The sequence below is a fragment of the Halomarina ordinaria genome (assembly GCF_030553305.1).
Taxonomy (GTDB): domain Archaea; phylum Halobacteriota; class Halobacteria; order Halobacteriales; family Haloarculaceae; genus Halomarina; species Halomarina ordinaria.
The window spans coordinates 2,464,258-2,517,547 of record NZ_JARRAH010000001.1 but is presented as its reverse complement, the minus strand read 5'-3'; the positions used below and the strand labels follow the sequence as shown (position 1 = coordinate 2,517,547).

Sequence of the window (53,290 nt, the reverse complement as noted above, 5' to 3'; positions counted from 1 at the left end):
GCCTGGGCGGTGATACCGATCGCGTCGGCTATCTCCCGCTGGTTGACGGCCGGCTGGCGGTCCGCTATCTGGACCAGAATCTGGTATCTGGTCGCGTTCCGTTTGCTCCGGAGAACGCCGAACTCGTCGGACTCGTCCGCGTCCATCGCCATTGACCCCCAATCCGAGCCGGCAATTAAAGTAATTTTGCCTTAGCTCGTGTGTGGTTTCGATACGGCGTCGTTCTCGCCCACTTCCCCAAGTGAGCTTTTTCTAAAACAACCAAAATTGTTTTACGTCCCACGGTAGTTGTGTTGCCTCATGGCGCAGGTATCGCTTCCACACGACGCGAAGGCCGGGCCGACGAAACCGGAGGTCAGGGCCGTCCTTCTCGGTAAACTCGACATCGGTCCGGCCGACCACCTCGTGGAGGTCGGTTCGTGCACCGGCGCCGTCACCGTCGAGGCGGCGCGGCGGGCCGGTCGGGTGACCGCGCTGGAACGAAAGCCGGGACGAATCGAGACCACCAGAAAGAACCTCGCCGCCAACGACGCCGGCGGCAACGTGACCCTCTGGGCGACCGAAGCCCCGGAGGGACTGCCGGACGACGCGGACGTCCTGTTCCTCGGCGGGAGTCGGAACTACGAGGCGGTCCTCGACCACGCGGTCGAGACCGGGGTCGCCCGCGTCGTGATGAACGTGTCACGCCTCGAAGTCGCGGGACGCGCCACCGAGGCGTTCCGCGAACGGGGACTCCTCGACGAGGTCGTCCAGTTCCAGGTGAGCCACGGGTACGACCTCGCCGGCGCGACGAGTTTCGACTCGGACAACCCCGTCTACATGCTGGTCGGCGGGGCCGACGAGGGGGCGACCGACGGCGGGAGGGGCCGATGAGCCTCTACGGCGTCGGCCTCGGCCCGGGGGACGCGGACCTCGTGACGGTCCGCGGGCGGCGCGTCCTCGAGACCGCGGACGTGGTGTACTCGCCGGGACGCCTCTCGCGGTCGGTGGCGACCGAGTACGTGTCGCCGGACCGCATCGGCGACGTCGACTTCCCCATGACCCGCGACGAGGACGAACTCCGGCGGGCCTGGCGGGCGGCCGCCGCCGAAATCGCACCGGAGGCCCGCGACGGGACCGTCGCGTTCGTCACGCTCGGCGACCCGAACGTCTACTCGACGTTCGGCCACCTGCGGCGGACGCTCGCGGCCTTCCACCCGGACGTCGACGTCGACGTCGTCCCGGGGGTGAGCGCCGTCACCGCCTTCACGACGGCGCTCGGCGTCGAGGTGGCGTCCGGCGCGAGCCTCACGCTCCGCGAGGCCCCGCGTGGAGCGGCCCCGACGGGGCCGGACCGGCTGGTGCTGTTCAAGGTCACCGACGTGCCGGCGACCCACGAGCGACTCGTCGACGCCGGCTACGACGTCGTGTACGGTCGTCGCCTCTACATGGACGCGGGCGAGACGGTCGTGACTGACGACCCCGACGACCTGACCGACCGCGACTACTACACGCTGGCCTACGCCGAGAAGCGCGGGCTCGACTCGGACGTCGCGACCGCGGCCTTCGCCAGCGACGCCGAGTCGGTGACGAAGACCGACGGCGGACCCCGACCGACGGTTCGACGCCGGTCGGGCGCGACGGCCGACGTCGCCAGGGAGGAGTGCGCCGAGGGCGAGGCCTGCGGCGACGAACGCCCCGGCGGGTGGTCGCGATGACCGACCCGCAGGAAGCCATCGACGCGACGGCGGCCGCCCGGGCGACGGAGCGCGACCCCCGAATCGAGGAGCGGACGGCCGGCGAGGTCCAGGAGGGCATCCCCTTCATCGGCGCCGGTCCCGGCGACCCCGGCCTGCTCACGGTCACCGGCAGGCGGCTGGTGGAGGCGGCCGACCTCGTCGTCCACGCCGGCTCGCTGGTCAACAGCGACCTCCTCGAGGCGTACTGCGCCGACGCCGAGCAGGTGTCGAGCGTCGGCAGGGACCTCGAGGAACTGGTCCCGCTGATGCGGGACACCTACGAGGCCGGGCGGACCGTCGCACGCCTCCACAGCGGCGACCCCGCGATATACGGCGCGGCGGTCGAGCAGATGGACGCGCTCGAACACGAGGGCGTGCCGACCTACCTCGTCCCGGGCGTCACCTCGGCGTTCGCGGCGAGCGCGACGCTCCGGACGCAACTCACGCTGAACGGCGTGGCCAACCACGTCGCGTTCACTCGCCCGCAGGGGAAGACCCTCGACCCCGACGACGACCACGTCGGCGCGTTCGTCGGGATGGGCGACGTTACGACCTGTCTCTACCTCGGGACGCACGCGGTCGGCGAGACGATGGACCGCCTCCTCGCGGACGGGCACGACCCGGAGACGCCGGTCGCGGTCGTCTACCACGCGTCGTGGCCGGACGAGGACGTCGTCGAGGGCACCATCGAGACCATCGGCGAGCGACTGGAGACGGCGGGCTATCGCGCCTCCGCGATGGTCGTCATCGGGGACGCGGCGCGGAAGGCGGGCTACGAGCGCTCCTACCTCTACGGCGACTGGGCGAACCGCGGCCCGGACGAGGGCGAGGCGGACGACTGAACCATGAGTACGAACACGAACGAGACGGACGAGACGGACGCGGACGAATCGGCCGGCCACTGCGCGACCCCCGACTCCGACGGGGAGGTGGCCGAGGAGATAGCGATAATCAGCTTCGAGCGAAAGCTCGACACCGCCCGCGAGATCCGCGACGGCATCGGCGACGGCTACGCGCGCGTCGACATCGTCGAGTACCACGGCGACGTCTTCGCGGAGCACTGGGGCGAGTACGACTGCTTCGTCGGGCTGATGGCCTCGGGTATCGCGATGCGCAAGACCGCGCCGCTGCTCGACGACAAGTGGGACGACCCCGCCATCGTGGTCGTCGACGAGGAACTCACGTGGGCCATCCCCATCACGGGCGGTCACCACGGCGCGAACCAGGTCGCGGGCGACCTCGCACGGCTGGGCGCGGTCCCCGCGATGACGACCGCCAGCGAGGCCGCGGGCAAGCAGGGCGTCGAGAGCAAGGCGAAGGCGCTCGACGCCCACGTCGTCAACGGTGACTCCACGGTCGCGACGAACCTCGCCGTCCTGAACGACGACCTCGGCCCCGTCGCGCGCCTCGACGGCCCCCGGGCCGTCCTCGTCGGCGACGACGTGACCGTCCTCCGGCGCAACGCGGACGACGGCGTCGTCCTCGGGACGGGGACCGTCTCGGGGGTGGAGAAACGACAGGTGCTCGACGCCTGGACGGCCGCCCTCGACGACCTCGACCTCGACCTCACGGCCGTGGACTTCGTCGCCACCGGCACCCGAAAGGAGGGCGAGAAGGGCCTGTACGACGCCGCCCGCGAAATCGGGGCCGGCGTCGTCCTCTTCGAGAAGACCACGCTGGAGGCGTTCGAGGGGCCCTCCCCCTCGCGCTCGAAGGAACTCATCGGCTGGCCGGGCGTCGCCGAGGCGTCGGCCATCGCCGGGGGGCGCGAGCACGACCTCCTCCGGGAGAAAGAGCGGTTCGACGACGCCGTCACCGTCGCGGTGGGGCGATAGGATGGTCGACACGGACACCCCGGACGACGCGACGGGCACCCTCTACGTCGTCGGCATCGGCCCCGGCCTCCCGCACGCGATGACCCAGCGAGCCACGGACGTCGTCGCCACCGCCGACTGCGTCGTGGCGTCGACCCTCTACCAGGAGTTCCTCCGGCGCGACGGGACGCTCCCGCCCGAGAGCGCCGAGGTCGACGCCGCGCCCGACGGCGGGACGACGGCGGGGGAGGCGTCCGGCACCGTCCTCGAACGGCCCGACGGGACGCGACAGACGGTCGTCCGCTCGACGATGGGTCGACAGGTCGAACTGGCCCGCGAGGCGTTCGCGCGCGTCCGGGCCGGCGAGGACGTCGCGCACGTCTCGGGCGGCGACCCGAACGTCTACGGCAAGAGCGACCTCCTGTTCACGATGGCGGAGGCCGAGGGAGCCTACGACGTCCCCATCGAGGTGGTCCCCGGCGTGACGGCGGCCCTCGGCGGGGCGGCGAACCTCGGGGCGCCGCTGTCGAACGACTTCTGCACCGTCTCGCTGTCCGACAAGTGGCGCGGGTGGGACGAGATAGCGGAGAAACTGCGCGCCGCGGCCATCAGCGGCTTCGTCATCGTCCTCTACAACTGCTGGCGCGACTACGAGCGTGCCATCGCCGTCGTCCGCGAGGAGCGCGCCGACGACGTCCCGGTCGGTATCTTCAACGACGCCGGCCGGGGCGACGCGGGCCGGAACCTGGACGACGAGACGCACACCATCACCACCCTCGGCGAGGCGACCGACCACGACGACGACGTCGGCGGGATGGGCACCTCCATCCTCGTCGGCACCCACGAGACGGCGGTCTGGGAGAACGACCACGGCGAATACCTCGTCACCCCGCGCGGCGGGCGTGACGTCGACGACTTCTGAGAATGAGCACCGACGACACCACCACCGAGACGAGCACAGACACCGAGACCAGTTGCGGCGCGAGCGACGCCGCGAACGCGGACGCGACCGACACCGCGACGGACGCCGACGAGGGCACGTCCGCCTGCGGCGGGTCCACCTCGTCGTCCGGGTCGCGCTGCGGGTCGAAGAAGGCGGCGACCGACGAGCGAGTCGGCTCGACAGTCGCCGACTTCGACGCCGACCCCGGACGACTCGTCGCGGTCGGCCTCGGACCGGGACAGCCGGAGGGGATGACCCAGCGCGCCCGCGGGGCGCTCCTGGAGGCGGAGCACGTCGTCGGCTACACGACGTACGTCGACCTCCTGCCGGAGGAGGTCACGGAGTCCGCCGAGGAACTGTACGACACGCCGATGTGCGGCGAGGTGTCGCGCACGGAGGAGGCGGTCGACCGCGCGCTCGCCGGCCACGACGTCGCCATCGTCGGGAGCGGCGACCCGAACGTCTACGCGCTGGCCGGGCTGACCCTCGAGATACTCGAGTCGAAGGGTGCGAGCGCGGAGGCCGTCGACTTCGAGGTGGTCCCGGGCGTGCCGGCCGCCCAGTCCTGCGGCGCGCGCCTGGGCGCGCCGCTCGTGAACGACACCGTCAGCATCTCGCTGTCGGACCACCTGACGTCGATGGCGACCATCGAGTCGCGCCTGCACGCGGTCGCGTCTGAGGGGTTCACCGTCGCCATCTACAACCCCTGGAGCCGCAAGCGCCGGGAGAACTTCCGGACGTGCTGCGAGATACTCCTCGAACACCGCGCGCCCGAGACCCCCGTGGGAGTCGTCCACGGCGCGGGGCGCGACGACGAACGGGTCGAGGTCGTCGAACTCCGGGAGCTGGAAGCGCTCGGCGAGACGGAGCTCGTGGACATGACCACGACTATCATCGTCGGCAACGAGGAGACGTACGTCTGGGACGGCCGGATGGTGACGCCGCGGGGCTACGAGTCCAAGTATGACTACTGAGTACCGCGTTCGCCTCGACAGGCGCGCCTGTGACGGCGTCTTCGCCTGCCTCGTGCGGGACGACCGCTTCGTCGAGGCGGCGGGCGGCCTGGCGACGGTCGACGGCGGTCGGCGGGTGCGCGACGAGGACGGCGAACTCGTCGTCGCCTTCGCGGACGACCGACTGGCCGACGCCAGACAGGCCGCCCGCGCCTGTCCGCTCGACGCCATCGACGTGCAGCGAGAGGAGGACGATGAGTGACGCCGAGCGCGGGGCCGCGACGCCGGCCCCGGCCGACGACCTGCTCGCGGCGACGCCCGGGACGGCGTACTTCTGGGGGCGCGTCGCCGGCGACGGCGAACTGACGCGCGAGTGCGTGACCGTGCGGACGGGCGACGAGACGGCGGCGGACGCGCTGGCGGCCGTCGCCGGGACCGACCGGGCCGACCACGACCACCGGGTCGCCCCGCGGGAGTCGTCACACGACGCCTCGGTCGTCCGGTTCGAGGACGAGTTCGAACTCCGGGTGGTCGGCGCGCCGGCCGACCGCGCCGGCGCCGCCCTCGGCCTCCCGGTCGACGGGCACCCGGGGGGCTATCGGTTCGACGCGTTCGCCGACGACCGCCCACAACTGGTTCGCGGGGTGCTCGAAGCGTGCGGTACCGTCTGCTTCCGGGAGTCGTCGGGGTCGGTCGGGGTGTCGTTCGTCCACGACGACGAGGCCCTGCTCCGGACGGTCCGGTCGCTCCTCGCCGCGGCCGACCCCCACGCACCGACCGACGACCTCTCCGCGACTTCCTCGGGGGGGTACTGGTTCGGGCTGGCCGAGGACGCGGACGTCGCGGCGTTCGCGCGGTGGGTGTACGCGGGGAGCGACGACTCCGGGCTGTACTCGGCCGAGCGACGGCGGAAACTCCGCCGGAGCGTCGAGCGCGCGACCGGCCGTGGGGTGGGCGACCTCTCGCGATGACCGCGAACGCGCCCCCGGACGCGACGGTCACGCAAGCCGAACTCGACGACGAGGCGGTACTCCTCGTCGGCCACGGCTCGCGCCGCGAGCAGTCGAACGAACAGGTCCGCACCCTCGCCGCCGACCTGGAGGGGCGACTGGGCGTCCCGGTCGACGCGGGCTTCCTCGAACTCGCGACCCCGTCGATAGCCGACGCCATCGACGGTCTGGCGTCGAGCGCCTCGCGCGTCAGCGTCGTCCACCTCTCGCTGTTCGCCGCGAGCCACGTCAAGAACGACGTCCCCCTCGCGGTCGGACGGGCGAGACGCGACCACCCCGGGCTCACGATACACAACGGCGCCCACCTCGGCGTCCACCCCGCGCTCGTCGACCTGCTCGACGACCGAGCGTCGGCCGTCGAGGCGGCACTGGGCGTCGACCGCGAGGCGGACGACGTCGCGGTCGTCCTCTGCGCGCGCGGCTCCAGCGACCCGGACGCGAACGGCGACGTCCACAAACTCGCCCGACTGCTGTACGAGGGGCGGGCCTTCGACCGCGTCGAGGCGTCGTTCGTCGGCGTCACCGACCCACGTCTCCGCGAGACCCTCCACGCGGTGGCCAGACACCGCCCGGACGCCGTCGTCGTCCTCCCGTACATGCTCGGCGACGGCGTCCTCACGGGTCGTATCCGCGACGGCGCCGCCGAGTTCGACGACGACTACCCGTACGTCGACGCGGCCGCCGCCGACCCGCTCGGGACCGACGACCGACTGCTGGCGGTCCTCGGCGACCGCTGGCAGGAGGCTCGAACCGGGAGCGTCGAGATGTCCTGTGACACCTGCAAGTACAAGGTCGGCCTCGACGGCTACGAGGGGGACGTCGGCGGTGCGCGGGCGATGCTCCGGGCGCTGACGCACCGCGACGCCCACGCCGACCGCGACGACGTGGCCGACGACCCCCACGCGCACGACGCGCCGGCGAGCCACGTCGCGGTCTGCACGAACCGGACCTGCGCGGCCGACGGCGCGCCGGCCGTCCTCGAACGGGTGCGCCAGGCGGCGCGCGACTCCGACGCCTGCGACGCCCGCATCACGCGCTCGTCGTGTCTCGGCCGCTGCGGCGACGGTCCCATGGTCGCTGTCTACCCCGACGGCGTCTGGTACGGCGGCGTCGACCCGACCGACGCGGAGCGAATCGTCTCGTCCCACCTCGAACGGGACCGAATCGTCTCGGACATCGTCGACCAGATACTCTAATGAGCTGTTACGAACTCGAAGCACTACGACTCGGACTGATGAACGTCCTCGGAACCGACGACCGGAGCGCGCGCGAACACGCCGAACGGGAACTGGAGGGACACCTCGACGGTCCCGTCGAGGCCCTGGCGAACGCGACGACGCTCTCGGACCTCCGGCGGCACCTCGACGCGGCGCTCGTCGACCTCGAGTCGACGGTGGCCGCGACCGACGACGACGACCCGGCGTACGACTACCTGCGCGGGCGGCTGGTGGCCGTCCGCGACGCCGAGCGCGCCGTCGGCCGACTGGCCGACCAGGGCGAGAGCGTCCTCGGGGGGCTGGGGGAGGCACACGACGTCCTCCACGAGACGTTCCCCGTCGATGAGTAGCGCGCCTGTCCCCCGGACGGTCGACCTCGGCACGGTGACGCCGGCGCGGACCCGCCACGCGGGTCGCCGGTCGTGCGTCGCGCTGGTCGACGACGCGGTCGTCGTCGGGACCGCCGACGGCGACGTGGTCGCGCTCGACCGACCCACGCTCGACGAGCGCTGGCGGGCCGGGGCGGACACCGAGCGGACGGCCGCCGTCTCGGTCGAACCGTTCGGCGACGGCGTCGCGGTCGGCGAGCGCGGTCCCCAGGGGACCGTCCGATTCCACGACGCCGACACCGGCGCGCTCCGGTGGCGGTACGCCACCGCGACGGACGTCGGACCGCCACAGAAACCCTCCCGGTTCTTCCTCCCCTTCGTCGTCGACGTCCGGAGCGACGAGGACCGCCTCTACGTCGCGGCGCGGCGGTACGAGCGCGACGGCGAGCACCGCTCGTTCACGGGCGTCGTCTACGCCGTCGACGGCGGGGGCGACGTCGTCTGGACGTACGAGGCTGACGCCTCCCCCATCGGGCTGGACGCCGACGGCCGCCTCGTCGCGGTAGCGTACAACCGCTGTCCCGGGGCGCACCAGAAGGGGCTCGTCGTCCTCGACGGCGAGACGGGCGCGGTGCGCTACGACTGGGACCCCGGAACCGACGGACAGCGACGCGTCGGCGACGTCTCGCTGGTCGATGGTGGGGTCGTCGTCGCCTCCCACGGCGACTACCGGGGGTACCGCCTCGACGACGGCGGCGCCGAGCGGTGGCGCGTCGACCTGGCCCGCCCGCAGCGTGTCGACGGCGAGACGCTGTACGCCTACCCGAACCACGTCCGCGCGACGCCCGACGGCGTGGTGTTGGTCACCGGGAACACCTACTCGACGGACGGCCGCGAGACCCGGTCGCTGCACCCCCGCGAGCACACCGCCTTCGGCTACGCCCCCGACGGCGAGCGCGTCTGGACGGCCGCGGTCGGCGGCTTCGCGGGAGAACTCGGCGGCTGTGGCACCCGCGTCGCGGTGCCGGGCGCACAGCACTTCCGGACGCGCGACGCGGACGGCCACGGTCTGCGGCTCTTCGAGACGGCCAGCGGTGCCGTGACGAGCCTCGAAACCGACGGTGTCGTCACGGCGGTCGGACTCGACGGCGACGCGTTCGCCGCGGTCGAGGAACCCGTCGTCTACCACGACGACGGGACGGAGCGGGGGAGCTACCGGCTGCTGGTCGGAACGACGGGTCGGGAGTAGGGTTCGGCGGCGTCACCGGCGACCGGTGGACGGCCGTCCGGCCGGGGCGCGGACGTCGCGCTCCGGGAATCGCCCTCGTTCGCAGTCGCTTACGGGGGAGTCCCCTCGACGCCCAGCCGCGTCGCCTCGGGCCCGAACTCGGCCGCGAGGAGGTCCGGCACGTCCGCCGGGACCACGTCCGAGTACCACCGGTTGCGGGGGTGGATGGCTATCGCGGTCCCCTCGGCGCTACACAGCCCGAGACAGCTCGTCTCGGCGACGTGGACGCGCGACCAGAAGACGCCGCGGTCGCGGAGCCACGTCCGCACCGCCTCGGACACGTCACGGCCGTGCGCGTCGGCACAGCAGGCGTACTCCGAGTCCCGCTCGTGCGTGCAGACCAGCACGTGGTCGGAGAAGCCGTTCTCGAGGACGGCCCCGGTTCGCTCCCGCATCAGTCGGCGCCGACTGGGTCGGCGCGTGCGGTCGCATCGCCCGTGGCCCGGCCGTCCATCGAGCGACGGTGGAGTCGAGCGTGGGTCCCCGCGAGGAGCACCCAGAGCAGCGCCTGTCCGAACACGACCATCCCCGTCAGCCCGGTCGCGAGGTCGCTGGGGAGCGAACTCCCCCCCGAAGGGACCGGCGAGAGGAGGACCGGAACCGCGAGCACGGAGAGCGAGAGGAGCGCGGCGACGGCGCCTGCGCCCCGACCGCGCGCCGCGCGGAGCCGTTCGTAGGCGACGCCCGCGAGCAGGCAGACGAGGCCGCCCGCGACCATCATCCCGCCGTAGACGACGAGGCGGGTGTCCGGCGGGAGCGCCTGCTCGGCGCCCGGGGGCACCGGCGGGAGCACGAGCCAGGGCGCCCCCGAGACGGTGACGAACCCCGCCGCGGCGAGGACGTAGCTCTTCGTCGCGCCGACGCCCGGAATCGCGGGTTCGAGGAGGGAGAAGGCGATGCCGAACACCACCCCGCCCAGCAGGACGCCCCAGAGGACGCCCGAGACGACGCTCACGCCGTTCGTGACCGCCGACGAGACGGCGCTCCCGTGGTGGTCGTGGCCGTGGTCGGCGGCCGCGTCGTCGTGGCCGTGACCGTGGTCGACAGCGTGTCCCTCCCCGTGTCCGAGTTCGTCGGCGAACGCGACGAACGGGTTGGCGACGAGCGCGAGGAGCAGGCCGAACGCGAGGCCGGCGACCACGCCCGCGGTCACCCCCCGTCGCAGGTACGCGAAGAACACGGTCAGTGGCAGGTGATCCCCGCCGCGTGCCGGAAGTTGTGCATCGAGTCGTGCAGCGTCGGCTCCTGGACGAACAGGAGCGCGAACCCGAGCGCGGCGACGAACGCGAGGCCGACGGCCACCTGCGCCGTCGTCAGTTCCGTCCGAGCCCGTCCGATTCGACCGTGTACGGTGTCGTTGGCGGTTACCATTTCTAAATCACAGTTGTATAATATCAAGTTAGCTTGTAAAACTTCCGGGCGGGCTACCGTCCGTTCTCGCGGGCGGCCCCGACGGCCGCGTCGACCCGTCCGGCGGACAGCGCGGCGAGCGGGACGCGTTCGCCGTCCGTCTCCTCGGCGACGAGGCGCGTCAGCCCGGCCCTGTCGTCGTCGCCCGCGTCGACGACGACCACGTGCGCGCCGTCGTCGGCCAGTCGGCGTGCCGCCGCGCGGGTCTCGCGCACCGGGCTCCCGTCGGCGACGTTCGCCCGGCCGTCGGTGACCAGGACGACGACGCCCGTGTCCGGGTCGGCCCGGTCGAGCACCTCGTGGGCGGTCCGGAGGCCGGCGGGGAGCGGGGTCCGGTCGCCGGTCGGGAGGCCCTTCAGGTGGCGGGCGGCGAGGGTGACGCTGTTCGTCGGGGGCAGGAGGACGTCCGCCCCGTCGCCGGCGAACGCGACGAACGCGACCTCGTCGCGCTGCTGGTAGGCGTCCTTCAGGAGTTCGATGACCGTCCCCTTCGCCGCGCGCATCGCGGGGCGCATCGACGCGCTCGCGTCCACGACGAAGAGCACCAGCGCGGTGGCCCGGCCCCGACGGACCGAACGACGCAGGTCGCGCGACTCCACCGACGAGCCGCCACGGGCGCTCGCCGCCCGGACCGAGGCCGCGGCGTCGATACGCTCGTGCGTCCCCGCGCGCCGACTCCGCACCCGTACTCCCTCGCTCTCGGCGTCGGGGCGCGCCCGCGAACGGGTCCCGCCGCCCGCTCGCCCCCGGTCCAGGGCGTCCGGGACGCCGAGGTCGGGGGTGGCCCCCGCGCCGACGCCGACGCGGGACTGACCCGGGACGACGGGCGGCCCCTCCGTCGCGTCCTCGCGGGGGGACGCCTCACGCGCTCCCCCGTCGGTCGGTGCGTCGGCACCGTCGTCCCCGTCGGCTCCTCCGCCGCCGCTCGGGGGAGCGGGAGCCGTGGCGCCGTCGCGGTCGCCGTCCGCCTCGGACGGTTCGGGGGCAGTCGAGTCGGCGCCCGCCGGTTCCTCCGGCGCGTCGGGCGTCGTCGAGCCGTCGGGCTCACTCGTCCCGCCGGCGTCCCCGTCCTCGGCGTCGGGTCGGGCCCCCTCGTCTCGTTCCGCCTCCCCGTCGCCGTCGCCATCCTCCCGAGCGCCGTCGCGCTCGTCACCCTCGTCCCCCCCGCCCTCGAAGTGCTCGTCGATGAGGTCGTCGGGGTCGGGCGCGTCCTCGAACGGGCGCGCCCGGAGTCGGTGGGGGAGGGCGAGTTCAGCCGCCCGTCGGACGTCGGCCTCGGCGACGGTCGTCCGCCCGTCGAGGGCCGCGAGCGTCGTGGCGGCGCGCGCCGTGGCGATGTCGCCGCGGTGCCCGTCGGCCCCGGCGTCGCGACACAGCTCCGCGACGTCCCTGGCGAGGCGCGTCGGGAGGTCGACGTCGGCGAGTCGGCCGCGCGCGCGCCGCAACCGCCGCCGGAGGTCGTCGACCGTCGGGCGCTCCTCGGCGGGCGCCGCGGTGCGGTCGGTCCGTCCGAGCGCGCGGTCGATGATGCTGACGCGCCGGTCGAGGTCGTCGCAGGCCGCGACCGTCGTCTGGAGCGCGAAGCGGTCGCGCAACTGCGGCCTGAGGTCGCCCTCCTCGGGGTTCATCGTCCCGACGAGCGTGAACGCGGCCGGGTGGGAGACGCTCACGCCGTCGCGTTCGACCCGGTTGACCCCGCTCGCCGCCGCGTCGAGCAGCACGTCGACGAGGTGGTCGTCGAGGAGGTTCACCTCGTCGACGTAGAGGATGCCCCGGTTGGCGCGAGCGAGCAATCCGGGGTCGAACTCGAACGCGCCGGCCAGGGCGTCGGCCACCGAGAGCGTCCCGACGACGCGCTCGCGGGTCGCCCCCAGCGGCAGGGTCACGAGGGGGACCGACCGCTCGGTCGTCGGCGGGTCGGTCCGCTCGCGACAGTCCTCGCACTGGCGTCCGGAGGCCGCCGGCGGACAGCCGTAGGGACAGTCCGCGACCACCCTCTGCTCGGGCAGGAGGTCGGTCAGCGCCCGCACCGCCGTGGATTTCGCCGTCCCCTTCTCGCCCTGTACGAGGAGCCCGCTCAGGTCGTCGTTCGCCGCGACGACCTGCAACGCCTCCTTGAGCCCCTCCTGACCGACGATGTCCGGGAACGACGGCGTCGTCCCCCGGGCGTGCGAAGCTTTTTTGCCTCCACCGTAGTCAATCATACTTGTATTAGCACAATAGAGGTTTAACAACGTTATGCCAACCATCGGTCTATACACCGCGACGGAGAACGAACTGGGGGCCGTCCAGCGGGCGGCGGCCCGGACGGACGTCGACTGGGTCGTCCGCTCGGAGAGCGACCTCGACGGCCCGGGCGACGTCGACGCGTTCCTCGACGACCTCGACGGCGCGACGGCGGCGCTCTTCTGGCTCCACGGCGCCGAGGAGAGCATGCCGGGGTACGACCGCGCCGTCGACCGCCTCGACGAGGCCGGCGTCCCGCTGGTCGTCAAGTCCACCGGCGACGCCTACGCGCTCGAGGACACGTCCGTCCCCGCGGCGGCCCGCGAGCGGGTGTACGAGTACCTGGACAGGGGAGGGACGAGCAACGTCGCGAACTGCGCCCGGTTCCTCGTCGACGAGTACGGCGACGCCGACCGCGCGTACGACGACCCCGTCCACCTCCCGACGGAGGGCGTCTACCACCCGGACCACCCGGGGGCGTCGTACGACGAACTGCTGGCGACGTTCGACCCCGGGACGCCGACCGTCGCCGTCTGGTTCTACGAGTCGCACTGGACGCACGAGAACACGCGCTACGTCGACGCACAGGTGCGCGCCGTCGAGGCGCAGGGGGCGGACGCGCTTCCCGTCTTCTGCAACCCCGCGACGGACACCGACGGGCAGTGGGACGCGGAGCGAGTGACCGAGGAGTGGCTCCTCGAGGACGGGGACCCCGTCGTCGACGCCGTCCTCTCGTCGTTCATGTTCTCGCTGTCGATGGACGAGCGCGGGCGGGCGGCCGACGACGAGGGTGAGGGCGCGGAGGCCGTCTTCCTCGACCGACTCGGCGTCCCCGTCGTCCAGACCGTGACGACGATGCGCTCGCGCGCCCGGTACGAGGCGAGCGACACGGGGGTGATGGGGTTCGAACTCGCCCTCTCGGTCGCGCTCCCGGAGTTCGACGGCACCGTCATCACTCACCCCATCAGCGGCAAGGAGCGCACCGACGACGACGCCGGCATCGGGAGCGCGCCGAAGCAGCACTTCCCCATCGACGACCGGGTGGACCACGCCGCACGACTCACGGTCAACTGGGCGCGACTGCGCCACACGCCGAACGAGGAGAAGCGCGTGGCCGTCGTCCTGCACAACTACCCGCCGAGCGACGACGGCATCGGCACCGCCTTCGGCCTCGACAGCCCCGAGAGTACCGTCAACCTGCTCGACGAACTGGGCGAGCGGGGGTACGACCTGGGCGGCGAACGGGTCGAGGACGGGCAGGCCCTGGTCGAGCGCCTGACGGCCCAGCTCACGCTCGACGACCGCTGGGTCGCCCCCGAGGACGTGCGCGACCTGAGCGTCGACGTCGTCTCACCCGACCGGTACCGCGAGTGGTTCGCCGCCGCCGACGAGCGCTTCCGCGAGAACGTCGAGGCGGAGTGGGGCGACCCGCCGGACCGGCCGTTCGCCATCCCCGGCGTCGAGTTCGGGAACGTCCTCGTCACCGTCCAGCCGCCCCGCGGCTTCGGGATGGACCCCTCGAAGGTCTACCACGACTCGGACCTCCAGCCGCCCCACGACTACGTGGCGTTCTACGGCTGGCTCCGGAACGCCTTCGAGGCCGACGCGGTGGTCCACCTCGGCACGCACGGGAGCCTGGAGTGGCTCCCCGGCAAGACGGTCGGCCTGAACGGCGAGAGCGCCCCCGACCGGCTGATAGACGACCTGCCGAACGTCTACCCCTACATCGTGAACAACCCGGGGGAGGGGACGCAGGCCAAGCGGCGCTCGTACGCGGCCGTCGTCGACTACCTGACGCCGGTGATGCGCAACGCCGGCACCTACGACGAACTGGCGGCACTCGAGGACCTGGCCGACCAGTACCGCGAGGCCGGCATGGAGGACGCCCGGAGCGACGACGGCGAACACCTCGAACGGCTCATCCGCGAGACGGTCGACGACCTCGACCTCGCGGTCGAACTCGGTATCGCGGGCGACGTCGAGGAGCGGGTCGACGTCAGAGGACCCGAGGAGGCCGGGACGACGCTCGCCGAGGGGACCGTCGACGGCGACGAGGTGGACGTCGACGAACTCGTCGAGCGCGTCCACGCCTACCTCACGGACGTGAAGACGACCCAGATACGGCTGGGGCTCCACACGATGGGCGAACCGCCGACCGGCGACCGCCTCGTGGAGTACCTCGTCGCGCTCACCCGACTGGAGAACCCCGGCGGGCCGAGCCTCCGGGAGAGCGTCGCCGGCGTGCTCGGCGTCGACTACCGACGGATGCTCGACGAACCGGGGGCGTACGACGAGTCGCTGGGAACGACGCTCTCGCAGGCGGCCGACGCCGTCTACGAGACGAGCCTCGACCTCGTGGCGACGCTCGCGGCGAACGACTTCGACGTCCCGCGCTCCGAGTCGGAGGCGGCCCCCGACGACGAGGTGAACATGAACCTGCTCGTGGTCGACGTCGACCCCCTCGGGGACGCACGCGCGAGGTCGGGCGCGCACGACGACCTCCGCGAGGCGCTCGCGTTCGTCTGCGAGGAGGCGGCCCCCCGCGTCCGGGGGGCCGAAGACGAGGTCCCCCGGACCGCGGACGCGCTGGCCGGCGCCTACGTCCCGCCGGGCGGAAGCGGCGCGCCGACGAGAGGCGGCGTCGACCTGCTCCCGACGGCCCGGAACTTCTACACCCTGGACCCGCGGAAGGTCCCCGCCAGGAGCGCCTGGCGCGTCGGGCGGGAGGTCGCCGAGGGGGTCGCGGAGCGGCACGCCGACGACCGGGGGGAGTACCCCGAGGAGGTCGGCGTCGTCGCGTGGGGGACGCCGACCGTCCGGACGCGCGGCGAGACCATCGCGCAGGTGCTCGCGCTGATGGGCGTCGAACCCGTCTGGACCGACGCCGGTCGGGTCGACGGCGTCGCCCCCGTCCCCCTGGATGACCTCGGGCGTCCCCGCATCGACGTCACCACGCGCGTCTCGGGGCTGTTCCGCGACGCCTTCCCGCAGGCGGCGGGCGTCGTCCACGACGCCGTCGACGCCGTCGTCGCCCTCGACGAGCCACACGAGTGGAACTACGTGAAGAAGCACGTCGAGGAGGAGACCGACCGACTCGAAGCGGAGGGCGTCGACGACCCCGAGGCGGCGGCCAGACACCGGGTGTTCACGACGCGCCCCGGCGGGTACGGCGCGGGGACGAACAAGGCCGTCGACGAAGGGAACTGGGAGGACCGCGCCGACCTCGCCGACGTGTACGTCCAGTGGGGCGGCTACGCGCTCGGGAAGCGCGGGCGCGTCTCGACGGCCCACGAGGCCTTCGAGCGCCGCCTCGAGGGCGTGGAAGCGACGGTCAAGTTGGAGGACACCGCCGAGCAGGACGAGTTCGACAGCTCCGACTGGTACGCGTTCCACGGCGGGTTCATCACCGCCGTCGCCGAGATAGCCGGCGAGGAGCCGGCCTCCTACGTCGGCGACTCCAGCGACCCAGACGACGTCTCCGTCTACACGAACGAGGAGAAGGTCCGCAAGGCGATGCGCGCGCGGGTGCTCAACCCCGACTGGCTCGACAGCATGGAGGACCACGGCTACAAGGGTGCCGGCGACCTGTCGACCACCGTCGACGTCGTCCTCGGCTGGGACGCGACCACCGGCGTCGTCAGCGACACGCTCTGGAACGACGTCGCCGAGAAGTACGCCCTCGACGACGAGCGCCGCGAGTGGATGCGCGAGGTGAACCCGTGGGCCGTCGAGAGCATCGGCGACACGCTGCTCGAGGCCATCGACCGCGGTCTGTGGGACGCCGACGACGGGACGGCCGACCGACTCCGCGACATCACCCTCCGGGTCGACGGCGACATCGAAGCACGTGCCGGGAGCGCGGACGCCCCGGAGGTGTCGAGCGATGACGACTGAGGCGGTCGAGGAGGTCGAGCCGACCGGCGAGTACGAGCGCGGGGGCGTCGGCCGCGCCCGATACAAGCGCGCCGAGACCGTCGTCACCGCCATCGTCGCGGACGCGCAGCGACGCAAGCGACGCGAGGTCGCGACGGCGCTCGACGAACTCGAAGCGCACGGCGGCCTCGGCGACGGACAGCGCGACGCCGTCGAGCGGATGGCCGACGCCATCGTCGGACGGGTCCTCGCGGCACCCCTCGCGACCGTCCGCGGGACGGCCGACCGGACGACCGCCCGCACCGCGCGTCGGCTGTTCGTCCCCGGCGGGACGACCGAGAGGCGCGCGCGTGGGCGGGTCGAACCGCCCGGGGGTGGACGGTGACGACCGACGACGGGCGGGCGGACGGCGCGGACGCCTTCGAGGCGTACGCCGACCTCGGCGCGACCACCGAGGACGCGATGGCCATCGCCGAGACGAGCATGGACCGGGTGCGCGAACTCGTCCCGGACGAGACGCTGGCCGACCGCGTCCGCCAGAAGAGCGTCCACGCGACGGGCGACCCCGAGTTCCAGCACCTCGTGCGGTTCACCGGCGAGACCGAGGACGAACCGGTCGTCGCCGGGGCGCGGGCGGTCCTCGACGGGCGCCCCATCGTCACCGACATCACGATGGTGAAGGCGGGCGTCACCGGCCGCGGGCACGACTGTCCCGTCCGGAAGGCCATCGGGAACGGCGCCGACCTCGCCGAACGGACGGGGATGACGCGGACGGCCGCCTCCGTGCTCGAACTCGACCGGCGGGACGTCTACGAGGGGGGCGTCGCCGTGGTCGGGAACGCGCCGACGGCGGCGCTCGCCCTCGCGGACTGCATCGCCGCGGGGACGCGGCCGGCCGTCGTGGTCGCCACCCCGGTCGGGTTCGTCAGGGCCGCCGAGAGCCGTCGGCGACTCCGGGACGTCGCGGGGGCGCACGGGGTCCCCGCGATAACGAACGTCGGCCGTCGCGGCGGGAGCGGCCTCGCCGCCGGCCTGACGAACGAACTCGTCCACGTGGCGAGCGACGCCCGGGACGGGGAGGTCGACCTCCCGTGAGCGACGCGTACGACCTGGACGCCGGTCCCGACCCGGCGGCTGTCGCCGCGGCGGAACCGGAACCCGAGTCGGTCACAGCGGACCCGGTGTACGCCGTCGGCATCGGCCCCGGGAACCCCGAGTACCTGACGCCCAGAGGCGAGCGCGCGATACGCGAGGCCGACGTCGTCGTGGGGTTCGAGACGGTCGTCGACTTCGTTCGCGGGACGACGGACGCCGACCTGCTCACCTGCGGCTACCGCGACGAGGGCGAGACGCTCGCGACGTTCGCCGCCCGCGTCGCCGACGGGGAGCGCGGGACGGCCGCCCTCATGGGCGACCCGAACCACTCGGGCTACCAGTTCGTCGGGAAGGTCCAGGCCGCCGTCGACCCGCCGGTCCGGGTGATACCGGGCATCTCCTCGCTCCAGGTGGCCGCGAGCAGGGCGCGGACGCCGATGGAGGGGACCGACTTCGTGACGCTCCACAGGAGCGGCGACATCGGGGACGACCGCCGTCGACTCCGCGCCGCCGTCGGCGAACGCCACCTCCTCGTGCTCCCGCGCCCCTTCGACTGGATGCCGGAGGACGTCGCCGCCGACCTGCTCGCCGCCGGCGCGTCGCCGTCGCTGGACGCGCTCGTCATGGAGCGGTTGACCCACGACGACGAGACGGTGACGCGGACGACCCTCGGCGACCTCGCGGCGCTCGAGACGGAGTCGGACGACGGGACGTCGCCGTTCTCCGACCTCTCCGTGCTCGCCGTTCGGTCCGGCCGAACCACCTCACCGAAACGTATTTGAGAATCCGTCACAACCCGTAGAACAAGCCCACTTGGGTTATCTAAGATTTATTTGTTCGACTGGGCGACACCATGACATCAGAAACGATCCTGCTCGTCGGCCGCGACACGCGAAACGCTCGAGAAGTGCTCGAAGAACACGCCGACCGCCTCGACCGGCGCGCCGTCGCCGACGACGTCGGGGTGGCGACGTACGGGAGCGAACCGGTCCGCGAACTCCGGGGGACGTTCGCGCGCCTGTCGGCCGAGACGGTGTACGCGGTCCCGATGTGCGCCGCCCACACGCACGACACGACGGGCGCGATACCCGCCGCGCTCTCGTACGTCCCCGGGGACGTCCGCTACTGCGAACCGGTCGGAGGGAGCCCCGCCGTCACGGAGGTGATCGCGGAGCGAGCGGGGGAGCGTCTCCCGGCGGCCGAGGACGTGTCGCTCGTCCTCGTCGGCTTCGGGAGCAGTTCGAAACCGTACCACCGACAGACGACGGACTACCACGCGGCCCGGCTCCGCGAGCAGTCGGGGTACGGCGAGGTGCTGACCTGTTATCTCCTCCAGAACCCCGCGGTCGAGTGCGTCCGGTACAACGCGACGGGAGCGCGGTCGGTGGCGGTGCCGCTGTTCCTCTCGCGGACCGAAGCGACCGAACGCCGGATTCCCGAGAGGCTCGAACTCGCGCGCGGCGGCGTGGCGTACGCCGACCCGTTCGGGACCCACCCGCGGATAACGGACGCCGTCCACGCCGAGGTCGAGAAACAGCGCGCGCTCGCGGCCGACGGCAGCGCCCCCGCGGCCTCGTTCGAGGCGCGGCTGACCCGGACGCGACGCCCGGTCGCGACCGACGGGGACGGGGGACGACGGTGACGACGGCGTCGGTGACAGCGACGGGTCCCTCGCGTCCGACCGCCGGGGTCGACAGGTTCGTAGGCGAGGGCTCCTCTCTCGAACCATGAACGGATTCGTCGTCGGCGGGACCCGCTCCGGCGTCGGCAAGACCGTGGCCACGCTCGCCGTCGTCCACGCCCTCGAAGGGGCGGGATACACCGTCCAGCCCGCCAAGGCCGGCCCCGACTTCATCGACCCCAGCCACCACGAGCGCGTGGCCGGGCGGCCGTCCCGGACGCTCGACCGCTGGCTCCAGGGGGAGGAGGGGCTGCGACGGAACTACCACCGCGGCGAGGGCGACGTCTGCGTCGTCGAGGGGGTGATGGGCCTCTACGACGGCGACGGCTCCAGCACCGCGATGGTCGCCGCGTCGCTCGACCTGCCCGTCGTCCTCGTCGTCGACGCGAGCGCCGCCATGGAGAGCGTCGCCGCGACCGCCCTCGGGTTCCGGCGCTACGCCGAACACGCCGGCGTCGACTGCGACGTCGCCGGCGTCGTCGCCCAGCGCGCCCACGGCGGGCGCCACGAACGCGGCATCCGCGAGGCCCTCCCCGACGACCTGGCGTACCTGGGTCGGGTCCCCCCGCGCGAGGACTTCGAGATACCCGACCGTCACCTCGGACTGCACATGGGCGACGAGGCACCGCTCGCTCCCGACGCCCTCGACGCCGCGGCCGAACACCTGCGCGTGGAGCGACTCGTCGACCTCGCGCGGACGCCCCCGCGACCCGAACCGGACGCGTCGCGCCCGCGGACGGACCGGCGAATCGCGCTCGCTCGCGACGACGCCTTCCGCTTCTGCTATCCGGCGACCGTCGAGCGCCTCCGCGAGCGCGCGGAACTGGTCACGTTCGCGCCGACGGCGGGGGACGACCTGCCCGACTGCGACGGCGTCTACCTCCCCGGCGGCTATCCCGAACTGCACGCCGAGGCGCTGGCGGAGAGCCCCGCGATACGACGGCTCGCCGCCGAGGCGGCCGACGGACGCCCCGTCTACGGCGAGTGCGGCGGGCTGATGGCGCTCGCCGAGACGCTGACCACCGAGGACGGCGACACCCACCGCATGGCGGGCGTCCTCCCCGCCGACGTCCGGATGCACGGCCGGTACCAGGCGCTCGACCACGTCGAACTCCGCGCGCGGACGGACGCGCTCACCGCCGGTACGGGCGACCGGCTACGCGGCCACGAGTTCCACTACTCCAGCGCCGACGTCGCGGCCGACGCCCGGTTCGCGTTCGACGTCGAGCGCGGGACCGGCGTCGCGGACGGTCGGGACGGCCTCTCCGAGTACGCGACGCTCGGGACGTACTGCCACGTCCACCCCGAGAGCGGGGCCTTCGACGCGTTCGTCGACGCGACGTGACCCGGCACTCGCGTCGACCGGAGGTATGAAGCCGGCCGTGGGACAATACCGGCCCATGAACGAGCGAGCCGTCATCGTCGGTGGTGGGCGCGTGGGCCGTCACACGGCCGAACAGCTCATCGAACACGGGTACTCGGTCACCATCGTCGAGCGCGACGCCGAGAAGGTCGAAGCGCTGTCGAGCCGCCGGGTCGGGACCGTCGTCGAGGGCGACGGGACGGACCGCGAGACGCTCCGCGAGGCCGGCGCCGCCGAGGCGAACATCGTCGCCGCGCTGACGGACGACACCTCCGCGAACGTCATCGTCTGCGGCCTGGCGCGCGAACTCTCCCCCGAGGTCGAGACCCTCGCGCGCGTCGCCGAGGACGGCGAACAGCAGTACCAGTACCTGAGCGACGTCGACAGCGTCGTCTACCCGGCCGCCGCCGGCGCCGACGTCACCGTCGACCGAATCCTCCGGGACTGACGGCACGGACACCCGCGTCGCGTTCTACCACTCCGGAACCGCTCCGAGCGCCGCGGCCCGACCACTGATAAGGAGGGAGGAAGTACGGGGGGCTATCCCCGGAACGCGCCGCGCGGGTCGCGCCCCGGACGCCGTCCCCCGAGGACGGCCTCCGTCGGCACCGTCGGGAGGGAAGGTCGTCACATGCAAGGGAGATACACCAGTCTGGTCGGCATCGTCGGGGCGACGGCGCTCGCGCTCGCCGTGCCACAGCTCGGACCGCTGCTCGAACCGCTCACCGCCCCCATCGTCGCGGCGCTCGTCTTCGCCTCGATCCGCGACTTCGAACTCGACTCGCTGCGCAGCGACGCCCGACCCCTCGCCGCGGCGTTCGGGCTCACCTACCTCGTCGTCCCGGCGCTCGCGCTCGCGTTCGGGACGCTCCTGCTCGACCCCGAACCGCTCACCGGCGTCCTCGTCATGGTCGCCGCCCCGTCGACCGCCGGGAGCGCCATCGTCTGGACCCGCCTCGCCGGCGGGAAGGCGAGCCTCGCGGCCATCATCGCCGTCGTCACCATCGCGCTCTCGCCGGTGGTGACGCCCGCCGTGCTGTCGGTCGTCGCGTCGTTCAGCATCGAACTCTCCGCGACGGCCATCCTCGTCGACCTCCTGACCATCGTCGGCGGCGGGGTCGCCCTCGCCGTCGTCCTCCCGGACGACGTGCCCTCCGACCGGACGGTCCGCTCGGGGTCGCTCGTCGCCATCGCCCTGCTCGTCTACGTCAGCGTCGCCACCGCCGACCCCGCGGGGAGCGACCTGGCGACGGTCCTCCCGGTCGCCGTCGTCGTCGCCGGGGTCGTCGCGGCCGTCTTCGCCGGCCTCCTCCTCGCCGGGCGGGTGGTCGACCTCGACCGCCGCGTCGTCCCGGCACTGCTGTTCTCGGCGACGCTCCGCAACCTCGGCGTCGGCCTCCTCCTCGCCGCGTACGTCCCCCTCTCGGGGACGGTCGTCGCGGTGGTCACCTACTACGTCGTCCAGCAACTCGCCGGCGCGCTCTTCGCGGGCGTCGTCTTCGACGGCCGGACGGCACACCGCCAGTCGGCCGACACGCTCCCGTAGCCCCGTGCGTCGGGGGCAGAGAGTGACTCTCGCGGAGGCGAACGCCGGGGCCCCACAATCCCGTCCCCGTCTACGGCCGGAAACACCGCTCGACGGCGTGGTCGTCGACGACGGCGAGCAGGTCGTCGGTCGCGTCGGCGTCGAAGCGGAGCGGCCGGCGCCACCACGGTCCGCGCCCGGAGTCGGCCGAGAGGTCGGTGACCAGTCGGTTCGCCTCCGTCCCCGCCTCGCGGCTCGACAGCGGGACGCCCCGCTCGAACAGCCGCGACGCCCCGGGGTCGCCGAGGACGAGGACGCGCGCGTCGAACGTCTCGCGCTTGACGTGGGCGTTGTTCCGGAACGGCGCGCGCTCGTCGGCCGGCAGGTCGCGGTACGCCTCGCCGGTCACGGGGTCGCGCGCGAGGCGGAACGCCCCGACGAGGTAGGCCCCCCAGCGCGGCGCCTGCCAGGGCGCTGGGTCACCCACCTGCGAGAGCGTCGCGTAGAACAGGAGGTAGTCGCCCGCCGAGAGCGCGCCGATGGGCCGCGCCTTCACGCCGTGGTCGTCGCCGTAGGTGTAGCGCTCGCCGCCCGCCTCGGGGAACTCGGGGTCGAAGTGGACCGGGGCGTCGCGGACGTCCTCCGGGAGGTCGGTCTCCAGGTCGAGGTCGGCGTAGGTCGGAACCGGTTCGCGCGTCGGCTTCGCCTCCGGGATGGGGACGTACTCGAAGCGGCCGTCGGGGTGGATGGGCCCGCGGACCCCCGGCTGGTTGGTGTTGGCGGCGACGTTGATGGCGACCGCGCGTGGCATGATTCGGAGAGGGGTGCGAGGCGAAAAGGCGTTGCCGGTGCCGGCCTCGGCCGCCCCTACCCGGCGTCGGGCCGTAACCGGAGGACCCGGTCGTCGCCCGCCCGGGGGTCGCCCCGGCCGTCGCGGTTGCTCGTCGCCGCGTAGAGGTGCCCGTCGGGACCGACGAGCGTCGTCCGCAGGCGACCGAATCCCCCCTCGAACAGCCGTTCGTCCGCCTCGACGGCGCCGTCGCGGATGCGGACCCGGTGGAGGTGTTCCCCGACGAGCGTCCCGAACAGGAGGTCGCCGCGCCACGCCTCGACGGGGCCGTCGTCGGGGTAGAACGCCGCGCCGCCGGGTGCGATGGTCGGGGTGTAGCTCACCAGCGGGTCGACGTACGCCTCGTCGTCGCTCTCGCCGGTCACCGCCGGCCAGCCGTAGTTCTCGCCCGCCACCAGGCGGTTCACCTCGTCGTCGGTGTCGGGGCCGTGTTCGGTCGCGTAGAGCACGCCGTCCCGCACGGCGAGGCCCTGCGGGTTGCGGTGACCGTAGGAGAACACTGCACTCCCCCCGGGGTTGTCCGGGTGCGGGTCGCCGTCGAGCGTCAGGCGGAGGACCGACCCCGCGAGGGTCGACGGGTCCTGCGCCGTCTCGGCGTCGCCGGCGTCGCCCGCCGTCGCGTACAGGGCGTCCTCCTCCGGGCGGACGAGCAGTCGCCCGCCGTCGTGTATCTGTCCGGCCGGGATACCGTCGAGGACCGTCTCGAACGACCAGTCGTCGGTGGGGTCGTGTCGCAGGACGCGGTTCGTCGACTCGCCCCCCGCGTCGGTCGTCTGGTAGGTGAACGCGACGTCCGGGTCGTCGGGGTGGAAGGCGAGGCCGAGCAGGCCGCCCTCCCCGCGGGCGGCCGTCGAGTCGGTCAGGTCGGCGCCGACCGCCGACCCGCCGTCGCCGACGCGGACGACCCGGCCCGGTCGCTCGGTGAGGTAGAGCGTCTCGTCGCGGAAGGCCATCCCCCACGGCACCTCGAGGTCCTCGACGACCGACTCGGCGGTCGCGGACCGAGTGGCGTCACGGGGGCCGTCCCCGTCGCTCGCGCCGTCGTCGCCACTCGCGCCGCCGCCACCCGATTCCCGGCCGGCGTCGAGACACCCCGCGAGGGCGGCGGCGGCCCCCCCGACGGTGGTGAGGTACGCGCGTCGCTGCACGCCCGCTCCTGGGGCCGGACGGCGAAAAGCCGTTCGTCGCGCGCACCCGTCCGAACGTGTAACCTCGGCGGTAGAACTATCACGGGCGCTGTCGACACGCCGGCATGGTCCTCCACATCGGCAGGTGGTTCGCGTGAGACGACGGACCTGGCTCCGCCTCGGCGCGGTGGCGACGACGGCGAGCCTCGCCGGCTGTCTCGACCGGTTCGGCGGCGACGACGAGGTGACCGACGAGCGAAGCGAGGAGTACGACCCGCCGGCGAACGCCGCCGTCGCGGTGTCGAACACGAACGGCCCCGTGACCGTCGAGGCCGGCGACGGGGACGAACTGGTCCTCGACGTGGTCGAGCGGACGACCCTCGACCGCGAGGCGCTGGCGGCCGTCACCGTCGACGTCCGGACGGACGGCGACCGCGTCCTCGTCGAGACGACGGCCGACTCGGAGCGGGCGCGGGGGCGCGTCACCGTCGACCTCACCCTCACGGTCCCGTCGGCCGTGTGGGTCGAGGAGGTGACGACGGCGAACGGCCCGGTCGAACTCTCCGGGACGACCGGCGACACCGTCGTCCGGACGGCCAACGGGGGTATCGAGGTCGAGGCCGTCGACGGCTACGTCACCCTCGAGACGAGCAACGGGAGCGTCGAGGCGCGCGACGTCGCCGGCATCGACGGCGCGACCACCGCGAACGGGAGCGTCGACCTCGACGTCCGGGCGCTCAGACGGGACGCGGCGGTACGCACCTCGAACGGGAGCGTCGACCTCGCGCTCGCGGCCGACCTGAGCGCGGTGGTCACCGCCCGCACCTCGAACGGAGCGGTAGACGTCGAGGGGGTGCGCTTCGAGGAGGAATCGGGGTCGCGGACGGAACTGTCGGGGCGTCTCGGGGAGGGCGAGCACGCCCTCTCCGTCGAGACCACGAACGGGCGCATCGACCTGCGTGCGCTCGAGGGGTGAGGACGGTGCGCGCGTCGGGGGACGGGTCGTTGGAGGGCTGAGCGACGGTCGTGGGACTACCGGTCGCGCTCGAACTCGTCGAAGACGTCGAGGTCGTCCGGCAGGTCGTAGGGTATCTCGCGGTCGTCGCGGTTGTCGAGGCCGTCGGCGTCGAGCGGCGCGGCCGACTCCTCGTGGCCGGGCTTGACGCCGATGCTCTTCGCGGGCGTGCCGGCGACGATGTGGTGTGCCGGGACGTCGCGCTGGACGATGCTCTTCGCGCCGACGATGCTGTCCTCGCCGACGCGGACGCCCGCCCGGACCATCGAGTCGTAGGTGATGCGCACGTCGTCCTCGACGACGGTGTGGAAGTTCCGGACCGCGGTCTGGTCGACGACGTCGTGGTCGTGGCTGTAGACGTGAGCGTCGTCGGAGATGGAGACGCGGTCGCCGATGGTGAGGCGCCCCCGGTCGTCGAGGTGGACGTCGTCGTGGATGACGGTGTTGTCTCCGACGGTGATGTTGTGGCCGTACGAGAAGGTGACGCCCTTGAAGATGCGGAGGTTCTCGCCGGCCTCCTCGAAGAGGTGGTTCGCGAGCATCTGCCGGAAGCGCAGGGCGAACTCGACGTTGTCGGCCATCGGCGTGGCGTCGAACTGCCGCCAGAGCCACTGGAGGTGCTTCGAGCGCCGGAAGCACTCCTCGTCCTTCTCGGCGTAGTACTCCGATTCGAGCGTCGAGTTGCAGGGGTCGTACCCCTGCAGGCGGACGCGTTCCGCGGCCGAGACGTCCCCCCCGTCCTGCCAGCGCTCCCACGCCTCGCGGTCGCCGTAGAGGTCGACGAGGACGTCCCGGACCACATCGCAGGTGTCCTCCGGCCCGGACAGTCGGTCGTCGACTTCAGCGATGAACGCCTGTAACCCCGCCTCGGCGTCCGCAGGAAGCGAGACGTGACGTTTCGTCATACCCGTCGTTCTCCCGGGTCGAAGATAGGATTTCCGTTCGGAACACCTGCTACCGGAAGCGACAGTCGCGAGCGCGCGACGGCGTCGAAGGAGAGAGGACCCCGGCGTCGGACCTCAGACGCGCCGCGTGTCGAGGACCCGTATGGCGTAGACGACGAGGAGCGTGACGATGACGGTGAAGAAGATGACGGCGAGGAGCGACTCGAGCGACCCCGCGAACAGCATCTCGGTCAGTTCGAATCCGAGGATCGCGACCGCGAGTGCGATGAGCACGTCGATGCGAATCCGGAGCGACTGGTCCATACCCACGGTTCACGGGGGACGAAAAGGGTCTTGCGAAGCGGCGGCCGGCGGGGACGGTGACGGCGCGGGGACCGGGGGGCGCGCAATCGCGCCCCATAAGTGGTCGTGGTCGTAACCGTCGGTATGCACTACCGAACGCTCGGCGACAGCGGCGTCGAGGTCAGCGAGGTCGGCTTCGGGGCCTGGGTCGTCGGCACCGACTGGTGGGGCGACCGCAGCGAGGCGGAGGCGGCGGAGATGCTCCAGCACGCCCTCGACGCGGGCATCACGTACTTCGACACGGGCGACGTCTACGGCCACGGCCGCAGCGAGGAACTCGTCGGTCGGGCGCTCGCGGACGTCCGCGACGAGGTGACGCTGGCGACGAAGGTCGGCTACGACTTCTACAACAACCCGCAGGCCGGCCACGGCGAACTCCCGAAGGAGCTGAGTCCGGAGTACCTCCGCGAGGCCGTCGACAAGTCCCTCGACCGCCTCGACACCGACTACGTCGACGTCCTCCAGTTGCACAACGCGAACGTCGACGAGGTCACCCCCGACGTCCTCGAGGTGTTCGACGAACTGCGCGAGGAGGACCGCGTGAAGGCCGTCGGCTGGGCGATGGGCCCCTCCATCGGCTGGCTCGCGGAACACGAACGGGCCGTCGAACTGGAGTTCGACGCCGTCCAGACCGTGTTCAACCTCTTCGAGCAACTGCCCGGCCGCCACGTCATCGAGGCCATCCGGGAGGCGGACGCCGACACGAGCGTCGTCGCCCGGGTCCCCCACTCCTCGGGCCTGCTGAACGAGCAGGTGCGCCCCGAGACGGAACTCGAGGAGGGTGACCACCGCGGCTTCCGCCCCGACGCCTGGTACGAGACGGGCTGGGAGAAACTGGAGACGCTTCGCTTCCTCGAGCGGGACGGCGAGCGGACGATGGCACAGGCGGCCATCCAGTGGCTGCTCAGCCACGACGAGGTGGCGACCGTCACGCCCACGTTCCACTCGAAGACGGACATCCGCGAGTGGGCCGCCGCGAGCGACACGCCCCCGCTCTCGCCCGCCGAGGTCGAGCGCGTCGAGGAACTCTCGCGGACGAACTTCGGCGTCGAGCGCTCCGACGGCATGGACAGCCTCCGGTCGTCCGTCGACGGCCGCGACCTCGAGGGCACCGGCAAGCAGTACGCCGGCCGGTAGCCCCCCTCGCGCTCGTCGCGTCTCGCTCGACGACCCGACTCCCTCCTCCGACACCAGAGAGCTATCACGCCGGTCGACGAGCGGAGCGCATGGAACGACAGCGCGTCGGGACCGGCACCGAGTGGGAGGCGACCGTCGGGTACTCGCGGGCGGTCCGGGTCGGCGAGACGGTCCACGTCGCCGGGACGACCGCGACCGACGACCACGGCGACCCGTACGACGCCTCAGCCGAGGCACAGACGCGACGCGCCATCGAGCAGGTCGGGGCGGCGCTGGAGGCCGTCGGCGCGACGCTCGACGACGTGGTCCGGACCCGACTGTACGTCACCGACATCGGGGACTGGGAGGCGGTCGGTCGGGCACACGGCGAGGCGTTCGGGTCGGTCCGACCGGCGGCGACGATGGTCGAGGTGAGCGCGCTCGTCGACCCGGTGCTCCGCGTCGAGATAGAGGCCGACGCCGTCGTGACCGACTGAGGGCGACCGCGTCCCCTCGCGGCCGGGGAACCATTTTTAACGTGTGTGCGACATTAGGTAGCCATGAAGTTCGTTATCGTGGGGTACGGTCGGGTCGGGATTCGCACGGCCGACATCCTCGAGTCGGAGGGCCACGAGGTGGTGGTCGTCGACATCGAACCCGAGAAGGTCGAGCGCGCGGCCGACGCCGGCTTCGAGGCCCACGAGGGCGACGGCGACGAGGAGTCCGTCCTGCTCGCCGCGGGCGTCGAGGACGCCGACGCGCTGGCGGGGCTCACCGGCGACCTAGGCGTGAACCTCGGTGCGTGCGTCATCGGCGACGCCCACGGCTGTCGGACGGTCATGCGTATCGACGACGACTACCACGCCGACATCTACGAGAAGTACGCCGCGGAGGTCGACGAGGTGGTCTACCCCGAACGCCTCGGCGCGGCGGGGGCGAAGACCGCCCTGCTCGGCGGCGACTTCGACGCACTCGGGGAACTCACGACGGGGCTGTCGGCGGTCAGTCTGGTGGTCTCCGAGGACGCGCCCGTCGTCGGTCAGCGCGTCGTCGAACTGGACCTCCCGGAGGGAGCGCTCGTCTACGCCCACGGCCGCTCGAACGAGCCGATGACGATTCCCCTCCCACAGACGGACATCCAACCGGGCGACGAACTCGCGTTCATCGTCGAACCGGACCTCGTCGAGACGCTCCGCTCCCGACTCGACGGGACGGCACGGGCGACGAGCTGAGAGGTGTGAAAAGCCGGGCGCGCGGTGGGGAGGATGGGGACGAGACCGCAGCGCGCGCCCACCAGTGTGGTCTTCTCGTTCCGACTTAAATCCGCGTCAGACGGACGTGTGACGGCCTCAGACTCGTCTCCCCCTCCCCGTGAGAGAGTGGTGTCCACGGCCGGCGTCCCGCCCGCGACCCGCTTCGACGATGACGGCGCGCTGGCGTGGCACGCCCCCGAGCGACTGGGCGACGGCGGACGGAGAGCACCGCACGACACCAGCACGCCTTTGCCCGGACGGACCCCACCCCCGGTATGGACACGTGGGACCGGCTGTTCGAGCGCGCCGCCGAGTACGACGTGCCGCTCGACGAGGTGGAGCGCGCCCTCGCGGAGCGACGGGCGGGATGACGCCGACAGAGCGCGCCGTCCGGGTCGTCGCCGACGCGGACGTCCTCGCGGCCGACCTGCTCTGTGGTGGACTCGCACGCGACGCCCTCGACGTGGTCCGGGCACACGCCTGGGTGACGCTCGTCGCCAGCGACCCGCTGCTCGACGACGCGGCAGGGGTCATCGAGACGCTCGCGGACGCCACCCTCGCGGCCGACTGGCGCGAGCGCGTCGAGGCCGAGGCTACGCTCGTCGACCACCCACCCGAGGACCACCCCGCGCTCGCCGCCGCCTACCGCGGGGAGGCCGCACACGTCCTCTCGCTCGACGACCGACTGCTCGGCGCGACGGCCGGCGCCGCCCTCCGGGCGCGCGTCGAGACGAGCGTCAAGGAACCGCGGTCGTTCGCCCGCCTGTTCGACCCCGAGACGATGTACGAGGCGACGTTCGACGAACCGTATCCGGGCCCGGACCGCGACCCACGCGCGTAGGTGGGAGGGAACTCGACCGCCGGACGGCGCGTCCTCGTGGCGGGACGGGACGCGCGAGCGAGTCGGAGAACGGATATCTCACCCATCGACGTCTCGACGGAGGTCCCGGCGATTCTCGGGCCGGTCGGCCCCGTCCGTCAGATGTCCCGACTGGTGTCGACGCGGACGCGGTCGGTGAGGTCGAGTTTGACCGGGTCGAGGAGCGGTCGACCGCCGCGGTGTTTCGGGACGACGAGCGAGGTGGTGACGGCCGTCGCGTCGACGGTCTGGACGAGGTGACAGACGGCGTCCGCCCGGTAGAGCGTCCGGTCGCGCAGGTCGGGCGACCCCATCTCGACGCAGTGGAGGAGCGCGATACCGCCGGTCTCGTCGACGCGTCGCTTCACCGCGTCGAGGAACGCGCGGTACCGCGCCTCGTCGCCCGTCCCCTCCAGGGCGTTCACGGGGTCGACGACGACCAGTTCCTGCGCGGCGGAGTCGAGGGCAGCCTCGGGTGCCGCGAGCAGGTCGTCCGCGCTCGTGCGCCCCACGTCGAATCGCCCCCGGGCGGTGTCGTACTGCCGGCGCAGTTCGCCGGCCGGCCGCTCGGTCGAGAGGTAGCAGACGTCGCGGTCGGCGACGAACGCGGCGAGCAGCGGGTCGACCTGCGCGGCGGCGGGCGTCACCAGCGCGACGACGGACCCCGGCGCGAAGCCGCCGCCGAGGAGGCGGTCGAGCGTGGACACACCCGTCGTCAGGGGCCGAACGGGACGCGACTTCATCACCCCGACGAGGGACGAACGGACCTTAGTTATCGTCCGGACAACGTCTCGATAGCGTGACTAATCGGCCGTTCGTCCCTCGTCCGAGGAGCGTAATCGGCCGTTCGACGGGGCAGGACGACGGTAGTCGGTGGATAACCCCTCACTCCTCGCGCCCGCGGTACCACTCGGCGAAGCGCGCGAGCGCCCGGCCGCGGTGGGAGACGGCGTTCTTCTCCTCGGTACTCATCTCGGCGAGCGTCGTCCCGTCGTGTTCGAAGACGGGGTCGTAGCCGAATCCCCCCTCACCGCGCGGTTCGACGATGCGCCCGGGAACCGACCCCTCGAACAGTTTCACCGGGAGGTCACCGCCCACGACGCTGTCGTCGGTCTCGGCGGTGGCGCGCTCGGCCGCCGCGAGGTCGTGGCCCCGCCGGTCGCCGTGGTCGACGGGTTCGGGCGTCGCCTCGAACGTCCCCCCGTCGCAGTAGGCGAGGACGCACCGGAAGTGCGCCCGCGCGGGCGTCTCCGGGTCGACGGCGTCGCGCGCCAGCCGACCGACGCGCTCGACACCCACCGTGTGTTCCACGTAGGCGGAGTACGGTCCCGGGAAGCCGTCGAGCGCCTCGACGAACAGGCCCGCGTCGTCGACGAGGACGGGGCCGCCGACGTACTCGTAGGCCTCGCGGGCGCCCCGGGCGGCGATGGGTCCGAGCGCGTCGGCCTGTATCTCCGTGTAGTCGAAGTCGACCGACTCGACCGCCGAGAGGTACTCGCGGGCCTCCCGGACCTTCCCCGGGTTGGTCGTGACGTAGCTGAGCATACCGGCGGTGGGTGCGGCCCGAGAAAAGAGGCGTCGGTTCGGAGCGGGGCGGGGCGACGCCGTCAGTCGACGATGACCTCGACGGGTTCGTCCTCGGCGAACTCGTCGGGGTCGCTCCCGCTGCGCTCCTGGTAGACCAGCGCGCCCGCGATGGCCAGGACGACCCACGAGCGCCAGTTGGCGAGGTTGAGCGTGTAGCCGATGCCGAACGGCTTCTCGACGAGCATCCCCTCGTCGGGCCGCCAGTACGAGGAGAGCATCCGGCCGATGCTGGGTCGCTCGAAGTTGTACGGGACGCCGAACAGTTCGCCGGACTGGGGCTTGTCTGCCATGGCACCCGATACGGCCGGGGTCGTTAAGTCGTTTACCACCGCGTCACTCCGACCGGTAGCGCCCCCGGCGCTCGACCTCGCGCAACTGCTCGACGACGGCGGGGTCGCCGGCGTCGGCGTAGGCGTCCTCGAACGCCGCGATGAGGGGGACGGGGTCGTCGGCCGTCCCCCCGAGCGACCCCTCGAACACGTGGAGGTCCATCGCGTAGTCCTCGACGTGCCGGGAGTGGTACCCGAGGCCGAAGTCGATGAGCCACGTCCTGCGCCCCACCCGGACGTTCCGCGTCGTCGGGTCGCCGTGGACGATGCCCGCCCCGTGCAGGGTGGCGAGGTGGCGACCCACCGACCGGACGCCCTCCTCGGTGAGTCGCTCGCGCAGGTCGCAGTCGCCGACGCGCTCCATGGTGAGCGTCGCCTCGCGGGGGTCGACGTCCGAGAGGACGGGCGTCGGGACGCCGAGGCGTCGCGCGTCGCGCAGGAGTCGCGCCTCGCCGCGCGTACGCTCGCGGCGGAGTCGGGCGTCGAGCGCGGGGTGGCGGTACCCCTTCGGCTCGCGCGCCTTCGCCACCCGGTCGTCGAGCGAGACGGTCGCCTCCGCGCCGCGCTGGGTGCCCGCGTCGTCGCCGCCGCGGGCGACGTCCTCGCCCGCCCGCCAGGTGACGGGCACGTCGTCGGGGCGGAAGTCGGGGCGGACCCGCGAGTCCTCGATGGCGACGGTGTCGCCGGCGTCGGCCATCTTCGCGCCCAGCACCGCTATCATGCCGGCGTTGTCGCGCAGGAAGCGCGGTTCGGGCGCGTGAAAGCGCGCGCCGCGCTGGGCGCACATCTCCCCGAGCATCGCCCGGAGCCGAGCGTTCTGCCCGACGCCGCCGCCGAGGACGAGTTCGTCGTTGCCCGTCAGCGAGAGCGCGCGTTCGGACACCTCACAGAGCATCGCGAAGACGTGCTCCTGCAGCGAGAAGCAGACGTCTTCGACCCGCTCGCCGTCGTCGACGGCCTCCTTGGCGGCGCTCATGATGCCCGAGAACGAGAAGTCCATCCCCTTGACGACGTAGGGCAGGTCGACGTACTCGCCGTCCTTCGCCCGCGCCTCGACCTTCGGGCCGCCGGGGTGCGACCAGCCGACGTGGCGCGTGAACTTGTCGATGGCGTTGCCGACGCCGGTGTCCATCGTCTCGCCGAGGACGCGGTAGCGCCCGCCGTGGAACCCGAGCAGGTGGGCGTTCGCGCCGCTCGCGTTCAGGCAGACCGGCGAGTCGAACCCCGAGCGGTGACGGCCGATCTCGAGGTGTGCGAGCATGTGGTTGACGCCGACCAGCGGCACGCCGAGGCCGCCCGCGACGGCCCGCGCGGCGGTGCCGACGATGCGGAGACACGGCCCGAGGCCGGGGCCGCGAGAGAACGCGACGGCGTCGACGTCGTCGCCGGCGTGGTCGCGCGCGCGCCAGACGACGGCCGGAATCGCGGAACGCATGTGTTCGGCCGCCTCGCGCGGGTGGATGCCGCCGCTCTCGGGCTGGTAGGCGTCGGTGAAAATCGTCGTCTCGTCGGTTTCGGTGTCGTAGACGGCCGCCGAGGCCGCCCACGCCGTCCCCTCGATACCGAGAACGCGCACGTGCTCAGTTCAGAGCCACTCGGTGTAGCCGCACTTGCCGCAGTGTTTGCGGTCGTCGTGCTCCGCGAGGAAGGTGTCGCCACAGCGGGGACACTGCTCCTTCGAGGTCGTGCCGTCCTCGTCGTAGTACTCGTGGCGCGCCATCTCAGGCCTCCTCCGCCTCGGCGTCGGCGTCCTCGTCGACACCGATCTTGTTGCGTTCGAGCATGTACTCCTGTTCGACCGCCTGGGCGTCCTCGGAGGTGTCGTAGACCTTCGCGTAGCCGAGGGTCTTTCGCATGCCGTACTTCGTGTCGAGCGAGTGGAGGACCACTTCGTCCGCGTCCTTGTTCAACTTCGCGGCGAGACTGTCGCGAACGGAGAGTCGGGAGGGGGTCGCCTCGTCGTGGACGACCTGGAACCGCACGTCGGACCGGTGCAACATGGGGTTCTCGACCTCCTCGATGATTTCGATGTCCATGGTTCGTTGTGCGTAATTCCTCCCGAGTCGGCTAAAAGGATTTCGAAGCGATAGATGCGACGCGTGGGGTTGAATCGGTGCGTCGACGGGAGGCGACGGCCGGCGCGTCGTCAGTCGCCGGCGGAGTCGAGGTCGAGGTCGAGGTCGAGCAGCGCCGCCGCCGCCTCGCGCTCGCCGTCCATCTCCGCGAGGAACGCCCGCATCGCCGCGCGCGTCTCCGCGTCGACGACGACGCACACCATCCCCTCGTCCGGTTGCCCGTAGACGACCGTCGCGCCGTCGGGCGCGATGGCGATGGCCGGCACCGCCGCGAGGTCCTCCTCGCCGTCGACCTCGAGGACGGTCGTCGCCTCGCTCGCGAGCGCGTCCCGGAGCGCGGCGAGCAGGTCCCGCGAGAGGGTCGCCGCGGGGTTCTCGACGTGTACCGTGCGGTCGAACGGCGAGCGGTCGACGCGCTCTTCGAGGGGCGCGCGCTTGGTCCGGTCGTCGACCAGCGCCACGTCCGGGACCGTCTCGCGCAGGAGGTAGTCGGTGACGACGTCGCCGACGGTCACGAGCGGTCCGTCGCCGGCCGCCGCGAGCAGCGCCGCGGGGTCGGTGTAGAGCGGGCCGACGGGGTCTTTCAGGTCGGCGCGCAGCGCGTCCGGGAGGCGGAGCATCGAGCCGTCAGCGGACCTTCAGCGCGTAGGCGCCGGGTTCGGTCACGTCCATCTCCTGGGCGATCTCGCTTCGCTCCGGGTGGGCGATGACGACGTACCCCGCCCAGTCCTCGGTGAGCGAGGTGGACCCGCAGATGACGCAGGACTGTTCCTCGCCGGCCTCCTGCACGCGGTGACACTCGCGGCAGACGAGTCGCTTCGCCATCCTCACTCACCCGCCGCGGCCTGTTCGTGTTCCTCGCGGAGCCAGCCGTGCTTGCCGAGGCCCGGCTGTTTCGCCGTCAGGCCGATCTTCGAGTCCCGGGGGTTGCGCTCGTCGATGCTCTTGGTGACGATGCGGGCGCGGACCGCGTCGCCGACGCCGAGCGCCTGGTTGGACTCCCGGGAGGCGAGTTGCTGGCCCTCCTCGTCGAACGCGAGGTACTCGTCGGAGATCTGCGAGACGTGCAGCAGGCCGTCGACGGGGCCGATGCCGACGAACGCGCCGAAGTTCACCACCTCGACCACCTCGCCGTCGATGACCTCCTGCATCTCCGGGTCGAACGTGACCGCGTCGAACTCCGCCTCGTAGTAGACGCCGGGGCGGTTGGGGAGGACGGTGCCCTCGCCGATGTCGACGACGTCGACGACGCTGACGACCGACCCGACGGAGGCGTCCATGCGCCCCTCGAGTTTGTCCTGCAGGAGTTCCTTCACGAGCTGTTCCGAGACGTTGTCGAGGAACCGGGGGGGCACCTCGACCGTATCGCGTAGTCTGACCCTCTTGTACATAGTTAGTGGATTGCGAGTTTGTTTCGCCCCCTTATACCGATTACCCCGACCGAGAGGCGGTCACGCAGGGGGCCGTCGTTCGTGACCACGTAGTCGCACGCGCCGCGCTCGGCGAGTTCGACGAGCGCGTCGTCGGCGTACGTCGCCTCCGTCTCGACCGTCGCACACCGCGCCGCGAGGTCGCGGCCGACGGCGGCGGCGGTCGCCTCCGTCCCCCGTCCCTCGGCGAGTTTGTCGAGTTCCCGGAGCACCGGGCGCGGCGTGATGCAGTCGTACTCCGTCAGCAGGCGGTCGAGTTCGTCGAAGACGCGGACGTCACACTCGACCGGCATCATCAGCGCGCTGGTGTCCAGGGCGACCCTCATTCGGTGAGCGTCCCGATACCGATGAGCCGCCAGCGGGTGCCGACCCGCCGGTTGATGGCGATCTTCGCCCCCGGTTCGGCGCAGACGGGGCGCTTCAGTTTCACCTCACACTCGCCCTCGCGGGCGCTCGTCACCGCGCCGACGGTGGTGGCCGTCCCGACCGTGAGCATGAGCGGTTCGCCCGTGTTCACGGGGTCGATGTCCTCCTCGCTCCCGACGAGGCGGTCGAGCAGTTCGACGTCCATGGTGAACTGCTCCCACGTCGGCGGGAGGCTCCCCGGCGGCCCGGCGACCTGCCCGGCCAGCGAGTCGCCCTTCGTCAGCGAGGGGTCGAGGCCCGTGCCGACGCCGAGGAGTCCGCCGGGGGTCACCTCGTCGACGGTCGCACCGCCGGCCTGTAGCGACCGGACGGACGTGCTCACGGGCTGGTACTCGGCCTGACCGCCGTCCTCGACGCGACGCCCGGGACGTATCTCCAGGTCGTCGCCGACGCGGAGGCGACCCTGCGTCAGGCTCCCGCCGAGGACGCCGCCGGTCAGGCCGTCGAACGTGGTCCCCGGTCGGTTGATGTCGAAACTGCGCGCGACCTGCATCCGCGCGTCGTCGCCGTCGGCGCGCTCGGGCGTCGGGATGTGCTCCTCGATGGCCCCGATGAGGAGGTCCATGTTGACCTCCTGCTGGGCCGAGATGGGGACGACCGGCGCCCCCTCGGCGACGGTGCCCTCGACGAACTCCTGTATCTCGCGGTAGTTCTCGCGGGCGCGGTCGGCGTCGACGAGGTCGACCTTGTTCTGCGCGATGACGATGTTCTCGATACCGATGATGTCGAGCGCCATCAGGTGTTCTGCGGTCTGTGCCTGCGGGACCGGCTCGTTGGCCGCGACGAGGAGGACGGCGCCGTCCATCATCGAGGCACCCGAGAGCATGGTCGCCATCAGCGTCTCGTGGCCGGGGGCGTCGACGAACGAGACCGTACGGAGGACCTCGCTCTCGCCGCCGTCGGGACACGTCTCCTCGACGGTGTACCCCTCCGGCGCGTCCATGCCAGGGCACCGTCGGAACGTCGCGTCGGCGTATCCGAGACGAATCGAGATACCTCGCTTCATCTCCTCGGAGTGCTGGTCGGTCCACTCGCCACTGAGTGCCTGGACCAGCGTCGTCTTTCCGTGGTCGACGTGGCCGACGAGTCCGATATTCACCTCCGGTTGACGGTGGTTCCCTGTCATGAAGTAATAGCGTGATATCGCCGCGTGGCGGATTTAACCTTGGCGGTTCACGGTCCCTGACGCCCCGGCGCACCACACCACGCGGCCGCCGGCAGACGCGCGTCGAACGGCCGTCAGACACCTGCGAAACGGCTTTAGGAGTTCTCCGAGAGGTGTTCCTCATGCCAGGACTGCGACAGCTCGGCACGCTGCTCACCGCGAACCTCGCCGGCCCGTCTCGCCATCAGGAGCGAGAACCCCTCGCTGGCTACGAGATTCCCGTCACCGAGGAGTGACGGGGCGCGCCGCGCGCGTTCGACCCCGGGACCACTGCGACCCCGGCGGAGCGACGCGTCGACGTCCGGGATTTGACGCGGACGGACACGCTCCCGCCGGGTGAGCGCGCCGCTTTTGTCGCCGCCGGACTAACTCGTCACGTGCGCGAGTTCGCCTTCGAGATGACGCTGTGCGCCCGGCTGGAGGGAGAGGGACGACTCGTGAGCCGACAGCTCGGTGCCGGGACGCGCGGGCGGCGCGTCCTCGACACCGTCGTCGTGCGGCCGGGACCGGAGTTCGCCGCACGCACGCGCATCACACCGGAGCGCATCCCCGACGCGGCCATCGACGCCGACGTGGGGACGGGCCGCGCGCGCTACTGGAAGGACTGTTTCGACGCACACCCCGACCGCGCCCGGGGCGTCGTCGAGCGCGCCTGCGAGGTCGGCTTCTTCGAGCGCGAACGTCGCTCGGGGCGCACCTACGTCAGACAGACCGTGCGCTATCCCGACTGGTTCGCCGGTCTCGTCGGCATCGAGAACAAACCGGACCTCGGCCGACCGGGGGACCTCGAAACCCAGCTCAGAAAGGACGTGAGCCTCGCCGTCGTCGACGAGATCGTCCTCGCCACGGAGTCGCACGTCACCCGCGCGCACCTCAACCGCATCCCCGAGGCCGTCGGCGTCTGGCGGGTCGACGGCGCGACGGGCGCCTACGAGGTGGTGCGCGAGCCGACGCCCCTCCCGGTCCGCGGGGCGGGCGTCGAGGTGGTCGAGGAACGCACCGCCGAGACGCGCATCCGCGTCGTCGGTGCGAGCGAGAAGGCACGGCTCCGCCGACGCATCGCCGAGCGCGCCTACGGGAAGGGCTGGCGGGTCCCCTTCCCCGCGTGCCCGCACGTCGAGGAGCGCGCGGTGGCGGGCGTCGGCGGGATTCCGTTCTGTACACGCGAGGAGCGCATCGTCGGCCCGTCGGACCCCTGCGCGTGCGCAGGAGCGGAGACGGGTGACGACGAGGTGCCCGCCGTCGACGTCGACACCGACGCCCGCCGCGACGAGCACTCGCCGTGGGTACGCGAGCCGGCGGGCGCACGCCGAGAACAGGCCGGACTGGACCGCTTCTTATAGTTCGTACACGTCGCCGTCGACCGCGGCGTGCTCGCAGAAGGCCTCCTCGGGCGTCGGGAAGTGAGAGACGTGGACCAGCCTGACCGCGGCGGCGCGCAGGTCGTCGGCGAGCGCGAGCGCCCCCTCCGTGGTCATGTGTTTCGTACCGAACGTCCGGGGGACGCCCTCGTCGTCCTCGTGTTTCCCGCCGAGGGGGTGGTACTCGCAGAGGCGCGCGGGGACGATGGCGTCGGCGAGCAGGAGGTCGGGGTCGGCCAGCACCGCGCGCGACGCCTCGGGGATGCCGTAGCTCGTGTCGCCCGACAGCGAGAGCTTCGCGCCCGTCTCCGGGTCCTCGATTGCGAGCCCGTAACAGACCAGCGGCGGGTGGTCGACGGGGACGAGCGTCAGCTCCAGTCCGCAGGCGCTGAACGGTTCGAACGGCGACCGCGGGCGGACGGCGAGCTGGTCGAGGTAGTCGAACTTGCGCTGCACCGTGCCGGCGACGCTCTCGCCCGTCTCGGGGTCAACCTCGTCGGCGGCGTGGACGGGCAGGTCACCGAGCAGGCGGTAGGCGTTGCCGAGGCCGTCGAGGTGGTCGAAGTGGACGTGCGTGACCACTACCTCGTCGGGGAGGGGCGGCTCGTGGGTGAGGAACTGCGCGCGGAAGTCGGGACTCGCGTCGACGAGCAACGACTCCCCGGTGCGCTCGTTCTCGACGTGGACCGAGAAGCGGGAGCGCTCGACGCCACGCTCGCGGGCGGCCTCGCAGGTGTCACACGAACAGCCGACCGTCGGCGTGCCCGTCGTGTCGCCCGTCCCGAGGAGCGTGACGCGCATCCGTCAGGCCCCGTCGGTGGGGTGGGCCTGGTCGCCCTCGTTGTCGTGGTCCGCGTGGTCGTGGTCGTGCGAGTGGTCGTGGGCGTCGTGCCCGTTCCCCGCGATGAGCGAGTCGGGGTCGTCGCTCATCATGTCCATGTTCTTCAGGTTATCTCGCTCCTCGAAGTCCGTGACGGCGGCCTCCAGGTCGGCCTGGGTGAGCGTGGTGCGCTCCTCGGTGAGCGCGTTGAGGACCGCCTCTCGGAGGACGAGGCGCAGGTCGCTACCGGTGAGGCCCTGGGTCAGGCCGGCGAGCGCCGACGGGTCGAAGTCGTCGATGTCCATCCGGCGGGTGATGACCCGGAGGATGTCGGCGCGCATGCCGTGGTCCGGTTTGGGGAAGTTGACGATCTCGTCGAAGCGCCGCCAGGCCGCCGCGTCCAGCTGGTCGGGGTGGTTCGTCGCGCCGATGAGCAACACCTCGTCCTGGATGAGCGATATCTCGTCGATACTCTTGAGGAGGGTGTTGACGGCGCGCTTGATGGCCGCGTGCTCGTCGGACGAACGCGTCTTCGCGACGAAGTCGAACTCGTCCATGAAGAAGATACACGGTGCGAGCCGTTTGGCCACCTCGAAGGCCTTGTCGACGTTCTTCGCCGTCTCGCCGAGGTACTGGCTGGTGATCATCGAGAGCTTCACCTCGACGAACGGGAGGTCGAGGTCGTGCGCGAGCGCGCGGGCGCTCGTCGTCTTGCCCGTCCCCGGCGGACCGACGAACAGGAGCTTCCCGATCTCGCGGAGGCCGATGCTGGCGAGGTAGTCGCGGTGCTCGATGGCCTTGACGATCTTCTGTATCTCGGCCTCCTGGTCGGCGGTGAGCACGAGGTCGTCGAGCGTCATCTCGACCTCCTCGGGTGCGCGCACCTCCACGAGGTCGAGCATCTCCTCGTCGTCCTCGTCGAACATCTGTTCGAGGAGGCTGTCTATCCAGACGCGGTCGGCGTGCAGCGGGCGGTTGCGCGCGCGCGCCGTCTCGTAGTCCACGCCCTCGAAGTCCGCCTCGAAGTGACGCGCGAGCGTCGGGTTGTCGAGCAGGCGCTCGGCGGTGGTTCGCTCGCGATACCACTTCTCGGCCATCCCGCGGTCGGTGAACTCGATGGTACCGGAGAAGTCCTCCTTGCTGGTGAACATCAGCGCGGAGATGGCGTCCCACGGGTGGGCGTAGCCGGTCGCCTCGGAGATGGTGGTCGCGGTGATCGAGAGGGGCCGTTCGATGCCGCCGGGTGCGGGTCGCCCCGTCGATTCGTCGGGGGGCGCGTCGGCACTCCAGAAGGCCCGTCGGTACGGCGGGGGGAGGTCACCGGGGTCGAGCGTCTGGTCCTCGGAGTAGACGCGGGCGGTGAGGATGAATTCGACGATGTCGAGCGCCGGGCCGGTCATTTCCCGAGTATTTGCGCTCGACGTGCTATAAGACCGTCGAACGGTCGGTGCGTCGAAAGAACGCCCGGCCACGGGACAGCAGTTGTTAGACGTTCGTTCGGTGAGGTTTAACACTGTGAAGCCACTTGGTCGAGTATGGCAGATTCGACACCCGTCGTCGTCCGAGCGTATCGAACCGCACAGGGGAAGGAAGGCGGCGTCTTCGCCGACGTCAGAAGCGAGGACCTCTCGGCACCGCTCATCGACGAGATGCTGGCCGAGACGGGTCTCTCCGGCGAGGACGTCGACGACCTGATGTGGGGCTGTGCCCAGCAGCGCGGCGAGCAGGGCAACAACCTCGCGCGGGTCATCGCGCTGCTCTCGGACCTCGGCGAGTCCGTCCCCGCGACGACCATCAACCGCTGGTGTGCCTCCTCCGCGCAGGCGCTCATCAGCGCCTCCGACGCCATCCGCGCCGGCCAGCGCGACGTCGTCATCGCCGGCGGCGTCGAGAACATGTCGCGCGTGAAGATGGGCGAGAACACCGGCAACGTCCACCCGCGCATGAACGAGTACTACAACGTCGCCGAACTCTCGATGGGCATGACCGCGGAGAAGGTCGCGGAGGAGTACGACGTCACCCGCGAGGCCCAGGACGAGTACGCCCTGCGCAGCCAGCAGCGCGCCGCCGAGGCGACCGAGTCCGGGCGTTTCTCCGACGAGATAATCCCCATCGACAACGGCGAGGAGACCGTCGACCGCGACGAGGGCATCCGCGCCGACACCTCCATCGAGGCGCTCCAGGGCCTCCCGACGGTGTTCAAGGCCGACGGGACGGTCACCCCCGGCAACGCCTCCCAGATAAGCGACGGCGCGGCCGGCCTGCTCGTCACGAGCAAGGCCTTCGCCGAGGACCACGGCCTCGACGTCATGGCCGAAATCGGCAACAACAGCGTCGCCGGCGTCGACCCCACCGTCATGGGCATCGGCCCCGTCCCGGCCGTCCGGAGCCTGCTCGACCGCACCGGCGGAAGCGTCGAGGACTACGACCTCGTCGAACTGAACGAGGCGTTCGCCAGCCAGTGTCTCTACTGCCAGCGCGAACTCGGCATCGACGACGAGAAGTACAACGTCAACGGCGGCGCCATCGCCCTCGGCCACCCGCTGGGCGCGAGCGGCGCGCGCCTGCCCGTCACGCTCCTCCACGAGATGCAGAAGCGCGACGCGAGCACAGGCCTCGCCACCGAGTGCGTCGGCTTCGGCCAGGGCGCGGCTATCGAGTTCAGCCGGTAGAGGCGAACCGCGAGCCGGAGGCGAGCGGGCCGAGGAACCCGTGAGGGCGTGAAACGCCCGACCGGGTGACGACGTGCTTTTGGTCGAGCTTTTGCCGAGCGAGCGACGCGAGCGCAGGGCAAAAGCTCGTCGTGCCAGGGTGCGGCCATCGAGTTCAGCCGGTCGAGGCGAACCGCGAGCCGGAGGCGAGCGGGCCGAGAGCGGCGAGGGGATGCGAGTGCCCCACCCGAACCGCTTTTCGCGCTCGCCGGAGCACTCACCCCATGCGCGTTCCCGACTACGAGCACGGAACGGGTCGCCACTGCGGGTCGACCTCGCTGCGCAACCTCTCGCGGTTCCACGGCTGGGGGTTCGACGAGCCGACGTGTTTCGGCCTCGCCTCGGGTCTCGGGTTCACCTACTTCGACCTCCCGACCCCACCCCACCGCGCGTTCTTCGGCCGACCGCCGTTCCTCGAACGCGCCTTCCTCGAGACGCTCGGCATCGGCTACGACCGCCGTGCCGGCGAGGACTGGGAGACGGCGTGGGCGGGTATCAAGGCACACCTCGACGCCGGCCGCCCCGTCCTCGTCTTCGCCGACATCTACCACCTCGACTACTTCGGGACGGACACCCACTTCTCGCCGCACGCCCTGCTCGCGGTGGGTTACGAGGAGACGAGCGAGGACGTGTTCGTCCACCTCTCCGACAGCGAGTTCCCCGAGGAACAGCGCGTCCCCGTCGACTCGCTGCGCCGTGCACTGTCCGTCTCATCGGAGGAGAGCTACCCGACCGAGAACCGGTACCTGGCGGTCACCGACCCCGAGGTCCGGGTCCCGGTCGGCGAGGCGGTCCGGACGGCCACCGAGTCGACGGCCCGGTACATGCTCGACCCGCAGTCGGGCGCGTACGACCCCGGCGGGTTCGGCGTCCACGGCCTGACGGGCGTGCGGGCGTTCGCCGCCGACCTGCCGACGTGGACCGAGTTGCCGGACCCGCGCTGGACGACGCGCTTCGCCTACCAGAACGTCGAGCGACGGGGCACCGGCGGCGGTGCGTTCCGCGGCCTCCAGCGCGACTTCTTCCGGTCGGTCGACCATCCGTACGGGGAGGCGGTCACCGAGGAGATGGCCGCCATCGCCGACGACTGGACGGCCGTCGGCGCGACCCTCCGGGACGCGAGCGAGGCCGACGACGCGGGACTCGAACGCGGCCTCCGCGCGGCGAGCGCGAGCGTCGAGGCGTGTGCCGACCGCGAGGCGGCCCTGTATCGGAGCCTACTCGACGTTTGAGTCGTCCGCGCTCGCCTCGACGCCCGCCGTCCACGGCGTCTCACCGGTGACGTCGCCCGTCTTGTAGACGCCGCGGGCCTCCGCGATGCGGGTGTCCGCCCCGTCGGTGACGGTCACGTCGACGGTGGCGACGCTGCCACCGGTCCGGACGACGGCGGCCTCCGCGCGCAGGCACTCGCCCGTCGCGGGCGCGAGGTAGTCGATGCGCATGTCGATGGTCGGCGTCACGGCGCCCGTGAGGTCGACGACGGCGGCGCCCGCGATGGTGTCGGCGAGCGCGTAGGCCACCCCACCGTGGGCGACCATCGCTTCGGGGTTCGAGGAGTGGTGCTCGCGCAGTTCGACGCGACCGACGGCGCGCCCCTCGCCCACCGTCTCGAGTTCGATACCGAGGTGCTCGGCGAACGGGATGGAGCCGAAGAAGACGTCGACGAGACTCATGGATAGGAGTCACGCCGCCGGGATAACTGGTTTGCGGGGTCGAGTCGATGGTCAGACGGCGGGTGGTCACCCGTCGGGGTGACAGACGCGCATCGCCTCGCGGACGGCGTCGTGGCCCCCGAGGAGGGTGATGCGGTCGCCGCGCTCCAGCGTGAAGTCCCCGTGGGGAACCTGCGCGTCGCCGTCGCGGCTGACCAGCGCGATGAGACAGCCCCCGGGGAGGTCCGGGGCGATATCGGCGACGCGCCGACCGGCGAGGTCGTCGGCGGTCACCGCTATCTCCTGGACGTCGCCGTCCTCGCCCATCCCCGATATCCAGTCGGCGAGCGCGGGTCGCTCGATGAGGTTGTCGAGCGCCTGCGCCGTCGCCATCGTCGGGGAGATGGTCTGCACCCCGAGGTCCTCGAAGGCGGCGACGTTGTTGGGGTTGTTCGTCCGGGCGATGACGGTCTCGATGTCGAAGCGGGCGTTCGCGAGCTGTGCGACGAGGAGGTTCACGTCGTCGTCGCCGGTGGCGGCGACGACCGTCTTGGCGTTGTCGGCGCCGGCCGACTGGAGCGTGTCCACGTCGGAGCCGTCACCGATGTGGACGGTGTGGCCGGCGTTGCGAGCGCGTTCGACGGCGTCGTCGTCGTTCTCGACGATGACGACGTTCTCTCCGCGGTCTTCGAGGCGGTCGGCGAGCGCGCGGCCCACCGTCCCACCTCCGATAATGAGTACACGCATGGGGATGATGTCGAGGTATTCGGCGAGGTAGCGGGCGAAGCCCCCCTCGAGGACGACCGTCGAGAGGATGACGAGGAAGACGGTCCCGACCAGCAGCGCCGCGGCGTCGGGTTGGCTCTCCTGGAGCTGGACGGCGAACAGCGTCGCGACCGACGCGGGGATGATGCCGCGCGGGCCGACGAAGCTCATGAACAGCCGTTCGTTGCGCGTGAAGCGGTCCCCCACGGTCGAGAGGAGGACCAGCGCGGGGCGGATGACGAGGACGACGGCCGCGACGACGACCAGGCCGCCGAGGCCGAGCGAGAGGACGTCCTCGAAGCGCAACAGCGCCGTGAGCGCGATGAACACGAACGACAGCACGAGCAGGGTGACGTCGCCCTTGAACGCCGATATCTCCTCCTCGTAGGGGAGGTCGAGGTTGCCGAGGAGGACGCCCGCGACGGCGACGGCGGCGAGGCCCGCCTCGCCGCGGAACGCGTCCGCGACGCCGTAGGCGACGAGCGCGCCGGCGAGGACGAGCAGGCGGGCGTTCTGCGGGGCGCTCCCCGGCGAGAGGTCGACGTAGCGGACGCCGACCCACAGCGCGGCCGCGACGGCGACGCCGACGAGGGCGCCCACGCCGAGGCGGACGACGAACTCCTCGACGATGATGGCGCCCGTCTCGTGGGAGAGGACGGTTGCCTCGAAGACGACGATGGCGAGGATGGCGGCCGTCACGTCGTTGACGATGCCCTCCGTCTCCAGGGCGGCCTCGACGCTGTCGCGCGTCGGGACGACCTCCAAGATGGGCGTCACCACCGTCGGGCCGGTGGCGACGAGCAGCGCGCCGACGAGAAACGAGATGTCCCAGGGGGCGTCGAGCGCGTACCGGACCGTGACGGCCGTGCCGACGAGCGCGATGGCCGCGCCGACGGTGACCAGCCGAATCGTCTCGCGGGGCGCCTCCCGGAGCTTCTGGGCGCTGAGGTGGAACGCCCCCTCGAAGACGATGACGGCGACCGAGAGGCCGACGATGGACGGGAGCGCCCCCCCGAAGGTGTCGCGGGTGACGTAACCGAGTCCCTCCGGCCCGAGCACGATGCCCGCGGCGATGAGGAAGATGATACTCGGGATGCGAAAGCGGTCGCCGAGTATCTGGGCGACCACTCCGACCGCGACGATGACCGCGACGACGAGTATCAGTTCGCCCGCCACAGGAGCCTCACTACCACCGACGTGACCGTCGCTCGGTTAAAGCTCACCGGTTCCCGCGGTCCGGTCACTCCTCGCGCACGTCGAGGTACCTGAGCGCACCGCGGACGTTCAACTTCCCCTCCTCGCGGGCCTTGCGCTCGCCCCAGACGTCCGCCAGGCGGTCGGCAGTCTCGTCGGCGAAGTGTGCCGCGACCGCCTCGTCGTCGTCGAGGTCGGCACGGACCGCCTCGACGCTCGCTATCCACTCGGAGAGGACCGACTCGTACTCCGCGAGGCGGTCGTCGGTCGCGGTCGGGCCGAAGTGGGCGTAACAGAGCGTCTCCGGGTCGAGGTCGCGAATCACGTCGACGTCGTCGAGACACCGTTCGAGGTCGAAGTTCGGCGGCGGACTGGTCGGTTCGACCTGCGACAGCGGCGGGACGTAGATGCCGGCGGCGTCGGCGGTGAACACGAGGTCGGCGTCGGGGAGTTCGTACACCATCTGGTGGGGGGCGTGGCCCGGCGTGTGGTGCGTCCGCAGTTCCCGGTCGCCGAGGTCGACGACGTCGCCGTCGGTGAGCGCGACGAGACGCTCCTCGTCGACGGGGAGCGGGTCGGCGTAGAACTCCCACTGGTCGCCGACGGCGCGCTTCGTCCCCTCCACCAGCCGACTGGGGTCGGCGAGGTGGGGGGCACCGATCTCGTGGATGTAGACGTCGGCGTTCTCGCACTCGCGCGCCAGGTAGCCCGCGCCGCCGGCGTGGTCGAGGTGGACGTGCGTCGGCGCGATGACCGCCAAGTCCTCGGGGGCGATGCCCACCGTCGAGAGCGCGTCGAGGATGTCCTCGTAGCGCGTCCCGAGGCCCGTGTCGACGAGCGCGGGTCGCTCGGCGTCGACGATGTAGACGACGCCGTACCCCGCCGTGTCGTACATCCCGGTGTCGACGTAGTAGACGTCCTCGGCCGCTTCCACTTCGTACAGGTCGCCGATGCCCATGCGTGGAGCGCGCGACGGGAGGGCAAAAGCGGTTCGAAGCGTCACACGGAGAGCCAGCCGCCGTCGACCGGGTACGTCTGTCCCGTGACGTAACTCGCCGCGTCGCTCGCGAGGAAGACGGCGATACCCCGCAGTTCCTCCGCGCCCGCCAGCCGCCCCAGCAGCGTCCGGCGCTCTATCTCCTCGACGAAGCGCTCCATCTCCTCCTCGGAGACGTCGACGTCGGCGAACAGCGACGTCTCGACGAACCCCGGCGCGACGGCGTTGACGCGGACGCCGTGGGGGGCGAGCGAGACGGCCATGTCCCGGGTGAGGTTGACGACGCCACCCTTCGCCGCGGTGTAGGCCGGCGACGCGCCGTTGAAACTCCCCGTCAGCCCGTAGATGGACGCCGTGCTCGTGATGCTCCCGCCCGTCCCGCTCTCGACGAAGTGGCGGGCGGCCGCGCGGGCGGTGAGGAACACCCCCGTCAGGTTCACGTCGACGACGCGGTCCCAGTCCGCGAGGTCGTGGTCCGCGAGCGGGACGATGGCACCGCCGACGCCGGCGTTCGGGAACACCGCGTCGAGACCGCCGAGGTCGGCGACGGTCTGTTCGACGGCCGCCTCGATGTCGGCCTCCGCGGTGACGTCCGCGGGGATGGCGACGGCGTCGGTCGGCAGGTCGGCGGCCGTCTCCTCGGCGGCCGGGCCGTCGACGTCGACACAGGCGACGGCGGCACCCGCCTCGGCCAGTCCCTCGGCGTACGCGCGGCCGATGCCGCTGCCGGCGCCGGTGACGAGCGCCGTCCGGTCGGTGAGGTCGAACAGGTCGGGGAGCGGTCGTGTCATAGTCGTACCACGTCGTGTCCGGAGTGACGTAAATCGATGCCCGGAGGAGGCCCGGACCGACGGCGGGTGCGACACCCCGACTCACGGAGGCGACACGCCTTAGTCACGGCCGGAGGAAGCCAGAGACATGTTGAGCCGACAGTTCGTCCGGGAGCATCCGGACGCCGTCCGAGAGACCCTGGAGAAGCGCGGGATGGACGAGGAGGTGGACCTCGACGCGCTCCTCGAGGTCGACGAGGAGTGGCGGACGCTGAAGTCGCGCGGCGACGACCTGCGCCACGAGCGCAACGAGGTGAGCCAGCGCATCGGCGAACTCAAGCGCGAGGGCGACGAGGAGGCCGCCCAGGAGGCCATCGACCGCTCGCAGGCGCTGAAGGAGGACCTCGATGCGGTCGAGGCGCGCGCCGACGAACTCGAGGCGGAACTGGAGGCCGGCCTGCTCGAACTCCCCCAGATACTCGACGACAGCGTCCCGCCGGGTGCGGGCGAGGAGGACAACGTCCAGGTCCGTCGCGAGGGGTTCGAGGACCTGCGTGCGCTCCCCGAGACGGTCGTGCCGCACTACGAACTCGGCGAACGTCTCCAGCTCATCGACGAGGCGCGCGCCGCGAAGGTCACCGGCGGCGGCTTCTACTTCCTGAAGGGCGACGGTGCGCGCCTCGAACACGCGCTCGTCCAGTTCATGCTCGACCTCCACCGCGAGCAGGGCTACGTCGACGTCTTCCCGCCCATCCCCATCAACTCGGCCTCGATGACCGGCACCGGCCAGTTGCCGAAGTTCGCCGAGGACGCCTACAAACTGGAGGGCGAGGACCTCTGGCTCTGTCCCACCGCCGAGGTGCCCGTCACGAACATGTACGCCGACGAGATACTGCTCACCGACGACCTCCCGCTGAAGCACCAGGCGTACACGCCGAACTTCCGCCGGGAGGCCGGCGAGCACGGCACCGAGACGCGCGGCATCGTTCGCGTCCACCAGTTCAACAAGGTCGAACTCGTCAACTTCGTCGAACCGGAGACGAGCTACGAGCGCTTCGACGCCCTGCTCGACGAGGCGGAGGAGACCCTCCGGCGACTCGGCCTGCCCTACCGCGTGCTCGACATCTGCGCGGGCGACATCGGCGACAAGCAGTCGAAACAGACCGACCTCGAGGTGTGGGCGCCCGCCGACGACATGGACGACGGCCCCGAGGAGGGCGGGCGCTGGCTCGAAGTCTCGTCGGTGTCGAACTTCGAGGACTACCAGGCGCGCCGGGCCGGCCTGCGCTACCGCCCCGAGCGCCACGAGTCGGCGGAGTACCTCCACACGCTCAACGCCTCGGGCCTCGCCCTGCCGCGCGTGATGGTCGCCGTCCTCGAGTACTACCAGAACGACGACGGCACCGTCACCGTCCCCGAGGCCCTGCGCCCCTACCTCGGCGGCCAGGAGCGAATCGAGGGCCATGACCCGGTCGGCGAGAGCGCCCTCGGCGCCGGCGAGGAGGACTGACGACCGACCGAAAGCACATATCCGAGCACGGTCGTGTCTCACAGATGAGACGACGCGTCCTCCTCTCGGCGCTCGGCCTGACGGCCGTCGCTCCCGGCTGTCTCGACCGGGGCCGTGGTGGCGGCGGTGCCGTCGACGGGGACGAGAACCGCACGAACCGGGGAACGGACAGGACGGTGAACGGGACCGACGGTGCCGAAAACGGGAGCGACAGTACCGAGAACGGAACTGACGGGGCGGGGAACGAATCGGCGGGAGACGGAGCGCGTTACGAGGAGTGCGGCCACCTCGTCGTCCACTACGTGTCGCTCCCCGACCCGATGGTCGCGGAGTTCGACGCGGCGCGCGAGGACGGCCGGTACGAGACGGAGGGACGGTCGCACCTCGCCGACGGCCTCCGCGAGGAGGCGTACGTCGTCTATCAGGACCGACACTACGCACACGAGGTGAACGAGAGAGAACTGACCGTCCTGGAGGTCGAACCGGACTCGAACCCGACGCTCCCGGAGGCGAAGTCCGCCCGGTTCGTGAACGAGCGCGGCAGCCCCGCGACGGTGCGAGTGACCGACGAGGACGGCGAGACGCGGTTCGAGACGACGCTCGAGGGCGGAGACGAAGCGAGCCACGACGAGACCGAACTCGGAGGGTACACCGTCACGGTCGTCGTGGACGGTGAGGAGACGACCGAGCGGTGGCGGGTCGCACCGTGGTACGGCGACCCGGACGTGCGCATCACGGGCGACGGGGTCGACTGGCTCCAGAGCGTCGCGGACGTGGCGCCCTGCCCGTGGGCCGTGTGACCCGGTGGGCGCGACGCAGACCCCGGAGAGTCCGCTCAGTGCGTGTACGTCCGCAGGTGCGAGAGCGCGCCGTCCTCGACGGCGAAGACGTCCGCGAAGCGGAACCAGACCTCGCCGTCGGCGCGGCGGAGTCGCCCCTCGCAGACGACGCCCGCGCCGTCCTCGCTCACGAGGAGCGCGTCGATGTCGTGGGTCGTGTCCGGGTCGGGGCGCTCCTCGCGCATGAACCGGACGAACGCCGCCCGGCCGTCCAGCACTCTGTCGGGTCGGTCGTGGACGAACCCGGGGGCGAGTACCGCCGCGAGCGCGTCGTAGTCGCCCTCGTCGATGGCGCGGTAGTACTCCCGGGCGAGGTCGGCGGGGTCCATGGCGGGCGCAGGGACCGTCGGGCAATGAAACCCGGTGTCCGGCGTTCGGGAGGTCGAGGCGGTTCAGCGGCGTTTTTACGCCGTCGCGCGCTACCCCCGACGTGGACCTACACGTGCGCTACGAGGGCGACGACGACCCGGCGAAGTGCAGCGCCCGGAAGCTCGCGCGCTTCGACCTCGCGGAGTTGCACCGCTCGGCGCGCGCGACGCCGACGGGCATCGTCCTCAACCCGTTCGCCGAGCAGGCGCTCTCGCCGCTCGACGGCGCGGGGTTCGACGCGCTCGTCGCGCTCGACTGCTCGTGGGAGACGGCCGAGCGCGAGGCGTTCGACCTCCGGGGCCACCACCGCGCGCTCCCCTTCCTCGTCGCCGCCAACCCCGTCAACTACGGGACGCCGTTCCAGTTGAACACCGTCGAGGCGTTCGCCGGCGCGCTCTGTATCCTCGGCGAACGAGCGCACGCCGAGCGACTCCTCTCGAAGTTCCGGTGGGGTCACACGTTCCTCGAACTCAACGCCGAACCGCTCGAACGGTACGCTGCCTGCGCGGACTCGGAGGAGGTCGTCGCCGTCCAGGGGGAGTACCTCGACGCGGGCGGAGCGGACGAGACGGGGGACTGAACTACTGACGAGCGTGTTCGCGGAGCGCGCCGAATCGCTCGCGGACGGCACGCGGCGGGTCGATGCGGTCGAGTTCGGCGTCGAGGTCGACCGCGTCGAGCGCCCGCCGTCCCTCCTCCGTGCGCGACAGGCTCAGCGCGTTGTAGAGGTACGACAGGCGCAGGAGGTTGAGCGCGCGTTCGATATCTTCGTCGCTCCGGACGCGGAACGTCGTCCACGAGGAGTGGGGGACGACGTGGTGGGCCTCCGTCCAGCGCGCGTCGACGAGCGCGTCGTGGAGGACCTTCGGGAAGGCGATGTCGACGAGGCCGGTGTAGTGGACGTGGCCCACCTCGCGGGAGCCGAAGCCGAACTCGCGGCCGCCGTAGCGGTGGGGCGCGACGGTCACGCCGGACCAGCGCGACACGGCGTCGACGACGGCCTCGATGCGCGAAGACGAGTCTACGTTGGTGTGGATACTCATACCAGAGGTTGGTCGCGCGAGGATATGAACGCAGCGCCCGTCTCGAGTGGGTTCGTCGTCGAGAGGACCGCTACCAGCGGAAGCCGCGGGCGTCCGCCGGCGGGTCGAGGGGGCTGGTCGGCAGGCCCTCGGGCACGTCGGGGTCGTTGTAGTCGCCGGGGGCGACGTCGTTCGGCCCGTCGGGGTAGAAGACGGAGGCGAGCGCCTGAATCTGGCCGCGACCGACGCCGAGTTCGAACTGGCCGCCGCCGTAGAGCGTCATCCCCCGCTCGCGGGCGTACTCGATGGTCTCCAGCAGCGACTCGACCGTCCCGAACCGCGAGGGCTTGATGTTGAGCCACGAGGGTTCGAACGGCAGGTCGCGGACGCTCTCGACGCCGGTGATGGGCGCGTCCCACGAGACGCGGTCGGCGACGCCCTCGACGATGGCTTCGGTCCCCTCCTCGATGGCCGGGTCCTCGACGACGGCCTGCGGGAACCCCTCCGTGACTCGACGGTAGAGGCCGGGGTCGGGCGTCTGGTCGACCTCCGTCCCGTGGTACTGGCCCTTCAGGTCGAGGATGCGGACGCGGCCGGTCGTCGCCAGCGTCTCCACGAGGCCCGTCCCCCAGTCGCTCGTCGGGTCGAGTTTGAACTCCGTGTCGGGGTAGCCGTCGAGTATCTCCTCGACGCGCGCGGCGGAGGGCGGGTCGCCGAGACGCGTGCTCACGACGAACCGGACGGGGTCGTACTCGCGGTCGAGCGCCGCCGCGAGGGTGGTGTCGGCCTGCCGGAGCGCGAGGTCGAGCGCCGCGCTCTCGACGGCCCACCGGCGGTAGTGATAGCCCGTCTCGCGCTCGGGCGACTCGGGGAAGAGCGCCCCCTCGTCGAGCGAGTCGGAGAACTCGGCGAACGTGTACTCCCCGGTGAAGTCGACGTCGAGACCCGCCGCCGCGAGGCGCTCGTGGTCCTCCGTGTCGTAGGTGACGTCCTCGCCCTTCCCCGTCTCGCCCTCGCCGTGGAACGCGAAGGTGGTCGTGGTCCGGTCGAACCCGGAGGACGTCGCGCGCGTCCCCGTCGTCCGGTCGTGCGCCTCGATGGTCAGCGGGAGGTCGGCGAGGTGGTCGAACAGCGCCATAACGGGGACACGCGCGCCAGCGCCTTAGGTGGGCGTGGACGTGGAGGACTCGCAATCCTTAACCCCGAGCGACCGGTCGCTCACACATGGCCAGTTTCCCCGAGGCGGAGGACCGACTGCTCGACAAGCAGATCTGCATGCGCTGTAACGCCCGCAACTCCCCGCGTGCGAAGCGCTGTCGCAAGTGCGGTTACAAGCACCTGCGCCCGAAGGCGAAAGAGCGCCGCGCGGTCTAAGGCGACCTTTTGCTGCGCGGGCGGCTTCGCCGCCCGCTGGCAAAATCTGGACCAAAACCCTCCTCACCCGTTCGAGCCTCCGACTCTCACGGGTTCGTCGGTCCGCTCGCTCCGCTCACTCGCTCGCGGCGCGACGCACGGTTCGTCGATAGCTAATCGAGTCGGAGCAGGGCGGTTTATCGGTCACTCGAACAGATACCGGAGCCGACTCCGACCGAGCCGTTTTATCACCTATCGGTCGGAACGAACGTCATGGTCGTCTCGACGGATTCGCTCTGGGACGTGGTCGCCGAGTTCTTCGAACGCGAGTACGACGAGGTGGTCGTCTACGGCGAGGGAGAGGAGGTCCTCCACGAGGGGGCCGCCCGGGTCTGTGCGAACGGCTGGGTCGAACTCCCGACCGGACGGCTCCTGTCGCCGGGGGCCGTCCACCACATCGACGTGCGAGGCGAGTGAACCGCGGTCTCGGGCCTCCCGGTCGGACGGCGACGCACCCGGTCGGTTCACTTTCACCGCGCGGGCGTGCGCCTGAAGTACGCTCGGCCCCGAGTCACGGGTAATGAGTGATACGGGCTCGAGCCCCCTGCAACCGGACCGACCGGGCCTCGACAGGCCGTTCCGCGTCGACGCGCCGTTCGACCCCGCCGGCGACCAGCCGGCGGCCATCGAGGCGCTGGCGGCGGGGTACCGCGAGGGGATGACCGAACAGACCCTCCTCGGGGTGACGGGGTCGGGCAAGACCAACACCGTGGCGTGGACCGTCGGGGAGATACAGACGCCGACGCTGGTGCTCGCGCACAACAAGACGCTCGCCGCCCAGCTGTACGACGAGTTCCGGTCGCTGTTCCCGGACAACGCGGTGGAGTACTTCGTCTCCTACTACGACTACTACCAGCCGGAGGCGTACGTCGAGCAGACGGACACCTACATCGACAAGGACGCCTCCATCAACGACGAGATCGACCGCCTGCGCCACTCCGCG

General features: G+C 71.6%; 62 protein-coding genes (2 of these 62 running past the window's edge). 33 read left to right on the top strand and 29 right to left on the bottom strand.

Translation table 11 applies throughout. The features are described from left to right. On the bottom strand, positions 1–152 hold the beginning of the coding sequence (locus P1Y20_RS13530; RefSeq protein WP_304449195.1) for a DUF7839 domain-containing protein. 664 nt of this gene lie to the left of the window's left edge; only the first 152 of its 816 coding nucleotides appear in the window; it begins with the start codon at positions 150–152; its stop codon lies off the left edge, out of view. A gap of 148 nt (positions 153–300) precedes the next feature. Here P1Y20_RS13530 and cbiT point away from each other — a divergent pair, with 148 nt between their 5' ends. The 11 genes from cbiT to P1Y20_RS13475 are packed head-to-tail and all read left to right on the top strand — an operon-like array spanning position 301 to position 9,233. Continuing rightward, complete coding sequence (cbiT, locus tag P1Y20_RS13525) at positions 301–873, top strand: precorrin-6Y C5,15-methyltransferase (decarboxylating) subunit CbiT (protein WP_304449194.1); 573 nt, start codon at positions 301–303, stop codon at positions 871–873. After that, the gene (locus P1Y20_RS13520) at positions 870–1,697 is read left to right on the top strand and encodes a cobalt-factor II C(20)-methyltransferase (RefSeq protein WP_304449193.1); all 828 of its coding nucleotides are present in this window, start codon (positions 870–872) and stop codon (positions 1,695–1,697) included. The genes cbiT and P1Y20_RS13520 overlap by 4 nt, the downstream gene beginning before the upstream one ends. Then, positions 1,694–2,560 carry a cobalt-precorrin-4/precorrin-4 C(11)-methyltransferase gene (locus P1Y20_RS13515; RefSeq protein ID WP_304449192.1) on the top strand — a complete coding sequence of 289 codons (867 nt, stop codon included), beginning with the start codon at positions 1,694–1,696 and terminating at the stop codon, positions 2,558–2,560. The genes P1Y20_RS13520 and P1Y20_RS13515 overlap by 4 nt, the downstream gene beginning before the upstream one ends. Positions 2,561–2,563: 3 nt before the next feature. Then, positions 2,564–3,553, top strand: coding sequence for a cobalt-precorrin 5A hydrolase (gene cbiG / locus P1Y20_RS13510; protein WP_304449191.1), 990 nt, complete (start codon positions 2,564–2,566; stop codon positions 3,551–3,553). A 1-nt stretch (position 3,554) separates the two neighbouring features. Continuing rightward, positions 3,555–4,454, top strand: a complete 900-nt coding sequence (locus P1Y20_RS13505) for a precorrin-3B C(17)-methyltransferase (RefSeq protein ID WP_304449190.1) — start codon at positions 3,555–3,557, stop codon at positions 4,452–4,454. A 2-nt stretch (positions 4,455–4,456) separates the two neighbouring features. Beyond that, entirely contained in the window at positions 4,457–5,449 is a 993-nt protein-coding gene (gene cobJ, locus P1Y20_RS13500; RefSeq protein ID WP_304449189.1) for a precorrin-3B C(17)-methyltransferase, read from the top strand. Beyond that, a complete protein-coding gene (locus tag P1Y20_RS13495; RefSeq protein ID WP_304449188.1) occupies positions 5,439–5,690 on the top strand; it encodes a ferredoxin in 252 nt (83 codons plus the stop codon). Before cobJ ends, P1Y20_RS13495 begins: the two co-directional genes overlap by 11 nt. Next, entirely contained in the window at positions 5,683–6,399 is a 717-nt protein-coding gene (locus P1Y20_RS13490; RefSeq protein ID WP_304449187.1) for a cobalamin biosynthesis protein, read from the top strand. The genes P1Y20_RS13495 and P1Y20_RS13490 overlap by 8 nt, the downstream gene beginning before the upstream one ends. After that, the gene (locus P1Y20_RS13485; RefSeq protein ID WP_304449186.1) at positions 6,396–7,634 is read left to right on the top strand and encodes a CbiX/SirB N-terminal domain-containing protein; all 1,239 of its coding nucleotides are present in this window, start codon (positions 6,396–6,398) and stop codon (positions 7,632–7,634) included. The genes P1Y20_RS13490 and P1Y20_RS13485 overlap by 4 nt, the downstream gene beginning before the upstream one ends. Then, the gene (locus P1Y20_RS13480) at positions 7,634–8,005 is read left to right on the top strand and encodes a DUF3209 family protein (protein ID WP_304449185.1); all 372 of its coding nucleotides are present in this window, start codon (positions 7,634–7,636) and stop codon (positions 8,003–8,005) included. The genes P1Y20_RS13485 and P1Y20_RS13480 overlap by 1 nt, the downstream gene beginning before the upstream one ends. Then, positions 7,998–9,233, top strand: a complete 1,236-nt coding sequence (locus tag P1Y20_RS13475; RefSeq protein ID WP_304449184.1) for an outer membrane protein assembly factor BamB family protein — start codon at positions 7,998–8,000, stop codon at positions 9,231–9,233. The genes P1Y20_RS13480 and P1Y20_RS13475 overlap by 8 nt, the downstream gene beginning before the upstream one ends. 89 nt (positions 9,234–9,322) lie before the next feature. On the opposite strand, the gene P1Y20_RS13470 is transcribed toward P1Y20_RS13475, so the two are convergent. The 4 genes from P1Y20_RS13470 to P1Y20_RS13455 are packed head-to-tail and all read right to left on the bottom strand — an operon-like array spanning position 9,323 to position 12,886. Further along, positions 9,323–9,667, bottom strand: a complete 345-nt coding sequence (locus P1Y20_RS13470; protein WP_304449183.1) for a (2Fe-2S) ferredoxin domain-containing protein — start codon at positions 9,665–9,667, stop codon at positions 9,323–9,325. Next, a complete protein-coding gene (locus P1Y20_RS13465) occupies positions 9,667–10,452 on the bottom strand; it encodes a CbtA family protein (protein WP_304449182.1) in 786 nt (261 codons plus the stop codon). The genes P1Y20_RS13470 and P1Y20_RS13465 overlap by 1 nt, the downstream gene beginning before the upstream one ends. Positions 10,453–10,454: 2 nt before the next feature. Next, on the bottom strand, positions 10,455–10,643 hold the full coding sequence (locus tag P1Y20_RS13460; RefSeq protein ID WP_304449181.1) for a CbtB domain-containing protein: 189 nt from the start codon (positions 10,641–10,643) through the stop codon (positions 10,455–10,457). Positions 10,644–10,696: 53 nt separating this feature from the next. After that, entirely contained in the window at positions 10,697–12,886 is a 2,190-nt protein-coding gene (locus tag P1Y20_RS13455; RefSeq protein ID WP_304449180.1) for a VWA domain-containing protein, read from the bottom strand. 34 nt (positions 12,887–12,920) lie between these two features. Between P1Y20_RS13455 and cobN the strand changes: the two genes are divergently transcribed. The 8 genes from cobN (at position 12,921) to P1Y20_RS13415 (ending at position 22,466) form a co-directional block, all read left to right on the top strand. Continuing rightward, on the top strand, positions 12,921–16,802 hold the full coding sequence (gene cobN, locus P1Y20_RS13450; RefSeq protein ID WP_304449179.1) for a cobaltochelatase subunit CobN: 3,882 nt from the start codon (positions 12,921–12,923) through the stop codon (positions 16,800–16,802). Continuing rightward, complete coding sequence (locus P1Y20_RS13445) at positions 16,792–17,166, top strand: glutamyl-tRNA reductase (RefSeq protein ID WP_304449178.1); 375 nt, start codon at positions 16,792–16,794, stop codon at positions 17,164–17,166. Before cobN ends, P1Y20_RS13445 begins: the two co-directional genes overlap by 11 nt. Further along, positions 17,163–17,876, top strand: coding sequence for a precorrin-8X methylmutase (locus tag P1Y20_RS13440; RefSeq protein ID WP_304449177.1), 714 nt, complete (start codon positions 17,163–17,165; stop codon positions 17,874–17,876). The genes P1Y20_RS13445 and P1Y20_RS13440 overlap by 4 nt, the downstream gene beginning before the upstream one ends. Then, complete coding sequence (locus P1Y20_RS13435; protein WP_304449176.1) at positions 17,873–18,658, top strand: cobalt-precorrin-7 (C(5))-methyltransferase; 786 nt, start codon at positions 17,873–17,875, stop codon at positions 18,656–18,658. The genes P1Y20_RS13440 and P1Y20_RS13435 overlap by 4 nt, the downstream gene beginning before the upstream one ends. A 71-nt stretch (positions 18,659–18,729) precedes the next feature. After that, complete coding sequence (locus tag P1Y20_RS13430; protein ID WP_304449175.1) at positions 18,730–19,518, top strand: CbiX/SirB N-terminal domain-containing protein; 789 nt, start codon at positions 18,730–18,732, stop codon at positions 19,516–19,518. 85 nt (positions 19,519–19,603) lie between these two features. Continuing rightward, complete coding sequence (locus tag P1Y20_RS13425) at positions 19,604–20,902, top strand: cobyrinic acid a,c-diamide synthase (protein WP_304449174.1); 1,299 nt, start codon at positions 19,604–19,606, stop codon at positions 20,900–20,902. Between the two features lie 55 nt (positions 20,903–20,957). Beyond that, positions 20,958–21,368, top strand: a complete 411-nt coding sequence (locus tag P1Y20_RS13420; protein WP_304449173.1) for a potassium channel family protein — start codon at positions 20,958–20,960, stop codon at positions 21,366–21,368. Between the two features lie 183 nt (positions 21,369–21,551). Further along, positions 21,552–22,466, top strand: coding sequence for a bile acid:sodium symporter (locus P1Y20_RS13415; RefSeq protein ID WP_304449172.1), 915 nt, complete (start codon positions 21,552–21,554; stop codon positions 22,464–22,466). A 70-nt stretch (positions 22,467–22,536) separates the two neighbouring features. On the opposite strand, the gene P1Y20_RS13410 is transcribed toward P1Y20_RS13415, so the two are convergent. Beyond that, on the bottom strand, positions 22,537–23,256 hold the full coding sequence (locus P1Y20_RS13410; protein WP_304449171.1) for an Nmad3 family putative nucleotide modification protein: 720 nt from the start codon (positions 23,254–23,256) through the stop codon (positions 22,537–22,539). A 56-nt stretch (positions 23,257–23,312) separates the two neighbouring features. Continuing rightward, positions 23,313–24,443 carry a PQQ-dependent sugar dehydrogenase gene (locus P1Y20_RS13405; protein WP_304449170.1) on the bottom strand — a complete coding sequence of 377 codons (1,131 nt, stop codon included), beginning with the start codon at positions 24,441–24,443 and terminating at the stop codon, positions 23,313–23,315. Between the two features lie 133 nt (positions 24,444–24,576). On the opposite strand from P1Y20_RS13405, the gene P1Y20_RS13400 reads away from it, so the two are divergent. Beyond that, entirely contained in the window at positions 24,577–25,398 is an 822-nt protein-coding gene (locus tag P1Y20_RS13400; RefSeq protein ID WP_304449169.1) for a DUF4097 family beta strand repeat-containing protein, read from the top strand. A 56-nt stretch (positions 25,399–25,454) separates the two neighbouring features. On the opposite strand, the gene P1Y20_RS13395 is transcribed toward P1Y20_RS13400, so the two are convergent. Both P1Y20_RS13395 and P1Y20_RS13390 read right to left on the bottom strand, forming a co-directional pair. Further along, positions 25,455–26,342 carry an acyltransferase gene (locus P1Y20_RS13395; RefSeq protein WP_304449168.1) on the bottom strand — a complete coding sequence of 296 codons (888 nt, stop codon included), beginning with the start codon at positions 26,340–26,342 and terminating at the stop codon, positions 25,455–25,457. Positions 26,343–26,456: 114 nt separating this feature from the next. Continuing rightward, complete coding sequence (locus tag P1Y20_RS13390) at positions 26,457–26,645, bottom strand: hypothetical protein (protein WP_304449167.1); 189 nt, start codon at positions 26,643–26,645, stop codon at positions 26,457–26,459. 123 nt (positions 26,646–26,768) lie between these two features. On the opposite strand from P1Y20_RS13390, the gene P1Y20_RS13385 reads away from it, so the two are divergent. From P1Y20_RS13385 to P1Y20_RS13370, 4 genes are all read left to right on the top strand, one after another. Further along, on the top strand, positions 26,769–27,821 hold the full coding sequence (locus P1Y20_RS13385) for an aldo/keto reductase (protein WP_304449166.1): 1,053 nt from the start codon (positions 26,769–26,771) through the stop codon (positions 27,819–27,821). Positions 27,822–27,910: 89 nt separating this feature from the next. Next, the gene (locus tag P1Y20_RS13380) at positions 27,911–28,297 is read left to right on the top strand and encodes a RidA family protein (RefSeq protein WP_304449165.1); all 387 of its coding nucleotides are present in this window, start codon (positions 27,911–27,913) and stop codon (positions 28,295–28,297) included. A 63-nt stretch (positions 28,298–28,360) separates the two neighbouring features. Beyond that, the gene (locus tag P1Y20_RS13375; RefSeq protein ID WP_304449164.1) at positions 28,361–29,032 is read left to right on the top strand and encodes a potassium channel family protein; all 672 of its coding nucleotides are present in this window, start codon (positions 28,361–28,363) and stop codon (positions 29,030–29,032) included. A gap of 388 nt (positions 29,033–29,420) precedes the next feature. Further along, on the top strand, positions 29,421–29,894 hold the full coding sequence (locus P1Y20_RS13370; RefSeq protein ID WP_304449163.1) for a DUF7384 family protein: 474 nt from the start codon (positions 29,421–29,423) through the stop codon (positions 29,892–29,894). A 137-nt stretch (positions 29,895–30,031) separates the two neighbouring features. Here P1Y20_RS13370 and P1Y20_RS13365 read toward each other — a convergent pair whose 3' ends face one another. The 11 genes from P1Y20_RS13365 to P1Y20_RS13315 all read right to left on the bottom strand — a co-directional run bounded on the left by P1Y20_RS13365 (position 30,032) and on the right by P1Y20_RS13315 (position 36,885). Continuing rightward, positions 30,032–30,619 carry an RAD55 family ATPase gene (locus tag P1Y20_RS13365; protein ID WP_304449162.1) on the bottom strand — a complete coding sequence of 196 codons (588 nt, stop codon included), beginning with the start codon at positions 30,617–30,619 and terminating at the stop codon, positions 30,032–30,034. Positions 30,620–30,797: 178 nt separating this feature from the next. After that, complete coding sequence (locus P1Y20_RS13360) at positions 30,798–31,457, bottom strand: non-canonical purine NTP pyrophosphatase (RefSeq protein ID WP_304449161.1); 660 nt, start codon at positions 31,455–31,457, stop codon at positions 30,798–30,800. A 62-nt stretch (positions 31,458–31,519) separates the two neighbouring features. After that, the gene (locus P1Y20_RS13355) at positions 31,520–31,789 is read right to left on the bottom strand and encodes a DUF5808 domain-containing protein (protein WP_304449160.1); all 270 of its coding nucleotides are present in this window, start codon (positions 31,787–31,789) and stop codon (positions 31,520–31,522) included. Between the two features lie 43 nt (positions 31,790–31,832). Continuing rightward, positions 31,833–33,404: a bifunctional N(6)-L-threonylcarbamoyladenine synthase/serine/threonine protein kinase gene (locus tag P1Y20_RS13350; RefSeq protein ID WP_304449159.1), complete on the bottom strand. Its 1,572-nt coding sequence runs from the start codon at positions 33,402–33,404 to the stop codon at positions 31,833–31,835. A 9-nt stretch (positions 33,405–33,413) separates the two neighbouring features. Then, entirely contained in the window at positions 33,414–33,548 is a 135-nt protein-coding gene (locus P1Y20_RS13345; RefSeq protein WP_304449158.1) for a 30S ribosomal protein S27ae, read from the bottom strand. Position 33,549: 1 nt separating this feature from the next. Continuing rightward, entirely contained in the window at positions 33,550–33,864 is a 315-nt protein-coding gene (locus tag P1Y20_RS13340) for a 30S ribosomal protein S24e (RefSeq protein ID WP_304449157.1), read from the bottom strand. A gap of 110 nt (positions 33,865–33,974) precedes the next feature. Further along, the gene (locus P1Y20_RS13335) at positions 33,975–34,523 is read right to left on the bottom strand and encodes a GTP-dependent dephospho-CoA kinase family protein (RefSeq protein WP_304449156.1); all 549 of its coding nucleotides are present in this window, start codon (positions 34,521–34,523) and stop codon (positions 33,975–33,977) included. Positions 34,524–34,530: 7 nt separating this feature from the next. Further along, positions 34,531–34,728, bottom strand: a complete 198-nt coding sequence (gene spt4 / locus P1Y20_RS13330) for a transcription elongation factor subunit Spt4 (protein ID WP_304449155.1) — start codon at positions 34,726–34,728, stop codon at positions 34,531–34,533. A gap of 2 nt (positions 34,729–34,730) precedes the next feature. Next, on the bottom strand, positions 34,731–35,294 hold the full coding sequence (locus P1Y20_RS13325; RefSeq protein ID WP_304449154.1) for a DNA-directed RNA polymerase: 564 nt from the start codon (positions 35,292–35,294) through the stop codon (positions 34,731–34,733). Between the two features lie 2 nt (positions 35,295–35,296). Further along, on the bottom strand, positions 35,297–35,659 hold the full coding sequence (locus P1Y20_RS13320; protein ID WP_304449153.1) for a type II toxin-antitoxin system VapC family toxin: 363 nt from the start codon (positions 35,657–35,659) through the stop codon (positions 35,297–35,299). Beyond that, positions 35,656–36,885, bottom strand: a complete 1,230-nt coding sequence (locus tag P1Y20_RS13315) for a translation initiation factor IF-2 subunit gamma (protein ID WP_304449152.1) — start codon at positions 36,883–36,885, stop codon at positions 35,656–35,658. Before P1Y20_RS13315 ends, P1Y20_RS13320 begins: the two co-directional genes overlap by 4 nt. A 416-nt stretch (positions 36,886–37,301) precedes the next feature. Between P1Y20_RS13315 and P1Y20_RS13310 the strand changes: the two genes are divergently transcribed. After that, entirely contained in the window at positions 37,302–38,267 is a 966-nt protein-coding gene (locus P1Y20_RS13310; protein WP_304449151.1) for a DUF5787 family protein, read from the top strand. Here P1Y20_RS13310 and P1Y20_RS13305 read toward each other — a convergent pair. Both P1Y20_RS13305 and P1Y20_RS13300 read right to left on the bottom strand, forming a co-directional pair. Beyond that, positions 38,262–39,086 carry an MBL fold metallo-hydrolase gene (locus tag P1Y20_RS13305; RefSeq protein ID WP_304449150.1) on the bottom strand — a complete coding sequence of 275 codons (825 nt, stop codon included), beginning with the start codon at positions 39,084–39,086 and terminating at the stop codon, positions 38,262–38,264. The genes P1Y20_RS13310 and P1Y20_RS13305 overlap by 6 nt on opposite strands. 3 nt (positions 39,087–39,089) lie before the next feature. Next, complete coding sequence (locus P1Y20_RS13300; protein ID WP_304449149.1) at positions 39,090–40,505, bottom strand: ATP-binding protein; 1,416 nt, start codon at positions 40,503–40,505, stop codon at positions 39,090–39,092. A 135-nt stretch (positions 40,506–40,640) separates the two neighbouring features. Between P1Y20_RS13300 and P1Y20_RS13295 the strand changes: the two genes are divergently transcribed. Continuing rightward, positions 40,641–41,777: a thiolase family protein gene (locus tag P1Y20_RS13295; protein ID WP_304449148.1), complete on the top strand. Its 1,137-nt coding sequence runs from the start codon at positions 40,641–40,643 to the stop codon at positions 41,775–41,777. Positions 41,778–42,040: 263 nt separating this feature from the next. Then, a complete protein-coding gene (locus P1Y20_RS13290; protein WP_304449147.1) occupies positions 42,041–43,048 on the top strand; it encodes a BtrH N-terminal domain-containing protein in 1,008 nt (335 codons plus the stop codon). On the opposite strand, the gene P1Y20_RS13285 is transcribed toward P1Y20_RS13290, so the two are convergent. The 4 genes from P1Y20_RS13285 to P1Y20_RS13270 all read right to left on the bottom strand — a co-directional run bounded on the left by P1Y20_RS13285 (position 43,034) and on the right by P1Y20_RS13270 (position 47,215). Then, positions 43,034–43,489 carry a PaaI family thioesterase gene (locus tag P1Y20_RS13285; protein WP_304449146.1) on the bottom strand — a complete coding sequence of 152 codons (456 nt, stop codon included), beginning with the start codon at positions 43,487–43,489 and terminating at the stop codon, positions 43,034–43,036. The two genes, P1Y20_RS13290 and P1Y20_RS13285, sit on opposite strands and share 15 nt — an antisense overlap. 66 nt (positions 43,490–43,555) lie before the next feature. After that, positions 43,556–45,409: a cation:proton antiporter domain-containing protein gene (locus P1Y20_RS13280; protein WP_304449145.1), complete on the bottom strand. Its 1,854-nt coding sequence runs from the start codon at positions 45,407–45,409 to the stop codon at positions 43,556–43,558. A 64-nt stretch (positions 45,410–45,473) separates the two neighbouring features. After that, on the bottom strand, positions 45,474–46,385 hold the full coding sequence (locus tag P1Y20_RS13275) for an MBL fold metallo-hydrolase (RefSeq protein ID WP_304449144.1): 912 nt from the start codon (positions 46,383–46,385) through the stop codon (positions 45,474–45,476). Between the two features lie 41 nt (positions 46,386–46,426). Continuing rightward, positions 46,427–47,215, bottom strand: coding sequence for an SDR family NAD(P)-dependent oxidoreductase (locus P1Y20_RS13270; RefSeq protein WP_304449143.1), 789 nt, complete (start codon positions 47,213–47,215; stop codon positions 46,427–46,429). Between the two features lie 127 nt (positions 47,216–47,342). Between P1Y20_RS13270 and serS the strand changes: the two genes are divergently transcribed. Both serS and P1Y20_RS13260 read left to right on the top strand, forming a co-directional pair. Then, complete coding sequence (gene serS, locus P1Y20_RS13265) at positions 47,343–48,704, top strand: serine--tRNA ligase (protein ID WP_304449142.1); 1,362 nt, start codon at positions 47,343–47,345, stop codon at positions 48,702–48,704. A gap of 44 nt (positions 48,705–48,748) precedes the next feature. Continuing rightward, a complete protein-coding gene (locus tag P1Y20_RS13260; RefSeq protein WP_304449141.1) occupies positions 48,749–49,504 on the top strand; it encodes a hypothetical protein in 756 nt (251 codons plus the stop codon). Between the two features lie 35 nt (positions 49,505–49,539). On the opposite strand, the gene P1Y20_RS13255 is transcribed toward P1Y20_RS13260, so the two are convergent. Beyond that, positions 49,540–49,872 carry a nuclear transport factor 2 family protein gene (locus P1Y20_RS13255; RefSeq protein ID WP_304449140.1) on the bottom strand — a complete coding sequence of 111 codons (333 nt, stop codon included), beginning with the start codon at positions 49,870–49,872 and terminating at the stop codon, positions 49,540–49,542. A 101-nt stretch (positions 49,873–49,973) separates the two neighbouring features. Here P1Y20_RS13255 and P1Y20_RS13250 point away from each other — a divergent pair, with 101 nt between their 5' ends. After that, positions 49,974–50,492 (top strand): DUF367 family protein, encoded by a 519-nt coding sequence (locus P1Y20_RS13250; RefSeq protein ID WP_304449139.1) that lies wholly within the window; start codon positions 49,974–49,976, stop codon positions 50,490–50,492. 1 nt (position 50,493) lies between these two features. Here the strand turns inward: P1Y20_RS13250 and P1Y20_RS13245 are convergent, their stop codons facing one another. Further along, the gene (locus P1Y20_RS13245; RefSeq protein WP_304449138.1) at positions 50,494–50,955 is read right to left on the bottom strand and encodes a luciferase domain-containing protein; all 462 of its coding nucleotides are present in this window, start codon (positions 50,953–50,955) and stop codon (positions 50,494–50,496) included. A 70-nt stretch (positions 50,956–51,025) separates the two neighbouring features. Continuing rightward, complete coding sequence (locus P1Y20_RS13240) at positions 51,026–52,072, bottom strand: enolase-like domain-containing protein (RefSeq protein WP_304449137.1); 1,047 nt, start codon at positions 52,070–52,072, stop codon at positions 51,026–51,028. 86 nt (positions 52,073–52,158) lie between these two features. On the opposite strand from P1Y20_RS13240, the gene P1Y20_RS13235 reads away from it, so the two are divergent. The 3 genes from P1Y20_RS13235 to uvrB all read left to right on the top strand — a co-directional run. Further along, the gene (locus P1Y20_RS13235; RefSeq protein ID WP_304449136.1) at positions 52,159–52,308 is read left to right on the top strand and encodes a 50S ribosomal protein L40e; all 150 of its coding nucleotides are present in this window, start codon (positions 52,159–52,161) and stop codon (positions 52,306–52,308) included. A 252-nt stretch (positions 52,309–52,560) separates the two neighbouring features. Beyond that, positions 52,561–52,764, top strand: coding sequence for a hypothetical protein (locus P1Y20_RS13230; protein ID WP_304449135.1), 204 nt, complete (start codon positions 52,561–52,563; stop codon positions 52,762–52,764). A 103-nt stretch (positions 52,765–52,867) separates the two neighbouring features. Further along, positions 52,868–53,290 carry the 5' portion of an excinuclease ABC subunit UvrB gene (uvrB, locus tag P1Y20_RS13225; RefSeq protein WP_304449134.1) on the top strand. It continues 1,635 nt past the right edge of the window, so 423 of the gene's 2,058 nt are visible here — the first part of the coding sequence; it begins with the start codon at positions 52,868–52,870; its stop codon lies beyond the right edge, outside the window.

Excerpts from the sequence above, each read along its gene's own strand:
- serS (WP_304449142.1), top strand. The coding sequence starts at position 47,343 with ATGTTGAGCCGACAGTTCGTCCGGGAGCATCCGGACGCCGTCCGAGAG.
- P1Y20_RS13270 (WP_304449143.1), bottom strand. The coding sequence starts at position 47,215 with ATGACACGACCGCTCCCCGACCTGTTCGACCTCACCGACCGGACGGCG.
- P1Y20_RS13520 (WP_304449193.1), top strand. The coding sequence starts at position 870 with ATGAGCCTCTACGGCGTCGGCCTCGGCCCGGGGGACGCGGACCTCGTG.
- P1Y20_RS13385 (WP_304449166.1), top strand. The coding sequence starts at position 26,769 with ATGCACTACCGAACGCTCGGCGACAGCGGCGTCGAGGTCAGCGAGGTC.
- P1Y20_RS13410 (WP_304449171.1), bottom strand. The coding sequence starts at position 23,256 with ATGCCACGCGCGGTCGCCATCAACGTCGCCGCCAACACCAACCAGCCG.
- P1Y20_RS13295 (WP_304449148.1), top strand. The coding sequence starts at position 40,641 with ATGGCAGATTCGACACCCGTCGTCGTCCGAGCGTATCGAACCGCACAG.
- P1Y20_RS13320 (WP_304449153.1), bottom strand. The coding sequence starts at position 35,659 with ATGAGGGTCGCCCTGGACACCAGCGCGCTGATGATGCCGGTCGAGTGT.
- P1Y20_RS13480 (WP_304449185.1), top strand. The coding sequence starts at position 7,634 with ATGAGCTGTTACGAACTCGAAGCACTACGACTCGGACTGATGAACGTC.
- P1Y20_RS13375 (WP_304449164.1), top strand. The coding sequence starts at position 28,361 with ATGAAGTTCGTTATCGTGGGGTACGGTCGGGTCGGGATTCGCACGGCC.
- P1Y20_RS13370 (WP_304449163.1), top strand. The coding sequence starts at position 29,421 with ATGACGCCGACAGAGCGCGCCGTCCGGGTCGTCGCCGACGCGGACGTC.
- P1Y20_RS13355 (WP_304449160.1), bottom strand. The coding sequence starts at position 31,789 with ATGGCAGACAAGCCCCAGTCCGGCGAACTGTTCGGCGTCCCGTACAAC.
- P1Y20_RS13230 (WP_304449135.1), top strand. The coding sequence starts at position 52,561 with ATGGTCGTCTCGACGGATTCGCTCTGGGACGTGGTCGCCGAGTTCTTC.
- cobJ (WP_304449189.1), top strand. The coding sequence starts at position 4,457 with ATGAGCACCGACGACACCACCACCGAGACGAGCACAGACACCGAGACC.
- P1Y20_RS13495 (WP_304449188.1), top strand. The coding sequence starts at position 5,439 with ATGACTACTGAGTACCGCGTTCGCCTCGACAGGCGCGCCTGTGACGGC.
- P1Y20_RS13335 (WP_304449156.1), bottom strand. The coding sequence starts at position 34,523 with ATGCTCCGCCTCCCGGACGCGCTGCGCGCCGACCTGAAAGACCCCGTC.
- P1Y20_RS13245 (WP_304449138.1), bottom strand. The coding sequence starts at position 50,955 with ATGAGTATCCACACCAACGTAGACTCGTCTTCGCGCATCGAGGCCGTC.
- P1Y20_RS13285 (WP_304449146.1), bottom strand. The coding sequence starts at position 43,489 with ATGAGTCTCGTCGACGTCTTCTTCGGCTCCATCCCGTTCGCCGAGCAC.
- P1Y20_RS13445 (WP_304449178.1), top strand. The coding sequence starts at position 16,792 with ATGACGACTGAGGCGGTCGAGGAGGTCGAGCCGACCGGCGAGTACGAG.
- P1Y20_RS13240 (WP_304449137.1), bottom strand. The coding sequence starts at position 52,072 with ATGGCGCTGTTCGACCACCTCGCCGACCTCCCGCTGACCATCGAGGCG.
- P1Y20_RS13455 (WP_304449180.1), bottom strand. The coding sequence starts at position 12,886 with ATGATTGACTACGGTGGAGGCAAAAAAGCTTCGCACGCCCGGGGGACG.
- P1Y20_RS13380 (WP_304449165.1), top strand. The coding sequence starts at position 27,911 with ATGGAACGACAGCGCGTCGGGACCGGCACCGAGTGGGAGGCGACCGTC.
- P1Y20_RS13430 (WP_304449175.1), top strand. The coding sequence starts at position 18,730 with ATGACATCAGAAACGATCCTGCTCGTCGGCCGCGACACGCGAAACGCT.
- P1Y20_RS13235 (WP_304449136.1), top strand. The coding sequence starts at position 52,159 with ATGGCCAGTTTCCCCGAGGCGGAGGACCGACTGCTCGACAAGCAGATC.
- P1Y20_RS13290 (WP_304449147.1), top strand. The coding sequence starts at position 42,041 with ATGCGCGTTCCCGACTACGAGCACGGAACGGGTCGCCACTGCGGGTCG.
- P1Y20_RS13315 (WP_304449152.1), bottom strand. The coding sequence starts at position 36,885 with ATGACAGGGAACCACCGTCAACCGGAGGTGAATATCGGACTCGTCGGC.
- P1Y20_RS13325 (WP_304449154.1), bottom strand. The coding sequence starts at position 35,294 with ATGTACAAGAGGGTCAGACTACGCGATACGGTCGAGGTGCCCCCCCGG.
- spt4 (WP_304449155.1), bottom strand. The coding sequence starts at position 34,728 with ATGGCGAAGCGACTCGTCTGCCGCGAGTGTCACCGCGTGCAGGAGGCC.
- cbiT (WP_304449194.1), top strand. The coding sequence starts at position 301 with ATGGCGCAGGTATCGCTTCCACACGACGCGAAGGCCGGGCCGACGAAA.
- P1Y20_RS13275 (WP_304449144.1), bottom strand. The coding sequence starts at position 46,385 with ATGGGCATCGGCGACCTGTACGAAGTGGAAGCGGCCGAGGACGTCTAC.
- P1Y20_RS13460 (WP_304449181.1), bottom strand. The coding sequence starts at position 10,643 with ATGGTAACCGCCAACGACACCGTACACGGTCGAATCGGACGGGCTCGG.
- P1Y20_RS13395 (WP_304449168.1), bottom strand. The coding sequence starts at position 26,342 with ATGACGAAACGTCACGTCTCGCTTCCTGCGGACGCCGAGGCGGGGTTA.
- P1Y20_RS13490 (WP_304449187.1), top strand. The coding sequence starts at position 5,683 with ATGAGTGACGCCGAGCGCGGGGCCGCGACGCCGGCCCCGGCCGACGAC.
- cbiG (WP_304449191.1), top strand. The coding sequence starts at position 2,564 with ATGAGTACGAACACGAACGAGACGGACGAGACGGACGCGGACGAATCG.
- P1Y20_RS13425 (WP_304449174.1), top strand. The coding sequence starts at position 19,604 with ATGAACGGATTCGTCGTCGGCGGGACCCGCTCCGGCGTCGGCAAGACC.
- P1Y20_RS13470 (WP_304449183.1), bottom strand. The coding sequence starts at position 9,667 with ATGCGGGAGCGAACCGGGGCCGTCCTCGAGAACGGCTTCTCCGACCAC.
- P1Y20_RS13260 (WP_304449141.1), top strand. The coding sequence starts at position 48,749 with ATGAGACGACGCGTCCTCCTCTCGGCGCTCGGCCTGACGGCCGTCGCT.
- P1Y20_RS13360 (WP_304449161.1), bottom strand. The coding sequence starts at position 31,457 with ATGCTCAGCTACGTCACGACCAACCCGGGGAAGGTCCGGGAGGCCCGC.
- P1Y20_RS13390 (WP_304449167.1), bottom strand. The coding sequence starts at position 26,645 with ATGGACCAGTCGCTCCGGATTCGCATCGACGTGCTCATCGCACTCGCG.
- P1Y20_RS13475 (WP_304449184.1), top strand. The coding sequence starts at position 7,998 with ATGAGTAGCGCGCCTGTCCCCCGGACGGTCGACCTCGGCACGGTGACG.
- cobN (WP_304449179.1), top strand. The coding sequence starts at position 12,921 with ATGCCAACCATCGGTCTATACACCGCGACGGAGAACGAACTGGGGGCC.
- P1Y20_RS13255 (WP_304449140.1), bottom strand. The coding sequence starts at position 49,872 with ATGGACCCCGCCGACCTCGCCCGGGAGTACTACCGCGCCATCGACGAG.
- P1Y20_RS13485 (WP_304449186.1), top strand. The coding sequence starts at position 6,396 with ATGACCGCGAACGCGCCCCCGGACGCGACGGTCACGCAAGCCGAACTC.
- P1Y20_RS13300 (WP_304449149.1), bottom strand. The coding sequence starts at position 40,505 with ATGACCGGCCCGGCGCTCGACATCGTCGAATTCATCCTCACCGCCCGC.
- P1Y20_RS13340 (WP_304449157.1), bottom strand. The coding sequence starts at position 33,864 with ATGGACATCGAAATCATCGAGGAGGTCGAGAACCCCATGTTGCACCGG.
- P1Y20_RS13415 (WP_304449172.1), top strand. The coding sequence starts at position 21,552 with ATGCAAGGGAGATACACCAGTCTGGTCGGCATCGTCGGGGCGACGGCG.
- P1Y20_RS13515 (WP_304449192.1), top strand. The coding sequence starts at position 1,694 with ATGACCGACCCGCAGGAAGCCATCGACGCGACGGCGGCCGCCCGGGCG.
- P1Y20_RS13305 (WP_304449150.1), bottom strand. The coding sequence starts at position 39,086 with ATGCGCGTCACGCTCCTCGGGACGGGCGACACGACGGGCACGCCGACG.
- P1Y20_RS13420 (WP_304449173.1), top strand. The coding sequence starts at position 20,958 with ATGAACGAGCGAGCCGTCATCGTCGGTGGTGGGCGCGTGGGCCGTCAC.
- P1Y20_RS13505 (WP_304449190.1), top strand. The coding sequence starts at position 3,555 with ATGGTCGACACGGACACCCCGGACGACGCGACGGGCACCCTCTACGTC.
- P1Y20_RS13345 (WP_304449158.1), bottom strand. The coding sequence starts at position 33,548 with ATGGCGCGCCACGAGTACTACGACGAGGACGGCACGACCTCGAAGGAG.